52 protein-coding genes and 1 pseudogene (2 of these 53 only partly in view) are annotated in these 56785 nt (G+C 68.3%); 27 read left to right on the forward strand and 26 right to left on the reverse strand.

The annotated features are described in order from the left end of the window. From ASD55_RS01660 to ASD55_RS01715, 12 genes and pseudogenes are all read left to right on the forward strand, one after another. Window positions 1-416 carry the 3' portion of a PLP-dependent aminotransferase family protein gene (locus ASD55_RS01660; RefSeq protein ID WP_056763252.1) on the forward strand. It extends 1006 nt beyond the left edge of the window, so 416 of the gene's 1422 nt are visible here — the last part of the coding sequence; its start codon lies off the left edge, out of view; the stop codon is at window positions 414-416. Window positions 417-538: 122 nt separating this feature from the next. After that, window positions 539-997 (forward strand): carboxymuconolactone decarboxylase family protein, encoded by a 459-nt coding sequence (locus ASD55_RS01665; protein ID WP_056763253.1) that lies wholly within the window; start codon window positions 539-541, stop codon window positions 995-997. Between the two features lie 102 nt (window positions 998-1099). Continuing rightward, on the forward strand, window positions 1100-1420 hold the full coding sequence (locus ASD55_RS01670) for a multidrug efflux SMR transporter (RefSeq protein WP_056763255.1): 321 nt from the start codon (window positions 1100-1102) through the stop codon (window positions 1418-1420). 73 nt (window positions 1421-1493) lie between these two features. Next, window positions 1494-2177 (forward strand): hypothetical protein, encoded by a 684-nt coding sequence (locus tag ASD55_RS01675; protein WP_056763258.1) that lies wholly within the window; start codon window positions 1494-1496, stop codon window positions 2175-2177. 154 nt (window positions 2178-2331) lie between these two features. After that, window positions 2332-3170, forward strand: a pseudogene (gene rhtA / locus ASD55_RS01680) (threonine/homoserine exporter RhtA). A 110-nt stretch (window positions 3171-3280) separates the two neighbouring features. Further along, window positions 3281-3787: a hypothetical protein gene (locus ASD55_RS18635; RefSeq protein WP_056763260.1), complete on the forward strand. Its 507-nt coding sequence runs from the start codon at window positions 3281-3283 to the stop codon at window positions 3785-3787. A 46-nt stretch (window positions 3788-3833) separates the two neighbouring features. Further along, window positions 3834-4901, forward strand: coding sequence for a histidine kinase (locus ASD55_RS01690; RefSeq protein WP_162248772.1), 1068 nt, complete (start codon window positions 3834-3836; stop codon window positions 4899-4901). Then, complete coding sequence (locus tag ASD55_RS01695; RefSeq protein ID WP_056763263.1) at window positions 4898-5641, forward strand: LytTR family DNA-binding domain-containing protein; 744 nt, start codon at window positions 4898-4900, stop codon at window positions 5639-5641. The genes ASD55_RS01690 and ASD55_RS01695 overlap by 4 nt, the downstream gene beginning before the upstream one ends. Before the next feature lie 109 nt (window positions 5642-5750). After that, window positions 5751-6878 carry an acyltransferase gene (locus tag ASD55_RS01700; protein WP_056763265.1) on the forward strand — a complete coding sequence of 376 codons (1128 nt, stop codon included), beginning with the start codon at window positions 5751-5753 and terminating at the stop codon, window positions 6876-6878. Between the two features lie 183 nt (window positions 6879-7061). Then, a complete protein-coding gene (locus tag ASD55_RS01705) occupies window positions 7062-8240 on the forward strand; it encodes a hypothetical protein (protein ID WP_056763267.1) in 1179 nt (392 codons plus the stop codon). Window positions 8241-8704: 464 nt separating this feature from the next. Further along, the gene (locus ASD55_RS01710) at window positions 8705-9445 is read left to right on the forward strand and encodes a hypothetical protein (protein ID WP_056763269.1); all 741 of its coding nucleotides are present in this window, start codon (window positions 8705-8707) and stop codon (window positions 9443-9445) included. Between the two features lie 91 nt (window positions 9446-9536). Then, entirely contained in the window at window positions 9537-10367 is an 831-nt protein-coding gene (locus ASD55_RS01715; protein WP_056763271.1) for a hypothetical protein, read from the forward strand. A 46-nt stretch (window positions 10368-10413) separates the two neighbouring features. On the opposite strand, the gene bioC is transcribed toward ASD55_RS01715, so the two are convergent. The 5 genes from bioC to bioB form a co-directional block, all read right to left on the reverse strand. Continuing rightward, window positions 10414-11292, reverse strand: a complete 879-nt coding sequence (gene bioC, locus ASD55_RS01720) for a malonyl-ACP O-methyltransferase BioC (protein ID WP_056763273.1) — start codon at window positions 11290-11292, stop codon at window positions 10414-10416. Then, window positions 11289-12074, reverse strand: a complete 786-nt coding sequence (gene bioH / locus ASD55_RS01725) for a pimeloyl-ACP methyl ester esterase BioH (RefSeq protein ID WP_056716627.1) — start codon at window positions 12072-12074, stop codon at window positions 11289-11291. The genes bioC and bioH overlap by 4 nt, the downstream gene beginning before the upstream one ends. Beyond that, window positions 12071-13066 carry a sulfurtransferase gene (locus tag ASD55_RS01730; RefSeq protein ID WP_056763276.1) on the reverse strand — a complete coding sequence of 332 codons (996 nt, stop codon included), beginning with the start codon at window positions 13064-13066 and terminating at the stop codon, window positions 12071-12073. Before ASD55_RS01730 ends, bioH begins: the two co-directional genes overlap by 4 nt. Window positions 13067-13094: 28 nt before the next feature. Next, a complete protein-coding gene (gene bioF, locus ASD55_RS01735; protein ID WP_056763278.1) occupies window positions 13095-14306 on the reverse strand; it encodes an 8-amino-7-oxononanoate synthase in 1212 nt (403 codons plus the stop codon). 150 nt (window positions 14307-14456) lie between these two features. After that, window positions 14457-15494 carry a biotin synthase BioB gene (gene bioB / locus ASD55_RS01740; RefSeq protein WP_056763280.1) on the reverse strand — a complete coding sequence of 346 codons (1038 nt, stop codon included), beginning with the start codon at window positions 15492-15494 and terminating at the stop codon, window positions 14457-14459. A 148-nt stretch (window positions 15495-15642) separates the two neighbouring features. Here bioB and ASD55_RS01745 point away from each other — a divergent pair, with 148 nt between their 5' ends. Continuing rightward, window positions 15643-15849 carry a hypothetical protein gene (locus ASD55_RS01745; protein WP_007808713.1) on the forward strand — a complete coding sequence of 69 codons (207 nt, stop codon included), beginning with the start codon at window positions 15643-15645 and terminating at the stop codon, window positions 15847-15849. Between the two features lie 8 nt (window positions 15850-15857). Beyond that, the gene (locus tag ASD55_RS01750) at window positions 15858-16571 is read left to right on the forward strand and encodes a ComF family protein (RefSeq protein ID WP_056763282.1); all 714 of its coding nucleotides are present in this window, start codon (window positions 15858-15860) and stop codon (window positions 16569-16571) included. Window positions 16572-16602: 31 nt separating this feature from the next. Here the strand turns inward: ASD55_RS01750 and ASD55_RS01755 are convergent, their stop codons facing one another. Next, complete coding sequence (locus tag ASD55_RS01755; RefSeq protein WP_162248773.1) at window positions 16603-17580, reverse strand: sulfotransferase; 978 nt, start codon at window positions 17578-17580, stop codon at window positions 16603-16605. Window positions 17581-17803: 223 nt separating this feature from the next. Between ASD55_RS01755 and ASD55_RS01760 the strand changes: the two genes are divergently transcribed. Both ASD55_RS01760 and ASD55_RS01765 read left to right on the forward strand, forming a co-directional pair. After that, entirely contained in the window at window positions 17804-18190 is a 387-nt protein-coding gene (locus ASD55_RS01760) for a GtrA family protein (RefSeq protein ID WP_056763286.1), read from the forward strand. Then, complete coding sequence (locus tag ASD55_RS01765; protein WP_056763289.1) at window positions 18187-19179, forward strand: glycosyltransferase family 2 protein; 993 nt, start codon at window positions 18187-18189, stop codon at window positions 19177-19179. The genes ASD55_RS01760 and ASD55_RS01765 overlap by 4 nt, the downstream gene beginning before the upstream one ends. Window positions 19180-19197: 18 nt before the next feature. Here ASD55_RS01765 and ASD55_RS01770 read toward each other — a convergent pair whose 3' ends face one another. From ASD55_RS01770 to ASD55_RS01830, 13 genes are all read right to left on the reverse strand, one after another. Beyond that, window positions 19198-21258 (reverse strand): hypothetical protein, encoded by a 2061-nt coding sequence (locus tag ASD55_RS01770; RefSeq protein WP_157598742.1) that lies wholly within the window; start codon window positions 21256-21258, stop codon window positions 19198-19200. A 129-nt stretch (window positions 21259-21387) separates the two neighbouring features. Next, window positions 21388-22317 (reverse strand): 4-hydroxybenzoate octaprenyltransferase, encoded by a 930-nt coding sequence (ubiA, locus tag ASD55_RS01775; protein ID WP_056764420.1) that lies wholly within the window; start codon window positions 22315-22317, stop codon window positions 21388-21390. A 170-nt stretch (window positions 22318-22487) separates the two neighbouring features. Next, window positions 22488-24038 (reverse strand): threonine ammonia-lyase, biosynthetic, encoded by a 1551-nt coding sequence (ilvA, locus tag ASD55_RS01780; RefSeq protein WP_056763293.1) that lies wholly within the window; start codon window positions 24036-24038, stop codon window positions 22488-22490. Then, window positions 24035-24283: an acetolactate synthase small subunit gene (ilvN, locus tag ASD55_RS01785; protein WP_007808724.1), complete on the reverse strand. Its 249-nt coding sequence runs from the start codon at window positions 24281-24283 to the stop codon at window positions 24035-24037. Before ilvN ends, ilvA begins: the two co-directional genes overlap by 4 nt. A 95-nt stretch (window positions 24284-24378) precedes the next feature. Next, complete coding sequence (gene ilvB / locus ASD55_RS01790) at window positions 24379-26247, reverse strand: biosynthetic-type acetolactate synthase large subunit (protein ID WP_255357454.1); 1869 nt, start codon at window positions 26245-26247, stop codon at window positions 24379-24381. Window positions 26248-26317: 70 nt separating this feature from the next. Next, window positions 26318-26659 (reverse strand): hypothetical protein, encoded by a 342-nt coding sequence (locus ASD55_RS01795; RefSeq protein WP_056716657.1) that lies wholly within the window; start codon window positions 26657-26659, stop codon window positions 26318-26320. Window positions 26660-26731: 72 nt separating this feature from the next. After that, complete coding sequence (gene ilvC / locus ASD55_RS01800) at window positions 26732-27742, reverse strand: ketol-acid reductoisomerase (protein ID WP_056763294.1); 1011 nt, start codon at window positions 27740-27742, stop codon at window positions 26732-26734. Further along, on the reverse strand, window positions 27739-29442 hold the full coding sequence (gene ilvD, locus ASD55_RS01805) for a dihydroxy-acid dehydratase (protein WP_056763296.1): 1704 nt from the start codon (window positions 29440-29442) through the stop codon (window positions 27739-27741). Before ilvD ends, ilvC begins: the two co-directional genes overlap by 4 nt. Before the next feature lie 284 nt (window positions 29443-29726). Beyond that, window positions 29727-30905 (reverse strand): 3-isopropylmalate dehydrogenase, encoded by a 1179-nt coding sequence (leuB, locus tag ASD55_RS01810; RefSeq protein WP_056763297.1) that lies wholly within the window; start codon window positions 30903-30905, stop codon window positions 29727-29729. Continuing rightward, window positions 30902-31483, reverse strand: a complete 582-nt coding sequence (gene leuD, locus ASD55_RS01815; protein WP_056763299.1) for a 3-isopropylmalate dehydratase small subunit — start codon at window positions 31481-31483, stop codon at window positions 30902-30904. Before leuD ends, leuB begins: the two co-directional genes overlap by 4 nt. Before the next feature lie 151 nt (window positions 31484-31634). Then, window positions 31635-33044, reverse strand: coding sequence for a 3-isopropylmalate dehydratase large subunit (gene leuC / locus ASD55_RS01820; protein WP_056763301.1), 1410 nt, complete (start codon window positions 33042-33044; stop codon window positions 31635-31637). Beyond that, a complete protein-coding gene (locus ASD55_RS01825; protein WP_056763304.1) occupies window positions 33044-33994 on the reverse strand; it encodes a branched-chain amino acid transaminase in 951 nt (316 codons plus the stop codon). Before ASD55_RS01825 ends, leuC begins: the two co-directional genes overlap by 1 nt. Then, complete coding sequence (locus ASD55_RS01830; RefSeq protein WP_082542659.1) at window positions 33991-35595, reverse strand: 2-isopropylmalate synthase; 1605 nt, start codon at window positions 35593-35595, stop codon at window positions 33991-33993. The genes ASD55_RS01825 and ASD55_RS01830 overlap by 4 nt, the downstream gene beginning before the upstream one ends. A gap of 14 nt (window positions 35596-35609) precedes the next feature. Here ASD55_RS01830 and ASD55_RS01835 point away from each other — a divergent pair, with 14 nt between their 5' ends. After that, window positions 35610-35897, forward strand: coding sequence for a hypothetical protein (locus ASD55_RS01835; RefSeq protein WP_157598744.1), 288 nt, complete (start codon window positions 35610-35612; stop codon window positions 35895-35897). Window positions 35898-36019: 122 nt separating this feature from the next. Here the strand turns inward: ASD55_RS01835 and ASD55_RS01840 are convergent, their stop codons facing one another. The 4 genes from ASD55_RS01840 to ASD55_RS01855 form a co-directional block, all read right to left on the reverse strand. Beyond that, a complete protein-coding gene (locus ASD55_RS01840; RefSeq protein WP_056763310.1) occupies window positions 36020-36487 on the reverse strand; it encodes a hypothetical protein in 468 nt (155 codons plus the stop codon). Between the two features lie 215 nt (window positions 36488-36702). Continuing rightward, the gene (gene thrC, locus ASD55_RS01845) at window positions 36703-38037 is read right to left on the reverse strand and encodes a threonine synthase (RefSeq protein ID WP_056763312.1); all 1335 of its coding nucleotides are present in this window, start codon (window positions 38035-38037) and stop codon (window positions 36703-36705) included. Next, complete coding sequence (locus ASD55_RS01850) at window positions 38034-39014, reverse strand: homoserine kinase (protein WP_200946064.1); 981 nt, start codon at window positions 39012-39014, stop codon at window positions 38034-38036. Before ASD55_RS01850 ends, thrC begins: the two co-directional genes overlap by 4 nt. Before the next feature lie 8 nt (window positions 39015-39022). Next, entirely contained in the window at window positions 39023-40174 is a 1152-nt protein-coding gene (locus ASD55_RS01855; RefSeq protein WP_056763315.1) for a homoserine dehydrogenase, read from the reverse strand. 398 nt (window positions 40175-40572) lie between these two features. Here ASD55_RS01855 and ASD55_RS01860 point away from each other — a divergent pair, with 398 nt between their 5' ends. The 5 genes from ASD55_RS01860 (at window position 40573) to ASD55_RS01880 (ending at window position 44775) form a co-directional block, all read left to right on the forward strand. Next, window positions 40573-41328 carry a c-type cytochrome gene (locus ASD55_RS01860; RefSeq protein ID WP_056764422.1) on the forward strand — a complete coding sequence of 252 codons (756 nt, stop codon included), beginning with the start codon at window positions 40573-40575 and terminating at the stop codon, window positions 41326-41328. Continuing rightward, window positions 41325-42617: a cytochrome c gene (locus tag ASD55_RS01865; protein WP_056763317.1), complete on the forward strand. Its 1293-nt coding sequence runs from the start codon at window positions 41325-41327 to the stop codon at window positions 42615-42617. The genes ASD55_RS01860 and ASD55_RS01865 overlap by 4 nt, the downstream gene beginning before the upstream one ends. Before the next feature lie 750 nt (window positions 42618-43367). Then, entirely contained in the window at window positions 43368-43778 is a 411-nt protein-coding gene (locus ASD55_RS01870) for a hypothetical protein (RefSeq protein WP_056763319.1), read from the forward strand. 94 nt (window positions 43779-43872) lie between these two features. Next, complete coding sequence (locus ASD55_RS01875; RefSeq protein WP_056763321.1) at window positions 43873-44256, forward strand: hypothetical protein; 384 nt, start codon at window positions 43873-43875, stop codon at window positions 44254-44256. Window positions 44257-44343: 87 nt separating this feature from the next. Further along, the gene (locus ASD55_RS01880) at window positions 44344-44775 is read left to right on the forward strand and encodes a DUF4826 family protein (protein ID WP_056763323.1); all 432 of its coding nucleotides are present in this window, start codon (window positions 44344-44346) and stop codon (window positions 44773-44775) included. Between the two features lie 381 nt (window positions 44776-45156). On the opposite strand, the gene ASD55_RS01885 is transcribed toward ASD55_RS01880, so the two are convergent. Continuing rightward, window positions 45157-47184 (reverse strand): bifunctional 2',3'-cyclic-nucleotide 2'-phosphodiesterase/3'-nucleotidase, encoded by a 2028-nt coding sequence (locus ASD55_RS01885; protein WP_056763325.1) that lies wholly within the window; start codon window positions 47182-47184, stop codon window positions 45157-45159. Between the two features lie 182 nt (window positions 47185-47366). Between ASD55_RS01885 and ASD55_RS01890 the strand changes: the two genes are divergently transcribed. From ASD55_RS01890 to ASD55_RS01905, 4 genes are all read left to right on the forward strand, one after another. Further along, window positions 47367-49079, forward strand: a complete 1713-nt coding sequence (locus ASD55_RS01890) for a sulfatase-like hydrolase/transferase (RefSeq protein ID WP_056763327.1) — start codon at window positions 47367-47369, stop codon at window positions 49077-49079. A gap of 122 nt (window positions 49080-49201) precedes the next feature. After that, window positions 49202-49459, forward strand: coding sequence for a hypothetical protein (locus ASD55_RS01895; protein WP_235577699.1), 258 nt, complete (start codon window positions 49202-49204; stop codon window positions 49457-49459). Between the two features lie 83 nt (window positions 49460-49542). Continuing rightward, entirely contained in the window at window positions 49543-50289 is a 747-nt protein-coding gene (locus ASD55_RS01900; RefSeq protein ID WP_056763329.1) for a lysoplasmalogenase, read from the forward strand. Continuing rightward, window positions 50286-51554, forward strand: coding sequence for a sterol desaturase family protein (locus ASD55_RS01905; protein ID WP_056763331.1), 1269 nt, complete (start codon window positions 50286-50288; stop codon window positions 51552-51554). The genes ASD55_RS01900 and ASD55_RS01905 overlap by 4 nt, the downstream gene beginning before the upstream one ends. A 69-nt stretch (window positions 51555-51623) precedes the next feature. Here ASD55_RS01905 and ASD55_RS01910 read toward each other — a convergent pair whose 3' ends face one another. Then, complete coding sequence (locus tag ASD55_RS01910; RefSeq protein WP_056763333.1) at window positions 51624-54122, reverse strand: TonB-dependent receptor; 2499 nt, start codon at window positions 54120-54122, stop codon at window positions 51624-51626. Between the two features lie 197 nt (window positions 54123-54319). On the opposite strand from ASD55_RS01910, the gene ASD55_RS01915 reads away from it, so the two are divergent. Continuing rightward, the gene (locus ASD55_RS01915; RefSeq protein ID WP_056763334.1) at window positions 54320-55819 is read left to right on the forward strand and encodes an amino acid permease; all 1500 of its coding nucleotides are present in this window, start codon (window positions 54320-54322) and stop codon (window positions 55817-55819) included. A gap of 34 nt (window positions 55820-55853) precedes the next feature. On the opposite strand, the gene ASD55_RS01920 is transcribed toward ASD55_RS01915, so the two are convergent. Then, a protein-coding gene (locus tag ASD55_RS01920; RefSeq protein ID WP_056763336.1) for a GGDEF domain-containing protein crosses the window boundary here: on the reverse strand, window positions 55854-56785 show its 3' portion. The gene runs 145 nt beyond the window's last position; the window shows 932 of its 1077 coding nt (coding positions 146-1077); the start codon falls outside the window, past its right edge; it ends in the stop codon at window positions 55854-55856.

Genomic DNA, 56785 nt, shown 5'->3' on the forward strand with positions numbered 1-56785 from the left:
AGGTCGAACGGTTCGAACAGGTCAGCCAGGCCTTCGCCGGTGGCAGTCCGCAGCTCAGCCAGGCGCTGGTCGCGGCCTTCATGCGCGAAGGACACTTCGCGCGGCATGTCCAGCGCATGCGCAAGCTCTACGCCGAGCGTCGGGAAGCGACCGCCGCCGGCCTGGAGAGCGTGCTGGGGAAACATGTGCGCATCGACCCGCAGCCGGGCGGCATGCATCTGATCCTGCGCCTGCAGGGCAAACGGTCGGACCGCCGCCTCGTTGCGCGCATGCACGAAGAGGGGCTGTACGGCGAGGCGCTGACCGACTGGTTCGTGGGCGGCAAGGGCGCCTCGGCCCTGCTGCTCAACTTCACCAACATCGATTCCCGGCGTACCGCCGAAGGCCTGGCGCGGCGCCTGGTGAAGCTGATGTGAGAAGGCGGCACTCGGCCGGGCGAAAGAACATGGCCCAGCATGAAATCGCAATCATGGCTCTCACGATGTAGGCCAAGATGCAGCACGATGAAGTCCTTCATCAACGCATGCAAGGATTCCTCATGACCAGCCGCATCGACTACGCCAAGGCCGCCCCCGAGGGTTACAAGGCTTTCGGCGGGGTGTACCTCACGCTTCAGAAAAGCAGCCTGCCCAGGGAGCTGGTCGACCTCGTCTACCTGCGGGTTTCCCAAATCAACGGCTGCGCCTACTGCATCGACATGCATTCCCGCGACCTGCTCAAGTCCGGCCTGGCGGTGGACAAGCTTGTCCTGGTGCCGGCATGGCGCGACGCCGGCAAGCTGTTCAGTGCCCGCGAACGCCGTGCACTGGCCTGGGCGGAAACCGTGACGCGCGCGGCAGACACCGGCGTTCCCGATGCCGACTACGAGGCCGTCGCCGCCGAATTCGGCGACAGGGAGCTCGCCGATCTCACCTATGCGATCGCCTTGATGAACGCGTTCAACCGGTTCGGCATCGCGTTCCGGTCGACCCCGGCGGCGGTTGCCGCGATCGCCTGAGGCAAGCCACCGGCCCCGTGCGCGGCCCTGCCGCGCGCGGGGAGCTCACCCCATTCGCCAGGCCACGACACCCGGCGAATCCACAAACGGAGTCGATGACTCATGGCATGGCTACTGCTCGGCGTCGCCGGCATCTTCGAAATCGCCTTCGCCCTCGGGATGAAGTGGTCCGAAGGCTTCACGCGCTGGCTGCCTGCGCTGTTCACCGTGGGCACCGGCTTGTCGAGCGTGTTTCTTCTTTCGTTCTCGCTGCGCACCCTGCCGGTGGGGACCGCCTACGCGGTGTGGACCGGCATCGGTGCGGCGGGCACCGCGATTCTCGGCATGGTGGTGCTGGGTGATTCCATGGCGCCGCTGCGGCTGCTCTGCATCGCGCTCATCCTGGCGGGCGTCATCGGATTGAAGCTCGTCTCGGGAAGCTGAGGGCGGGCGCGCCACGCTGCAGGCCGTGGGCCGGAGGCAATAGACTGGGCCCTCGAGTCTGCGGAGCCCACCCATGCGCAACCTGGATTTCAGTTCCTGGCAGACCCTGCTGTCGACCCTGTTCGGGCTGGCGGTGATCACCCTGATCGGCGTCGGCATCCGCTTGCTGGCGATGCAGACGATCCAGCAGCGGCGCGAGCGCGAGAACCGGCAGATCAACGAACGCCTGCGCACGCTGATCGCCGCGTACAAGACGCTGGGCGGCTCCTTCACCGGCAATCTCGCGGTCGATCCCAGCCATCTGCGCGACCTGCGCCGCCGGCCCGAGCCGGGCGGCGATGCGGCGGCTGAACCGACCGGCCACGAAGGCGCCGGCAGCGACCGTTCGCGCCGCATCCGCGATGCGGTCGAGGCGGCGTTGTCGGACATCATCCTGCTGGGCACCGAAGAACAGGTGCAGCTGGCGGCGAAGGCCGCCGCGGACATGGTCGCCGGGCGTCCCGCCCACATGGCCGAGCTGGTCGCGTCGCTGCGCAACTTCATCCGCCGGGTGCTGGACCTGGAGCCGGTACCCTCTGGCCTGGCCATCCCGCAGCAGGGTCCGACCCGGATGCCTGCGTCGCGTGGCAAGGGCGATGGTGGTGCGAAGGATGGCGCCAGGGGCGGCGGCAAGGGCATGGGGGGCGGCGCGGGCGGCATGGGCGTGGGCCTCGGCGCTGGCGACAGCGGCGACGACGGCCACGAGCCGCGCCACTGAGGCGTGGCGTCGTCGTTGACGTGCCTTGCGCGGTGACCGGTTGCCGGCAGTAGGCGGCCGACTCCGTCGCAGGCATCATGGCCACCGTTGTCCCCGTCGGCCCCCACCCGTGTCCCCACGTTCCGACTACGCCCCGGTGTTGTTCGCGGTCGCCATGCTGCTGGTCAGCATGGTGTCGTACCAGTGCGGCGCCGCGCTGGCCAAGCAGCTGTTTCCGCTGATCGGTGCGCAGGGCGCCACGGCGTGCCGGCTGGGCCTGGGTGCGCTGATCCTGCTGCTGGTGCGGCGGCCCTGGCGCTCGCCACGACGAGTGCGCGATACGCGTGCGCTGTGGGGCTATGGCTTGTCTATTGGCGCGATGAACCTGGTGTTCTACATGTCGCTGCGCACGATCCCGCTGGGCATCGCGGTGGCGCTCGAGTTCACCGGGCCGCTGGCGCTGGCGCTGTTCGGCTCGCGCCGGCTGCTGGATTTTGCGTGGATCGCCCTGGTGCTGGCGGGACTGGCCCTGCTGTTGCCGTTGCGCGGGCAGGCGCAGGCGCTCGATCCGGTGGGCGTGATGTACGCGCTGGCCGCCGGCGTGGGCTGGGCGCTGTACATCGTGCTGGGCCAGAAGGCCGGTGCGGTGCACGGCGCGGACACGGTGACCCTGGGCACCTGCATCGCAGCGCTGTTGGCCATTCCGTTCGGGGTCGCGCACGCAGGCAGTGCGCTGTTCGCGCCGGCGCTGCTGCCGCTGGCGCTGGGTGTGGCCGTGCTCAGCTCGGCCCTGCCGTACTCGCTGGAGATGCTGGCGCTGACCCGCCTGCCCACGCGCAGCTTCGGCACCTTGCTGAGCCTGGAACCGGCCATCGCGGCGCTCGCCGGCGTGGGCTTCCTCGGCGAACACACCTGAGCTTGCTGCAGTGGCTGGCGATCGTGGCGATCATCGTGGCCGCGGCCGGCACGGCACTCAGCGTGCGCCGGCCGGTGGCCGAACCGCCGCTCAACTGAGCGCTCACCTTCGTTTCGTCGACGGCAGCGCACGGCCCGTCGCACGACGCTCGCCGCGGCGGCATGCCGCCGGCTTCAATGCGGTCTCGACCCCACTTCAGGAGAGACACATGCGGAAGATCATGGTGGTTTCCGGTTTGCTGGCCGGCCTGGCCTGCGCCGGCGTGACCGGCACGGTGCGGGCAACGGACGACGCTGCGGCGCAGGCGCAAGTCGGCCAGCTGGTGAAGCGCTTCCAGGCTGCGATCATCGCCCACGACAAGACCGCGCTCGAAAGCATGTTTGTGGCCGAGGGCGGTTCCTGGTTCGAGGTGCTGGGCGAGGATGCGTACCGGCACATCAAGGCGAAGAAACCGGATCTGTCGCGCGTCCACGCCGACGACCATCGCCACTTCGCGGCCTTCATCGGCGACAGCAAGCAGCCGATCGAGGAGCAGTTTTCCAACGTGCGCATCCAGACCGACGGCGCGGTGGCCTCGGTGTATTTCGATTTCGTGTTCCTGGTCGATGGCAAGCGCAACAACGTGGGCAGCGAAACCTGGCAGCTGGTGCATACGGGCGAAGGCTGGAAGATCAGCGCGATGGCCTATTCGAGTTACCCGGATCGCACGCGCTAAAGTGGCGGGCAAGGTGCGGATCGCGCGCCGTTTCTCAGGAGTCCGCATGATGCGTGTCGCCGCCGCCCGCGATGGGGCGGCCTCCATCTGGCTGCCGTGGCTGGCCGGTGCGCCGCTGGTGCTGTGCATGACGGTGATGGCCTTGCCGGAGATCGGCCACGAGCACGCGCTGGCGTTTCGTGGCCTCTATGCGCTCGGCTACCTGGTGTGGACCTTGCCGCTGGCCGTCGTGCAACGCTCGCTGCAGCGTCGCGTGAGCTGGCCGCTGACCGTGTTCGCCCTGCTGGCGCTGACCTATCTGATGTCGATCGCCAACAACGCGGTCGCCCTGCTGCTTGCCGTGCACTGGAAGGCCGCGCCGGCCTACGACTGGCATCGCCTGTTTGGTGGCCTGGATGGCTGCTGGCTCGCGCTGATCGCGTTCTGTGCGATCCATGCGGTGGTCGATCGTTATCAGGCGTTGCAGGCCGAGCGCAGCCGCGTCGGCGAAGCGCTGGCACTGGCCCGTGACGCCGAGCTGCGCGCGTTGCGCTACCAGTTGCACCCGCACTTCCTGTTCAACACGCTCAACGCCATTTCCACCCTGGTCGCCGAACAGCGCGGCGCGGATGCGAACCGCATGCTGGCGCGGCTGGCCGACCTGCTGCGCGCCACGCTGGAACGCGGCGAGGTGAACGAGATTCCGCTGGCCGAGGAGCTGGCCCTGACCGGCCATTACCTGGATATCGAGAAGATCCGCCTGGGTGCGCGACTGACGGTGGACCTACGGGTGGGCGCCGACCTGTTGCAGGCGGCGGTGCCGGCGCTGTTGCTGCAACCGCTGGTCGAGAACGCGATACGCCACGGCATCGCGCCGCGCAGCCACGGCGGCCGGCTGAAGTTGCAGGTGGAGCGCGTGGGCGGGCAACTGCAGCTGCGCATCGACAACAACGGCGTGGCTGCGCCGGTCGATGCCGGGGCCACGCCGCGGCCGGCGATCGGCCTGCACAACGTGCGCGAGCGGCTGGCCCATCTTTACGGCAGCGCGCACGAGTTCGAGTTTGCGCTGGCGGCGGATGGCGATTGCAGCGTGCGGATCATGATGCCGTTCCGCCCGATGACGGTCGCCGCGTGAGCCTGCGTGTGCTGATCGTCGACGACGAGCCGCTGGCGCGTGCCGGCGTGCGCGCCCGGCTGGACGGCCATGCCGACGTCAGCGTGATCGGCGAGTGTGGCGATGGCGAGTCGGCACTGGCCTTGCTGCGCTCGCAGCCGCCGGATCTGCTGTTCATCGACGTGGAGATGCCGGGGCTGAGCGGCCTGGACGTGCTGGAAGCGCTGGCGCCCGAGCAGCGCCCGCTGACCGTGCTGCTGACCGCCTACGAGCAGTTCGCGCTGCGTGCGTTCGAACTGCGCGCGCTGGACTACCTGCTCAAGCCGGTCGACGAGGAGCGCTTCGCCGATGCGCTGGAGCGGGCGCGCGACATGCTGGCCTTGCGTCGGGGCGAGGGCGCTGGCGTGCAGGCGCCGTGTCATGCCACGCGCTTCCAGGTGCGCCTCGGTCACCGCGTGCAACTGGTGCTGGCCGACGAGATCGACTGGATCGAGGCGCAGGGCGACTATGCCGGCCTGCACGTGGGTGCGCACATGCACCTGTTGCGTGAGCCGCTGCAACGACTGGGCAGCCGGCTCGATCCGGCGCAGTTCGCGCGCATCCACCGCTCCACCATCGTGCGGCTGGATCGGGTGGCCGAGATGCAGGCGCTGTCCAACCGCGATCACCTGCTGCGTCTTCGCGACGGCACCGTGCTGCGTGCCAGCCGCACTTATGTCGATGCGCTGCGGGCGGCCTTGCTGACGGGCGAACCTGCCTAGCACCCGCCACACGATTGCCCGCCGGTTGCCCCGGTTTTGCCCGCATCGACGCGGGCCGTCTTGTCAGACTCGCAACCTTCCACGTTTCACCCCGATACCAGGAAACCTCATGCAGCGACTCCCCGGACTGGACCTGCTGCGCAGCTGGGCGATCCTCTGGGTGATGCTGTTCCACTCCTACATCGTGGGCGGCGTCGGCGAGCATTTTTCCTGGCTGTCGAACTACGGCTGGATGGGCGTGGACCTGTTCTTCGTGCTCAGCGGTTACCTGATCGGCTACCAGTTGCTGGCGCCGCTGGCGCGGGGCGAGCCGCTGGCGTGGCGCGATTTCTACCGCCGCCGCGCGTTTCGCATCCTGCCCGCGTTCCTGGCGGTGCTGGCGGTCTACCTCGCCTTTCCGCTGCTGCGCGAAGCGCCCGGCCTGCAGCCGGCGTGGCAGTTCCTCAGCTTCACCCTCAACCTGCTGATCGACTACCAGCACAACCGGGCGTTCTCGCACGCGTGGTCGCTGTGCGTGGAGGAACATTTCTACCTGCTGTTCCCGTGGCTGGCCTTCTGGATGACCCGGCGACCCTCGATGGGCCGCGCGCTGGCGCTCGGTCTGGGCGTGGTCGCGTTCGGCATGATCGTGCGCGGCTACGTGTGGCTGCACGACATGGCGCCGCTGCGCGAGGTGGACGGGCCGGCGTTCGGCCTGCGTTTCGTCGAAGGCATCTACTACCCGACCTGGGCGCGGCTGGATGGCTTGCTGGCGGGCGTGGCGCTGGCGGCGCTGCGGATCGGCCGGCCGCAGGCGTGGGCACGTTGGCAGGCGCATCGCGGCCGCCTGCTGGTGGCCGGCGCGGCACTGTTCGCGCTGGCGTGGTGGCTGTTCGGTGAGCGACTGGACTTCTGGCCCAGCGTGCTCGGCTACCCGCTGCTGTCATTGAGCCTGGCGATCTGGGTGCTGCTGGCTACCAGCTTGCCGGCGCGCTGGAAGCTGCCGGGCGCGGACTGGCTGGCGCGGATCTCCTACAGCCTCTACCTCAGCCACAAGCTGGCGCTGCATGCGGTGGCGACGTGGCTCCTGCAGCCCTGGCAGATGCACGGAATGGCAGCGTTCGCCGTATATGCCATCGGCGTGCTGGCCGTGGGCGCCGCGCTGCATTACGCGGTGGAGCGACCGTTCCTGCGCTGGCGCGAGCGCATCGATGCCCGGCGGTCGACGCCCCTGCCGTCGGCTGCCGCGGCTCCCTGAATCGCGTCGGCGCCGCCCGCCAGGCCGTCGGATGCCCTGTCATGGCAAGCCGCTTCGGCGTCGGGCGGCCGTTCGTAAGGCGGCATAACGCTTCGTGACGGTTCGTAACGTGACATCGCATCGGGCTGGCCGAACCATCGGTTCATCGGCCACGGCGGCGACGCCCGTCAGGAGGACCTTGCGATGACCTGGATGAAATTCGCCGACGCCCGCCGGCAGGAGTGGTTCCTGCAGCAGGAGGGGCTGTGGCTGCTGTGCCAGCAATATGCGTACGCGCAGCTGCTGGACGAGCGGGCTCGCGTGGTGCCCGAGAAGACGCCCTGGTACTCGATCGGCCCGCATATCAGCAACGTCGAAATCGACAGCGCCAACTTCGATGCGGAGAAGACCCGGTGTGCCGAGCAAGCCTACGATGGGCTTGCCCGGGCGTCGCTGGAGGACGGGACGAGTGTCTTCAACCAGCTGATCCAGATGAAGGACGAGCTGGATCTGTACACCCGCAGGCTGGCCGCGAAGAAACACCGGGTGGCGCGGGACAACGCCAGCAGCATGGAGAGTCACGTCAATTTCTTCGGCGGCGCTGCCACCGTGGCCAGGTATGTGCGCGATGGCGCGGCGGCGGTCCTGCTGGTCACCGCATCGGTGGCCACGGCTGGCACTGCTGCAGCGGCCGTGGCGGGTGCGGGCTCGGCCGGTGCCGCTGGCGCCGCAACGGCAGCTGGCGCCGGTGGCTGGCTGTCGGCTGCCGGTGGCCTTGGTGTCACCGCGATGGGCTCGGGACTGAAGGGACTGGCCACTTACGAAGACTCGGTGCTGTCCAAGGGCGTTTCCTGGAGCGACGGGGGCAGTATCGGCGCCGGCCTGTTGCAGGCCACGGGGACCTTCATGGTCAGCGCCATTCCGATCATGTCCAAACTCGCCCCCGGCGGCGCGGCGATGAGCAAGCCGGCGCTGCTGATGATCACCACGCCGTGGAATGCGTTCACCACCTTCGCCGTGGGCGTGGCCAAGGGCGACAGCCTGGGCAAGTCGTTGACCTCCACCGTCGTCGGTCTCGGCATGTCGGCCATTCCCCTGGGCGATCGGCTGGAAAAGCTGGCCATGCCGATCGCGGCCAAGCTGGTCGCAGCCCCCGCCGCGGAAATCGCCACCAAGGTCGGTGTCGGCATGGTGATGGACAAGATCACCGACGTGGCCAGCGATCGGGTGTACGACAAACTTGTGGCCAAGCCGAAGCCGCACGTCTCGAAACAGGTGCAGCACATGGTCGGGGTGACCACCCGGCTCGACCGTCCCATGTCCAGCGACGACTACATCTGCCGCACCGTGATGTTTCCCGCCTCCTATACACCGGCGCGATGAAGGCCAGGGGAACTCCGGTCGACCCGATGTTCATCGATTCAGACGTCTGGACGTCCATCCATGATTTCCCTGCGCTGTGAATCCTTTGTTCGCGGCCGATGCCGATCGGTCGGAGGGTTCGCCGAAGCCGCCGCTCGCCGTTTTCAAGACGGTGGATGCACCAGCAATTTCGTGGCGCAGGAAGTTTCGTGTCGCCCATGCGCGGACCGCGATACGGCCGAAAGTGTCGATCCGCTCACACAATTGGATGAGGCGAAGACGATCACCGTCCGGCGTGTGAAATGCATGCTGAACGAACGCCGCATGGTCGCTTGTGGGCCCGGATGCACAACGCGCAAGATGCGCGCAGAGACGCTGCCGGCAAGCGGGCCCGCACGTGCAGGGGTCGATACCGGTGGCATGGAGGCCCCGCCGCATCGTCTCGCAAGGCATTCCGCCATCGTTGCATCCTTCGGAGCGATCCCATGAAATCCCGTCATTTCAAGTCCACGCTGATCTGCGTAGCGGTACTCGGCGCGCTGTCCGTCGCGCCAGTGATGGCGCAGACCGCCACGCCACCGGATACGTCCGTGTCCACCAGCAGCGCCAGTCACGAATCGACCCGGCTGAGCACGGCGTTCACCGGGTTCGCCGGTTCGGATGCCAATGCACAGGCGCTGGTCAGCGGGCTGCGCGACGGCAGCGAGATCACGCTGGACGACGTGACCACGAACGCCGACGGCACCACGACCACGACGAGCACCACGTTCACGCCGGCCACCGGCCAGATGGGCTACGGCAACGTGAAGATCGCGCTGTCGCTGGCCGAAGCGACGCTCGCCAAAGACGGCATCACCGATCCGACCGCCACCGAAGTCGAGGCGGCGCTGAATGGCGGCACCCTGGTGCTGGCCGATGGCACCAGCATCGACATGAAGGGCGTGCTGGCCCAGCGTGCCGATGGCGCGGGCTGGGGTCAGATCGCCCAAGCCGAGGGTTTCAAGCTGGGCGAGGTGATGCGCTCGCCGAACGCGGTCGGCAGTGCCGCTGCGGACGGACACGCGCACGCCCATGTGGAAAAAGTCGAACTGGCCAAGGCCCATGGCGCCGATCGCCCGACCAGGCCAGAGCGAGTGGCCAAGGTCGATCGTCCTGATCGTCCGAGCCGGCCCGAGCGCCCTGAGCGCCCCGAGCGTCCCGATCACGCCGGTCGCCCGGGCGGCTGAGTCCGCTTCCCCAACGTGTCGCAAAGCATGCGGGCCCGGCGTGATGCCGGGCCTGCGGCCATTCTTTCTGCAGCCAAGGAAACCTCGTTACATGCACAACCCACACCATTGGATGATCGTCGGCGGACTGCTGTTGATCGGTGCGCCGGCGGCGCACGCCGCCACGGCCAGCGGCGGTCAGTTCAGTCTTGCCGCGGGTGCCGACTACAGCAGCGGCAAATACGGTACCGACACCACCACGGACATCTGGTCGCTACCGGTGACGGCGGCATACCAGACCGACCGCTGGACGTTCAAGCTCACTGTGCCGTACATCAACATCAGCGGCGCCGGCAACGTGATCCCCGGCGTGGGCAAGGTGAACAACGGCAACCCGAATGGGCGCGGCCGTGGCAATGGTGGCGTGATTCCCGCGCCGGGCAGCGCGGCCAGTGGCTCGGCCTCGGGCCTGGGCGACATCACCGCATCGGCCGGCTACGAGCTGTTCGGCAGTGCCGACCGCACATTCGGGCTGGATCTCACCGGCAAGGTGAAGTTTGGCACCGCCGACGAAAACAAGGGCCTGGGCACGGGCAGAAACGACTACGGCCTCTCGCTGGATACCTACAAGGTGAGCGGCAACTGGACCGCGTTCGGCGGCGTGGGCTGGATGAAGTACGGCAGTTCGCAGTACATCCAGCTGAAGAACGGCTTCAATGCAAACATCGGCGCTGCCTACAAGCTGAGTCCCAGCGACGACGTCGGCGCGTACTACTACTACCGCGAGCGGATTGCCGATACCGGCGCTCCGCAGAGCGAGGTCACGGCTTACTGGAACCACAAGTTCAACGAAAGTTTGCGGCTGCAGACCTACGCGCTCGCCGGCTTCGCCAACGGCAGCCCGGATTACGGCGTGGGTGCGTCGCTGAAGTACAGCTTCTGATCGACCGGGTTCCGCGCGACAGCGCGGAACCCGCACGCGGCATGCGTCATTTGCGCCGCGAGCCACGCAAGCTGTCGAGCGAGAACGTGGCCACCTCGCCGCCGGGCACGCGACGGGGCTGGCCAGTCGGCGGGCCCCAGGCGTGCGCACTGACCACTTCCCAGGTGGCCGGGATGCGGCCGTCCACGCGCATCGTTTCGTAGGCGGCCAGCATGCGCTGGTAGCGCGCCTTGCCGGTGAGGCCGCGCGAGCGCGCGCGGTCGGCGTTGGTGGCGCCCAGGCCTTGCAGTTCTTCCAGCAGCTTGCGCGGTTCGCTGTAGGTGAGGGTGTAGCGGAACACGTCCAGCACGGGATCGCGCAGGCCAGCGGCGAGCATCGCGTCGCCGACGTCGTGCATGTCGAGGAAGCGCGCCACGTGCGGCTGTTGGTCCGCCTCGGCCCAGGCCGCGCGCAGTTCCATCAGGGTGTCCGGGCCGAAGCTGGAGAACGCCATGAAGCCGCCGGGCTTCAGCACGCGCATGCATTCGCCGAACAGCGCAGGCAGATCGTCGACCCACTGGAAGCACAGGTTGGAATACAGCACGTCGACGCTGTGGTCGGCCAACGGCAGTTGGGTGGCCTCGGCGCAGACGCGGCGGAACGGCTTCAGCCAGCTGTTGTGCTGCCTGGCCGCCTGCAGCATTGGCAGCGCCAGGTCGATCGCGATCACCTCGGCCTTGGGATATTTCTGCTTCAGCAAGGCGGTGCCGCGACCGGTGCCGGCGCCGACGTCGACCACGCGTGCGGGTGTTTCCAGATAGAAGTCCAGACGTTCCAGCAGCGCCGCCTGGACTTCGCGTTGCAGCGCGTCGTGCTGTTCGTAGCTGCTGGCGGCGTGGCCGAAGTTGCGGCGCACGCGGTGTTGATCGAGGTGGAAATCGCTCATCGAACCTGCTCGGAGGAAGAAGGAGCCAGCAGCGGCTGCAGTGCCTGCACCACCGCGTCGGCGTGGCCGAAGAACGGCGCGTGGCCGGCCTGCTGGATCTCGGTGTAGCTGCCGCCGCACTGGCTGGCCGACCACGCCATCGCCTGCGGCGGCACCAGCCGGTCGCGGCGGCCGCTGATCCACGCGCTGCGCACGCCGAGGTCGGGCAGGGCGGCGCGGCGGTCGCTGGTTTCCAGGATGCGGATGCCTTCCTGCAGCACGCGCAGGTCGGGTTCGCCACGGGCGAACACCAGTTCGCGCAGGTGGCGCAGTTCGGCGCGCGGGTCGGTGCTGCCCATCGCCTCCAGCGCCAGGAAGCGCTCGAGCGTGGCGTGGTAGTCGGTTTCCAGGTCGCTGGCCAGCTGGTGCACCAGCTTGTCGTCGCTGCCGTGCGGCCAGCCTGCGTCGCGCACGAACTTCGGCGTGGCGCATAGCATGGCCAGGCCGCGCACTTGCCGCGGCAGCTCCAGCGCCGCGGTCAGCGCGATGAGGCCGCCCAGCGACCAGCCGAGCCAGATCGCCGGCGGCGTGAGTTTCGCGATTGCCTCGGCGCAGGCGCGCGGTTCCAGCGGCAGGCCGCAGTCGCGCGAACGGCCGTGGCCGGGCAGGTCGACCACATGCATCGTGCACTGTTCTTCCAGCGCCTCGACCAGCGGTTCCAGCACGCCGCCGTGCATCGCCCAGCCGTGCAGCAGCACCAGTTGCACGGGGCCGTGACCGCGATGGTCGATGTACAGGCTCATGCCACGTCCTCATGAAGCATCGCGCTTGTTGCGTTCGCCCCTTCTCCTCCCCGGGCGACCCTTGGGGAGTCCCCTTGCGGGTGAGAAGGTTGGGATGAGGGGCGGGTGCTCGCTGGGAAGTCCGTCGAAGCCGGCTCTGAATCAGCTTCTTCCTCGGCGTGGCCCCTCACCCCAACCCTCTCCCCGCGGGGGAGAGGGAGTGGTACGCGCTTCGAATCGGCCTTCTCCTCAGCGTGTTCCCTCTCGTCAATCGCAGGGAGAGGAGGCGAAGGCAGGAGCGCTTTATCTATGGCCACGCGGCCGTCAAACACGAAGCAGTCGCCGTGCCAGTGCGTGCCGTCGGTCTGTTCCAGGTATTTCAGGATGCCGCCTTCGAGCTGGTAGACGTGCTGCAGGCCGAGATCCTGCATGTGCAGTGCGGCCTTCTCGCAACGGATGCCGCCGGTGCAGTACGAGACGATGGTCTTGCCTTCGTAGCGCGCGCGGTCGGCGGCGATGGCGGCGGGGAATTCAGTGAAGCTGGCGATGCGGTAGTCGATGGCTTGCGGGAATTTGCCGAGGTCGGTCTCGTAGTCGTTGCGGGTGTCGAGCAGCACCAGTTCGCGGCCGTCGTCGTCGTGGCCCTGGTCGAGCCAGCGTTGCAGCGTGGGCGCGTCGACCGCCGGCGCGCGACCGCCTTCGGGGCGGATCGTGGGCAGGCGCATGGTGATGATCTCGCGCTTGATGCGCACGCGCAGGCGGCCGAACGGCACCTCGGCGGACAGCGATTCCTTCGGCGCGATATCGGCGAAGCGGAAATCGTCGTGCAGGCTGGCCATGAAGCCGTCGATCTGCGCGCGGCTGCCGGCGAGGAACAGGTTGATGCCTTCGGGCGCCAGCAGGATCGTGCCCTTCAGCGCCAGTGCTTCGCAGCGCGCGAACAGCCGCTCGCGCAGCGCGGGCAGGTCGTCCAGGCTGATGAACTTGTAGGCGGAGATGTTGACGATCGACATGCGGGGGAATCGGCGGAGCAGGCGGCGATTATACGGGGTCGCCGCCGGCTGCCCGGGATGCGGCAGGCAGACGCAGCGTTTCCAGCGCGGCCAGCAGCCGGTCGACGTGGGCCTCCTCGTGCGCCGCGGACAGCGTGATGCGCAGCCTCGCCTGGCCCGCGGGCACGGTCGGCGGACGGATCGCGGTGACCAGCAGGCCTTGCCGCTCCAGCGTTTGCGCCGCGGCCAGCGCGGCGTCGGCGCTGCCCAGCAACAGCGGCTGGATCGCGCTGGGGGAGGCCGCCAGCGGCAGGCCGAGTTCGGCGGCGCCACGGCGGAAGCGGGCGATCAGCCACAGGAGTTTCTCGCGTCGCCAGGCTTCCTTCTGCGCCAGTTGCACCGCTTCCAGCGCGGCGGCGGCCAGCGCCGGCGGCATCGCGGTGGTGTAGATGTACGGTCGCGCGAACTGGACCAGTCCCTCGATCAGCGCGGCCGAGCCGGCCACGAAGGCGCCGCTGCAACCGAGCGCCTTGCCCAGCGTGGCCATCAGCAGCGGCACCTCATGCTGGCCGAGGTTCGCGGCGCCGAGGCTGCCCGCGCCGTCGTCGCCAAGCACGCCGAAGCCGTGCGCATCGTCGACCAGCAAAGTGGCCTGCTCGCGCGCGCACAGCTGGGCCAGCTCGCGCAGCGGCGCGACGTCGCCATCCATGCTGAACACGCCGTCGGTGGCGAGCAGGGCGGCGGTGGTCGGGTGGGCGGCGAGTTGCCGCGCCGCGGCGTCCACGTCGGCGTGCGGATAGCGCTTCAGCTCGGCGCCGCTGAGTTTCGCGCCATCGAGCAGGCAGGCGTGGTTGAGCTTGTCCTGCGCGCAGACATCGCCGCGTCCGAGCAGCGCCTGCAGCACGCCGAGGTTGGCCATGTAGCCGGTGGAGAACAGCAGTGCGCGTTCGCGTCCGCTCCAGGCCGCCAGCGCCTCTTCCAGCTCGGCGTGTTCGCGGCGGTGCCCGCAGATCAGATGCGCCGAGGTGCTGCCGACGCCTTCCTCGCGGGCGGCGCGGCTGAGCGCGGCGATCAGCTGCGGGTGTTGTGCCAGGCCGAGGTAGTCGTTGCTGCAGAACGACAGCAGGCGCCGGCCGCCGATCTCCAGCCACGGGCCGTCGGCGCGGTCGATGGTGCGCAGGCGGCGGCGCAGGTTGGCGCTTTCGCGTTCGGCCGTCTGGACGGCCAGTCGGTGCAGGAGGTCGGGGCGGGGCGTGGTCATTGTTCGGCGCAGGTTGAAGAGCACCCCCTCCCAACCTCCCCCTGCGATGCAGGGGGAGGAGCCAAGCCGGTGCTGCACGCTGTGCTCCCTCCCCTGCATGCCCCAAAGGGACTTCCTTCGGTCGCAGGGGAGGGTTGGGGTGGGGTGTTCTCAAGCCGCCGCACTGCAGCCGCAACCCTGCCCGCAGCTGGCGCCTTCGCCGATGTCCTCATGCACGGTGCCCGCACTCTCGACCACCTCCATCGGATGCAGGTCGAGCCGGCGGAACAGCGCGCGATCGGCTTCCACGTCCGGATTGCCGGTGGTCAGCAGCTTCTCGCCGTAGAAGATCGAACCGGCGCCGGCGAAGAAGCACAGCGCCTGCACCGCGTCGTCCATCTGCTGGCGACCGGCGGACAGACGCACGATCGACAGCGGCATCAGGATGCGCGCCACCGCGATCGCCCGCACGAACTCGAACGGATCCAGCGGCTCGGCATCGCCCAGCGGCGTGCCGGGCACCGGCACCAGCTGGTTGATCGGCACCGATTGCGGATGCTCGGGCAGGTTCGCCAGCGCCTGCAGCAGGCCGGCACGCTGCTCGCGCGTCTCGCCCATGCCGACGATGCCGCCGCAGCAGGTCTTCAGGCCCGCGTCGCGCACCTGCTCCAGCGTGACCAGGCGATCCTGGTATTCGCGGGTGTGGATGATCTCGCCGTAGAACTCCGGCGCGGTGTCGATGTTGTGGTTGTAGTAGTCGAGGCCGGCGTCCTTGAGCTGCTGCGCGTGGCCGTCGCCGAGCAGGCCCAGGGTGGCGCAGGTTTCCAGGCCCAGGTCCTTCACCGCGCGCACGATCGCGGCGACCTTGGGGATGTCGCGATCCTTCGGGCCGCGCCATGCCGCACCCATGCAGAAGCGGCTGGCGCCGGCGGCCCTGGCGGCGCGGGCGCGTTCCAGCACATCGTCGACGTCCATCAGTTTCTGCGCGGTCACGCCGGTGTCGTAGCGCGCCGCCTGCGGACAGTACGCGCAGTCCTCCGGGCAGCCGCCGGTCTTGATCGACAGCAGGGTCGACACCTGCACCGCGTTCGGGTCGTGGTGTTCGCGATGCACCGTATGGGCGCGATGCAGCAGTTCGTTGAACGGCAGCGCGAACAGCGCGGACACCTCGGCGCGGCTCCAGTCGTGACGGAGAACGGTTTCGGCCATGGAATACCACTCGCTGAGGAACAAGCGCGAGAGTGTGGGAGCCGCCCCGAGGCGTGTCAACCGAACGATATCAAGTGAAGTTGACGAGACTTGGGCGCTCCGCTCCCGCTACCATCGCGCCTTCGCGATACCAACTGGGGGCGGTCGGATGAGTGAAGGGCAAGGCAGTACGGGCAACGTGCTCGCGGCGATCTGCAGTTTTTTCATTCCCGGCCTGGGCCAGCTGGTGCAGGGGCGCCTGCTCAAGGCGATCATCATGTTCGTGCTGGCGGCGGTGTTGTGGATCGTGCTGCTGGGCTGGCTGATCCATCTGTGGTCGATCCTCGACGCAGCACTGTACAAGCCCGCGCGCTGAGCCCCCGGATGAACTTCCTGGCCACGCCGTGGCGAACCCTGCAGCGATTCGTGCTGCCCCTGCGTTGCCTGCTGTGCAACGCCCGCGGCGAGCACGACATCGATCTGTGCAACGCCTGCGCCGCCGAATTGCCCCGCAACGGCAGTTGCTGCGCGCGCTGCGCACTGCCGCTGGCCACGCCGGCGGCGCTGTGCGGCGAATGCCAGCGCAGCCAGCCACCATGGGACAGCGCGTGGGCACCCTTCCGCTACGGCTGGCCGCTGGATCGGCTGGAATCGCGCTACAAGTTTTCTTCCGATCTCGCCGCCGGCCGCGTGCTGTCGATGCTGTGGCAGCGCGAACCGCAACCGCCCCGGTTGCCCCAGCTGCTGTTGACGGTGCCCCTGCATCGCAGCCGCCTGCGTCGGCGCGGCTACAACCAGGCGCTGGAGCTGGCCCGCCCGCTGGCCAGCAAGCTTGGCGTGCCGCTGTCGCACGACGCCCTGCTGCGCCGTCGCTCCACCACCGCGCAGACCGAACTCGACGCCGTCGCCCGTCGCCGCAACGTGCACGGCGCCTTCGCGCTGCGCGAAGGCGTCACCCTGCCCGGGCACGTGGCGATCCTCGACGACGTGATGACCACCGGCGCCACCCTGGCCGAATGCACCCGCGTGCTGCGCCGCGCCGGCGTGCGGCAGGTCGACGTGTGGGCGCTGGCGAGGGCGCCGTCACCACGGGGATGACGGGTCGGAGCAAGCCGGATGTTGAACACCCCTAGGTGTCGCGTTCGGCGAGTTCGTCGAGGAAGCGGTTGACGCGCCGTGACAGGCGCCCCAGCGGCGTGAAGTGGCCGGCGTCGAGATGGCCGTCGTTCTGCTCGATCTGGAGCAACCCGAAACCGGTCATCGCCTCGCGCCGGAAGTCGTCGTAGAGCGCCATCGCCTCGGCGGCGGAAGCCCGGTGATCCGGTGGAATGTCGTCGAGCGAGTAGTGACGGACCTTGCCGCGGTCGTAGTAATCCATGGCGTCGTCCAGTCGCAGCTCCAACGCCTTGCCAAGCGCGTCGAACACGCGGGCATCAATCGCCTCGTGGAAGACGGCGTGCACGTGCGGCAGGTTGCGCAAGGCACGGACATACAGCTGCACGACCGAGAAGAACCCGCGCAGCACCTCGCTGTGGCTGGCGACGCGGCCACCGGTGAGCTGGGCCAGGCCACGCGTGGACATCAGTACGTCGAGCGGGTTGCGGAAAGTGAAGATGTAGCGCGACGTGTAGAAATGTCGGCAATGGAAATCGAACAGTTGCCCGCACTCCGCCACGGCGTGCGCGGGGTTGATGACGATCTTCGAGCCGACGTAACGGTACGTGTCCGCCAGTCTGGCGAGGTATGCCCACCACGGCCCATCCGCCTCTAGCAGGTGCGGGCAGTAGGTGCTCTTGTTCTCCTGGTTGCTCCAGGCGCGATGCATGCCGTTGTAGCGCGCGGCGAAATCCGCGTCGCCGGCATCGAGGTGGAAGCGCGGTTCGCCGAACAGGAAAATGTCATCGGCGCCGTTCAAGGCGTTCTGCAGGATCGTGGTGCCGCTGCGCGCGGCACCGATGACGAACAAGCCTCGCGCCGCGACATGGCGGCAGACCTGCGCCATGTCGGTGGGGATGTCGGGGGCTGGCGGGATGGAGTCGCCCGCCACCGTCGCGGAGGGTGGCCGAAACCGTCGCGCGCGCAGCATCAGTCCGAGTCGTCTGGTCAACGAGGGCACGTCATTCGTCCGTGGCATCTGCCAGTCGCCCGGGCCAGGCGATCGTTGCAGTTGAAGACGAGTCTCGCATGTCCGTGGGCGGTGGCGGAACATCCCCGGGGCGGATTGCGGCCAGGAATCGCATCCTGCCCCGGGTTCTGGTATTTGTCCCACCATTCGCACAGACAGCCGGGACACTCCACTTGAACCAGACATCGCACTCCCGGGTCGCCCCGTGAAGGCATGGCTTCGCCAGTTGTTCCTGTTCGGCATCGTGGGGATGATCCAGGTTGCCATCGATTCGGGCGTTCTGATCGGGCTGACCCGCGCCGGTGTCGATGTGGCGGCGGCGAACGTGTGCGGCCGGGTGGCCGGTGCGCTGGTCGGCTTCCTTCTCAACGGCAAGACCACCTTCCCCTCGCTGTCCGGGCGGCGCTTGCATGACGGTCCGCTGCTCCGCTTCATCCTCACCTGGCTGGCCCTCACCGCCATCAGCACCCTGCTGCTGGTGCTGCTGCACGAACACGTGGCGCTGGAATACGTGTGGCTGGTGAAGCCGATCGTGGAAGTGTGTCTGGCAGCGGTTTCCTTCCTCGTTTCGAAATTCTGGATCTATGCATGAATCATCCGTCCGGCACGACCCCCGTCATCGCAGTGGTCATTCCCTGCTACCGCGTGGGATCGCGCGTGCTTGACGTGATCAGGGACATCGGTCCGGAGGTAGGCTGGATCTTCGTGGTCGACGATGCCTGTCCGGAACACAGCGGCAAACGGGTTACGGCCGAATGCGGCGACCCGCGGGTACAGGTGCTTGAACACGGGGAAAACCAGGGCGTCGGTGGCGCCACCGTGAGCGGCTACAAGGCCGCGCTGGCCACCGAGGCGCAGATCGTGGTCAAGCTCGACGGCGATGGCCAGATGGCACCAGCCCTGATCCCGAACCTGGTGCGATCGATCCGGCAGGGCCGGGCGGACTACGTGAAGGGCAACCGTTTCTACCGGATCGGCGACGTATCGGGGATGCCGGCCGTGCGGCTGATCGGCAACGCGGGTCTGTCCTTTCTGACCAAGTTGTCCAGCGGCTACTGGCAGCTGTTCGATCCGACCAATGGCTTCACCGCGATCCAGCGCGACGTGCTGGCCGAGATGAACCTGGACAAGCTGGCCCGGCGCTACTTCTTCGAATCCGACATGTTGTACAACCTCAACCAGCTGCGCGCGGTGGTCGGCGAGATGCCGATGCCGGCGGTTTATGCCGACGAGCCCTCCAGCCTCCGGCCGATGCGCGTCATCGGTCACTTCTTCCGTGGCAACCTGCGCAACTTTCTCCGGCGTGTCGTCTATACCTATTTCGTGCGGAGCTTCTCGCTGGCGACGATCGAGCTGTTGCTGTCGCTGCCCTTGATCCTGTTCGGCCTCTGCTATGGACTGGCGCATTGGGCGCACGCCATGCACAGCGGCGTGCCGGCCGCTTCGGGTGTGGTGATGGCCGCCGCGCTGCCGCTGATCATCGGGACCCAGCTGCTGTTGTCCTGGCTCAACTACGACGTGTCGAACCAGCCGACCCAGCCAGTCCATCCGATGCTGGCCGGACGCGCCGACGGCTCCTGAGCCGGCGCGGCCCTGTCGTTACTTGCCGGCCGGCGCGTCGACGTCCAGGCTGACCAGGGCGATACCCAATCGGCGGTTGTCGCTGCTCTGCCCAAGCGTCAGCGGCGAGATGGCCGCAGGCACCGCGATGCGCAGCTGATCGAGGCCGGGCGGATTGCGGAAGCGCAGGCGCACGGGCTGTGCCTGCTCGCCGAGCACGAAGGTCTGCGCCTCGTCACCGATCGTCATCGTGAACGGCTTCCCGGCGTTGGGGCCGTAAGCGGAGGCAACCAGGCGCAAGGTGGCCGAAGCCGGCAATGGCCGGGTGAAGTGCAGCACCACCTCGTCGGCATCCGACCAGCGGCCAAAATCCTCGACGCCGGACAAACCCTGCATCGGACCCAGGTCCGGGCTGGAACTGCTGAAGTCGATGTGGAACGGCATCGGCAGCCGGTACAGCGCGAAGCCGCCGAAGTGCTGCACCGACAGGGATGCGACCTGCATCGGATGTGAGCCGATCACCAGTGCCCACTTGCTGCCGGCGGGCAGGCGGCCCGCATCGATGGGTTGGCCGGGGGACAGTGGTACGACCGTGCTGTCCGCGACATCGAGCTGGAACTGGGCCTGGACCAGCTTGAAGAGGTCGTCGCCGGCAATCGCCACGCCTGAACGTTGCGACGCAAGCAGGGCTCGTGTGGTGCGCGCCGCCGTGTCGTAGGTGTCGGGAATTCTCCGCTGCGCCGCTTCGCGGGCGACCAGGTGCGAGGCACCCACGGCAAACACCGGCACGAAGATCCACGCGTACAGGATCGTGCCCAGCCGCCGGCTGATGAACCACATCGCCAGGATGCCGAGCCCAAAGGCGGTGATCACGTGGAAGAAATGGGAATCGACCACCACCCCGTAAAGCTCGGGTGCGTCGATGCGATTGGGAGCGAAGCCACGGAAGCGGTACCACGCGGCCAGGATGGAGAAGCCGCCCACCACCAGTGTGGCGGCGACATGCCCGAGCATGCGGCTGCGGGTCGGCGGGGCGTCGTCATCGATCCATGCACCAGCCACCAGGTAGAGCAGCGGCAGCGCGAAATCGTAATAGCGCATGTGCAGCCGGCGCATGGCCTCCAGCGGATTCCCGTCCGGCACGTTCGCGGTGAAGTACACCGTCACGACCACCAGCGTGGAAAGAATGGCCAGGCTGAACAACATCAGCCGTTGCCGATCAGCCGCGGGAGCAGCGCCGTCGACGGGAAGGCGGCGCAACTGGAACAGGCACGCCAATGGCACCGAATACAGCGTGACCAGTGCCAGCCCGTGGCCGAACAACGATCGCGCGCCGTAATGCAGCAGCACGCCCAGGTCGGGGTGGCTGAAGCTGGCATTGGCCTGTGCCTTGTAGAACCTGCCGAGCAGGTCGAGGCCATTGCGCCCGGCCAGCAGGCCACCGAGGCAGAAGCGCACCGCCAGGAACGCCGTCAGCGCCGCAAGGCCGGCCCGCAACACGGCGTGAAACCGCGATGGACCACGGCCAAGCACGCCAGTGGCCAGCAGGTAGCCGCCGTAGCCGCCCAGCAGGAACAGCGCATGCAGCTTGACCAGGCACATCAGGCCAAGAAGCGATCCGACCAGCAGACCGTTGCGCGCCGACGCTTGGGGCGCAATCACCAGTACCAGCCAGGCAAATACCCAGAACAGGAAGAAGTACATCGCCTCCGGCATGAAGAACGCGGTGTAGGTCGATACCGGCCCGAGCAGGCTGGCCAGGGTCAGCAGCAGCGCCAGGCCGAACTGCATGTAGCGACGCGCCAGCATGAAGACAAAGGGCGCCGCCGCCACGAAGAAGCCCGCGTTGAGCACGCGTACGCAGCCCATGAAATCGGGGCCGCACATATTGCTGCTGCGGTAGATCAGCAAATAGAGGAATGAAGGCACCTGCGCCTGCGATATGGGCAGCAGCCGGCTGTACAGGCTATAGGTCCATTCGTCCCCCAGCACCGACGGACCCAACCCGCTGTTGCGAAACACCAGGAAGACAAAGATGGCGACCATCGCCAGCCACAGGACGCTTGGAATGGCAGGGCGGCCGGGGACGGTGGCTGTCATCGTGGCGGAATCCGGCAGACGGGAGTGGCGATGATCAAGGCGTAGCCCTCGAACGACACGGACAGGTTGCCGGAGCAACAGCAGGCCGAGCGTGACGACCCGGTTGCAGCAATCCGATCCATTCCCGGCTCAACGCACAGCCAGCGCCAGCACGATGCCGATCCACACTGCCAGGCCCAGCCAGTTGTTGTGGCGAAAGGCGGCGAGGCAGGCGTCGCGGATGCGGTCGCGGATCAGCCAGTGCTGGTAGCCGAACAGGCCGGCCGCGACCAGCAGGCCCAGCCAGTACGGCCAGCCCAGCGCGGCGCGCTGGCCGATGAAGAACATGGCCAGCAGGAAGGTGCCCATCAGCATGCCGAGGATCGGCAGGTCGGCGTCGCCGAACAGGATCGCGGTGGATTTCGCGCCGACCTTGAGATCGTCCTCGCGGTCGACCATCGCGTACTCGGTGTCGTAGATCACCGACCACAGGATGTTGCCGATGAACAGCAGCCAGCCGATCGGCGGCACGCTGCCGGCGACCGCGGCGAACGCCATCGGGATCGACCAGCCGAACGCGGCGCCCAGCACCACCTGGGGCAGATAGGTCCAGCGTTTGGTGAACGGATAGATCGCCGCCAGCGCGGCGCCGGCGAACGACAGCTCGATGGTCAGCCGGTTGGTGAACAGCACCAGCACGAAGGCGAAAGCCAGCAGCGCGGCGAACACGATCAGCGCCTCGCGCGGGGTGACCCGCCCCGAGGCGATCGGCCGCCCGGCGGTGCGTTCCACCTGGGGGTCGAGCTTGCGGTCGGCGTAATCGTTGATCGCGCAGCCGGCTGCGCGCATCGCGAACACGCCCAGGGTGAAGATGACCAGCGGCTTCCACGGCGGGAAGTCGCCCGCGGCCAGCCACAGCGCCCACCAGGTCGGCCACAGCAGCAGCAGCGCGCCGATCGGCCGATCCATGCGGGTCAGCACCAGGTAATCCAGTGCCTTCTCGCGATACTGCGCCGGCAGTTTCTGCAGCAGCCAGTTCAGCACCCGCGTGGCGCGGGTCGAACTGTCCGCGGGCTGCACCGGCCTGGGCGCGGCCTTCGCCGCGCCGGGCCTGGGCCGCACGGCAGGCGAGGGTGCGTTCTTGCGCCGCTGGCGTTTGCGAGGTGGGGGAGCCATCGACGCAGTTTAGCGTGAGCCGCGGCCGATCGTGGCGTGACGCCCTGCGCGAAACGGCAAGTCGCGCCGGCGATCTACTGACGCAGCAACAATCGGTACGCCGGATGCGCGCTCTCATCCACATGCGGATAGCCCAGCGTGGCGAGGAAGCGCCGGAACAGCGGCAATTCGGCGGCGGGCACCTGGATGCCGACCAGGATGCGGCCGTGGTCGGCGCCGTGGTTGCGGTAGTGGAACAGGCTGATGTTCCAGTCCGGGTGCATGTGATCGAGGAAGCGGGTCAGCGCGCCGGGGCGCTCGGGGAATTCGAAGCGGTACAGCAGTTCGTCGCGGGCCAGCGGCGAGCGGCCGCCGATCATGTGGCGCAGGTGCAGCTTGGCCAGCTCGTCGTCGGTGAGGTCGAGCACCTCGAACTGCTGCGCGCGGAACGCCGCGGCCAGCGCCTCGCGCTCGTCGCGGCTGGCGATGCGTACGCCCACGAAGATGTGGGCGAGGCGGGCGTCGCCGATGCGGTAATTGAACTCGGTGATGTCGTGCCGGCCCAGCGTGGCGCAGAAGCGGCGGAAACTGCCGCGTTCCTCGGGAATCGTCACCGCGAACACCGCCTCGCGCTGCTCGCCGACCTCGGCGCGCTCGGCGACGAAGCGCAGGCGGTCGAAGTTCATGTTGGCGCCGGAGACGATCGCCACCAGCGCGCCACGGCCGCCACCGTGCGTGGCCACGTAGTGCTTCAGCCCGGCCAGCGCCAGCGCGCCGGATGGTTCGGCCACGCTGCGGGTGTCCTGGTGGATGTCGCGGATCGCGGCGCAGATCGCGTCGGTGTCGACGCGCAGCATCGCGTCGACATGCTGGCGGCACAGCGCGAAGGTCAGCGCGCCGACCTGCTTCACCGCGGTGCCGTCGGCGAACAGGCCGACCTCGTCCAGGGCGACGCGCGCGCCGGCTTCCAGCGAGCGCGCCATCGCATCCGAATCCGCCGCCTGCACGCCGATCACCTTCACCTCGGGCCGCAGCGCCTTGATGCACGCGGCGACGCCGGCGAGCAGGCCGCCGCCACCGACCGGCACGAACACCGCCTCGATCGGGCCGGGGTGCTGGCGCAGGATCTCCAGGCCGATGGTGCCCTGGCCGGCGATCACCGCGGGGTCGTCGAACGGATGCACGAATACTGCACCACGCTCGGCCTGCAACCGGGCAGCGGCGGCCTGGGCGTCGCTGTACGAATCGCCGGCCAGCACCAGCTCGACCATCGCGCCGCCGAAGCGGCGCACCGCGTCCACCTTCACCTGCGGCGCGGTCACCGGCATCACGATGGTGGCGCGAATGCCCAGCTTCGCCGCGGCCAGCGCCACGCCCTGCGCATGGTTGCCGGCCGAGGCGGCGACCACGCCGCGCCCGCGCTGCGCCGCATCCAGCTGCACCATGCGGTTGTACGCGCCGCGCAGCTTGAACGAGAACACGCTCTGCTGGTCCTCGCGCTTGAGCAGCACGGGTCGGCCCAGCCGCTCGCCCAGCAGCGGCGCTACCTCCAGCGCGGATGCCTGCGCCACCTCGTAGACGCGCGCGGCACGGATCTGCGCCAGCAGGTCGGCGGCGTCGTCGGGCAGGGGCGCGACGGCATTCATGCCGCGAGCGCGGTGGCCGGATGCGCCACCTGCAGCACGTCGACCAGCTTGCGGGTCTGCTGCAGCAGTTGCGCGACACCGGCGTCGTCGCACTGCAGGCTCAGCGTGAGCCGCGACACGGCCGGATCGTGCGTGGCCGCCACGGTCAGCGTGTCGATGTTGTAGCCCCGCGCGGCAAACAGCCCGGCCACGCGCACCAGCGCGCCGGCTTCGTTCTGCAACAGGATGGACAGGGTGTGGTTCATGGCAGGCGACTCCGTTGGGGTGAATCCTTCGCGGGAACGAACCTTCCTGACGATGAAGATTTGTCGCGATCCCTGGTAGATGGAAAAATCACGGCTCAGAACATGTGCGATGCAGCGGTCTCGCGCTCGACCGGTGCCGCACGCGACGCAATGAACTCGCCGGTGATCATCTGGGCGTAGCTGGCGCCGGGGCCGACCATCGGATACACGCCGGCGTCCGGGTCGATCATCACTTCCAGGAAGGCCGGGCCGTCGAAGGCGAGGAAGTCGGCAACCACCGGCTCCAGTTCGTCCACGCGCTCCAGCCGCCGCGCCCAGCCGAAGCCGTCGGCCTGCGCGGCCAGCACGAAGTCCTTCCTGTGCAGGCTCTTGTCCGATGCGGCGAAGCGGCCCTTGAAGTACAGCTTCTGCCACTGCCGCACCATGCCGTCGCCGACGTTGTTGAGCACCACGATCTTCAGCGGCAGGTTGTACGTGGTGACGGTTTCCAGCTCGCCGATGTTCATGCGGATGCTGGCGTCGCCGTCGATGTCGATGACCAGCTTGTCCGGATGGGCGAACTGCGCGCCGATCGCCGCGGGCAGGCCGAAACCCATCGTGCCCATCGAGCCGGAGGTCAGCCAATGCCGCGGCGCGCGGAAGTCGAAATACTGCGCGGCCCACATCTGGTGCTGGCCGACGCCGGTGCTGACGATGGCACGGCCCTGGGCGTGGCGGTTGATCGCCTCGATCACCGCGTACGGCTGGATCAGCGCGCTGGCACGGTCGTAGTTCATCGCGTGCACGCGTTTCAGTTCGGCCACGTGGGCGTGCCAGGCGTCCAGCTTCGGCCGCAAGCCATGGCCGAGGCCGTACGCGGTGAGCCGCTCCAGCGCGCGTTTCAGCGGTCCGACGTGGTGCCAGTCGACCTGCTTCACCTTGCCGATCTCGGCCGGATCGATGTCGACCTGGGCGATGAACTTCGCCTGCGGCGCGAACTTGTGCGGCACGCCCGCCACGCGATCGTCGAAGCGCGCGCCCAGCGCCAGCACGAAGTCGCAATCCTCCACCGCGTAGTTCGCGTACGCGGTGCCGTGCATGCCGAGCAAGTGCAGCGCCAGCGGGTCGGTGCTGTCGAAGCCACCCAGTCCCATCAGGGTGGTGGTGACCGGCAGGCCGAACGCGTCGACGAAGGCACGCAGTGCAGCGGCGGCCTCCGCCGCGATCACGCCGCCGCCCGCGTAGATCAGCGGCCGCCGCGCCTGCATCAGCGCGGCGAAGAACGCCGCGCAGTCGGCGTCACCCAGCGCCGACTGCTCCACCGCACGCAGCCGCGCACGATAGCCGGCCAGCGCCAGCTCGCCGCTGCCGCGCCAGGCGAGCGCGGCGTTCTGCACATCCTTGGGCACGTCCACCACCACCGGGCCGGGCCGGCCGCTGCGCGCCAGGGTGAATGCAGTACGCATGGTCGCTTCCAGTTGCGCCGCGTCGGTGACCAGGAACACGTGCTTGGCGCAGGCGCCCATGATGTTGCTGATCGGGGCCTCCTGGAATGCGTCGCTGCCGATCGCCGCGGTGCCGACCTGGCCGCAGATCACCACCAGCGGGATCGAGTCGGCCATCGAGTCGCGCACCGGCGTGACCATGTTGGTGGCGCCCGGGCCGGAGGTAACGATGGCCACGCCGACCTTGCCCGATGCGCGCGCATAGCCGGCCGCCATGAACCCCGCACCCTGCTCGTTGGCCGGCACGATCAGCGGCATCGGCTCGCTGCCATCGGCGCGCGGGTGCAGGGCGTTGTAGCGGAATACCGCGTCGTACACCGGCAGGATCGCGCCGCCGGAATAGCCGAACAGCACCTCCACGCCTTCGTCGGCCAGTACCTGCACGATCGACTCGGCGCCGCTGGAAGGCGCGCTCGCGAGCGGCGCGGGATCGACGCTGAAGGCTTTGGCAGCGCTGGCTGTCAGGGTTGCTGTGGTCACGATGCATTTCCTGGATGCGACACGCGCCGGCGGTCGATGGAGCGTTGCGGTGCGCGGCGCGGGCGGCGAGCTAGTTGCGGATCAGTTCGTCTGCGGCGGGCGCGTGCACGGGCACGCCGTACGTCGAGATGATGCGCAGCTCCTGCGCCACGGGAGAGAAGCGCTCCCACGGGATGCCGTTGACGTCGGCATCGCAGTTGAAGCCGTGCGCGTCGTCATCCTCGAAGCCCACATGGCGCAGCTGGCCCGCGCGTTCGGGCTGCTGGTTGATCGAGAAATTCAGCTGGTCGGTGCGCCACATGGCATAGGTGCCAGCGACCACCGCCTGCGGCGGCTGGCCCAGGCGGCTGGTGTAATCGGCGATGGAGGCGCCCAGGTCGGCAACGGCCAGGGCGATATGGAAGCGTTTCATGGCAGACCTCGTGTGTTTCGACAGGTGATGTGACGGACAGCCGGCGACTGGTGCCGGCGGCCCGGGTCGGGCTCAGCCCACTTTCTTCAGCGGCTCGACGGCGGGTTTTGCCGCGCTCGGCTGCAACCACGGCATCCGCGCACGCAGCTTCGCGCCCACCTGTTCGATCGGGTGATCGAGGTCGGCCTGCTTCAGGCGCTTGTAGTTGGGCAGGCCGGCGGCGTATTCGGCCGTCCAGTTGCGGGCGAAGGTGCCGTCCTGGATGTCGGTGAGCACGTCCTTCATGCGCGCCTTCACGCCGGCGTCGACCACCCGCGGGCCGCTGACGTAGTCGCCGTACTGCGCGGTCTCGGAGACGAACTCGAGCATCTTGCTGAGGCCGCCCTCGTAGAACAGGTCGACGATCAGCTTCAGCTCGTGCATCACCTCGTAGTAGGCGATCTCCGGCTGGTAGCCCGCTTCGGTCAGCGTCTCGAAACCGGCAATCACCAGCTCGCTGGCGCCGCCGCACAGCACGGCCTGCTCGCCGAACAGGTCGGTCTCGGTCTCTTCCTTGAAGTCGGTCTTGATGATCATCGCGCGGCCGCCGCCGATGCCGTCGGCGTAGGCTTTCGTCTTCGCCTCGGCCTGGCCGCTGGCGTCCTGGTGCACGGCCCAGATGCACGGCACGCCGCGGCCGCGTTCGTACTCGGTGCGGACCAGCGCGCCGGGGCCTTTCGGCGCGACCAGGATCACGTCGATGTCGCTGCGCGGATTGATCTGCCCGAAGTGCACGTTGAAGCCATGCGCGAACAGCAGCGCCGCGCCGGACTTGATGTTCGGCTCGATCGCCTCGCGGTACAGCGCTGGCTGCACCATGTCCGGGGTCAGCACGGCGACCAGGTCGGCGCCGCGCACGGCCTCGGCCGGTTCCAGTACGGTGAAGCCGTCGGCTTTCGCCTTGTGCGAGGTGGGGCCGTTCGGGCGCAGGCCGATCACCACGTCGAGGCCGGAGTCGCGCAGGTTGAGCGCGTGCGCGCGGCCCTGGCTGCCGTAGCCGAGCACGGCGATGCGGGAAGAGGCGAGGGTGGAATGGCTGCTCATGCGGTAGCTCCCTGGTTGGATGTTTCAGTGCGTGGCGTGCGGTTGGGTACACGGGTGTCGGGGTGGGTGGTGGCGCCGTCGGAGGCCGAGCCGACCAGCAGGGCGTACTTGGCCAGTGCGCCGCGGCTGACCTTCGGCGCCGGTGGTTGCCAGTGCGCGCGGCGTGCGGCGAGGTCGGCGTCGGTGCGCAGTTCGCGCTGGCCGGCATCGATGGCGATGCGATCGCCGTCGCGCAGCAGGGCGATCGGTCCGCCGCGGGCCGCCTCGGGCGCGACGTGGCCGACCATGAAACCGTGGGTGGCACCGCTGAAGCGACCGTCGGTGATCAAGGCCACGTCGTCGCCGAGGCCGCGGCCGACCAGGGCCGCGGTGACGCCGAGCATCTCGCGCATGCCCGGCCCGCCGGCGGGGCCCTCGTTGCGGATCACCAGCACATCGCCGGCGCGGATGCGATTGCCCTGCACCGCGGCAAACGCTTCCTCTTCGCTCTCGAAGACGCGCGCCGTACCTTCGAAACTGCCGCTCTTGCCGGGAATCTTCAGGATGCAGCCTTCCGGCGCCAGGTTGCCGTACAGGATCGAGTAGCCGCCGCGGGGCTTCAGCGGAGCGCTGACCGGATGCACCACGTCCTGGGTGTCGGCGCGCGGCGCCGCGGCGACTTCGTCGAACAGCGAGCGGCCGGTCACGGTGGGCGCGTCTTCCAGCATGCCCGCGGCGATCAGCTCCTGTGCCACCCGCGCGCTGCCGCCCGCACCGAACAATTCCACCGCGGTGTAGCGGCCGCCGGGCAGCAGGTCGGCGATCACCGGCGTGTGCACCGAGGCCGGCTCGAAATCCTCCAGCGTCCACTCGACGCCGGCCTCGCGGGCGATCGCCAGCAAGTGCAGCACCGCGTTGGTGGAGCCCGCAGTGGCGGCGACCATGCGTGCGGCGTTGCGCATCGCGGTGCGGGTGATCAGGGCGCGCGGCGTGCGGTTCGCGCGCAGGCATTCCATCACCAGTTCGCCGCAGCGGAACGCCGCCGCGCCCTTGGCCGGATGGGTGGCGGGAATGTCGTTGTAGCCCACCGGCGACAGGCCCATCGTGGTCAGCACCATCGCCATGGTGTTGGCGGTGAACTGGCCGCCGCAGGCGCCCGCGCCGGGGCAGGCGTCGCGCTCGACCGCAGTCAGCTCCTCGTCGCTGATCCTGCCCGCGCCGTGCGCGCCGACCGCCTCGAACACCTGCTGCACGGTGATCGGATGGTGGTCGTGGGTGCCGTGCGCGATGGTGCCGCCGTACAGCGCCACCGCCGGGATATCCAGCCGCGCCATCGCCATCGCCGCGGCCGGAATGGTCTTGTCGCAGCCGCACAACACCACCATCGCGTCGAGGCAGTGGCCGTCCACCGCCAGCTCGATCGAGTCGGTGATCACCTCGCGGCTGATCAGCGACGAACGCATGCCGGGCGTGCCCATCGCGATGCCGTCGGTGACCGCGATGGTGTTGAACTCCACCGGCGTGCCGCCGGCGGCGCGGATGCCGGCGGCGGCCTCGACCGCCAGCTCGCGCAGGTTGAGGTTGCACGGGCTCACGTTCGACCAGGTGTGCACCACCGCCACCAGCGGCTTGGCGATCGCCGCATCGTCCAGGCCGGTGGCACGCAGCATCGCGCGGGCGGGAGCGCGGTCGGGGCCGCTCTTGATCAGGTCACTGCGCATGGAAAAGCTCCGAAGGACAAATTCCCTTCTCCCCGCTGGGGAGAAGGTGCCCCGAAGGGGCGGATGAGGGGCGGGTGCTCGCCGTAAAGCTCATCGAAGCGAGCTCGCCTGGACCGCGGAAGTCCGAAAAAAAAGCGCCCCCGGCGTGCAGAGGGAGGTTGGCCGGACGGGACAGGGGGCGGCGCCATCACGGCGACCACGAACCGTCCTGGCCGCTGGCACGCCAGGGGCAGCAGAAAGCGCGGACACGTCCCTGTGTCCGCCGGGGAAAGCGTGGGTGCGCATCAGCCGCATGCGCGCGCTCCGCAGAAGAACGCGGCGGCGTTGTCGGCGTGATCCTCGATCGCGGCCAGCACCGCATCGAGCACCTCGGCGGTGCCGGCCTGTCCGCCGATGTCGCGGCTGTGCGGGCCGTGCCGCAGCACCTGCTCCACCGCGGCTTCGACCGCCAGCGCCTCGGCCTCCAGCTGCAGCGAGTGGCGCAGCAGCAGCGCGGCAGAGAGGATGGCGCCGACCGGGTTGGCCACGCCTTGCCCGGCGATATCGGGTGCCGAGCCGTGGATCGGTTCGTACAGGCCCATGAGGGTCGAGGCGGCCGCAGGCCGCACCGAACTCCCTTCTCCCGTTGACGGGAGAAGGTGGCCCGCAGGGCCGGATGAGGGGGCTCGATCGCCAAGCGACGCCGACGGCAGCAGGCCGAGCGAACCGGCCAGCGCGGCGGCCTCGTCGGTGAGGATGTCGCCGAACAGGTTCTCGGTGACCACCACGTCGTAGCGGTTCGGCTGGGTCAGCAGCAGCATCGCCATCGAGTCGACCAGCTGGTGTTCGAGCTTCACGTCGGGATAGTCGGCAGCGATGCGCTGCACCGTGCTGCGCCACAGGCGCGAGGTTTCCAGCACGTTCGCCTTGTCGACCGAGGTGACGTGCTGGCGACGATCGCGCGCCAGCTCGAAGGCGCGACGCACCACGCGTTCGATCTCGACCACGGTATACCTGCATTCGTCGGTGGCGGTGTCCACGGTGCGCGTCTTCGCACCGAAGTAGGCGCCGCCGGTGAGTTCGCGCACGAACAGCACGTCGACGTCCTTCAGCTTTTCGTTCTTCAGCGGCGACAGATCGGCCAGGGCCGGATGCACCTGCAACGGGCGCAGGTTGGCGTACACGCCGAGCGCGGCGCGCAAGGCCAGCAAGCCTTGCTCGGGCCGCACCGGGGCATTCGGGTCCGACCACTTCGGGCCGCCGACCGCGCCCAGCAGCACGGCATCGGCGGCGCGGCATGCAGCCAGCGATGCGGCGGGCAGCGGTTCGCCGGTGGCGTCGATCGCGCTGCCGCCAATCAGCTGTTCGTCGAAACTGAATTCGTGCTCGTAGCGCGCGGCCACGGTGTTCAATACGGCCACCGCGGCAGCGGTGACCTCGGGGCCGACGCCGTCGCCGGGCAGGGTCACGATGCGGGCTTTCATGCTGCTTGCTCCTGTTGTTCGTAGCGGGCGATGGCATCACGGTGTTGCAAGAGGTAGCCGAGCTGGTCGACGCCGTTGAGCAGGCAATGCCGCGCGAACGGTTCCAGTCGGAACGGGATGCGGCCGCCGTCGGGCAGCGCGATGTACTGCTCGCGCACGTCGATCGCCAGCTCGATGCCCGGGTGCTTGAGCAGCCAGCGGTGCTCCAGTTCGTCGATGACGATGGCGAGCAGGCCGTTCTTCAGCGCGTTGCCGCGGAAGATGTCCGCGATCTCGCTGCACAGCACCGCGCGGATGCCGTAATCCAGCAACGCCCACGGCGCGTGTTCGCGCGAGGAGCCGCAGCCGAAATTGCGCCCGGCGACGAGGATCGAGCAGCCGCGCGCCTCCGGCCGGTTCAGCGGGAAGGCCAGGTTGTCGCTGCCGTCGGCCTGGTAGCGCCAGTCGTGGAAGCACAGCTGGCCCAGTCCCTCGCGCGTGGTGGTGGTCAGGAAGCGCGCCGGGATGATGCGGTCGGTGTCGATGTTCTCGTCGGGCAGCACGGCGGTGCGGGAGTGGAGGTGAGTGACGGGTTTCATGCGGATTTCCTCGAACTGGCAGCCTTGGCTCCTCCCCCTGCTTGCAGGGGGAGGTTGGGAGGGGGCAGCGCTCTTGCCGCAAGAGCAACCCCACCCCAACCCTCCCCTGCAAGCAGGGGAGGGGGCAAAGCGGAGCGGGTCGTACTCATGCTCATGCCGCCACCTCCACCGCGTACTCGCGAGGATCGGCAATGCGCCCGGCCACCGCACTGGCGGCAGCCGTCGCCGGGCTGGCCAGCACGGTGCGTGCGCCCTTGCCCTGGCGGCCTTCGAAGTTGCGGTTGGAAGTGGATACGACCAGTTGCCCGGGCTGCGCCAGGTCGCCGTTCATGGCGATGCACATCGAGCATCCCGGCACGCGCCACTCGGCGCCGGCGGCGGTGAACACGTGGTGCAGGCCTTCGCGCTCGGCGTCGCGGCGCACCGCCTCGGAGCCGGGCACCACCAGCATGCGCACGCCGTCGGCGACGCGGCGGCCATGCAGCACGCGGGCCGCTTCGCGCAGGTCGGACAGGCGCGAGTTGGTGCAGCTGCCGACGAACACCACGTCCACCGGCGTGCCCTGCATCGGCTGGCCGGCCTTGCTCTGCATGTAGTCGAGCGCGCGGCGTTCCTGCGCATTCGTCGCCGCCGGCACCGGCGCGTCCATCGCGATCGCCATGCCTGGATGGGTGCCGTAGGTGACGGTAGGTTTCACCGCGCCGGCGTCGATGCGCACCTCGCGGTCGTAACGCGCGCCGTCGTCGCTGCGCAGCGCGCGCCATTGCGCCACCGCGTGCTCCCACGCTTCGCCTTGTGGTGCACGGGGACGTCCCTTCAGCCACGCGAACGTGGTGTCGTCCGGGGCGATCAGCCCGGCGCGCGCACCGGCCTCGATCGACATGTTGCAGACGGTCATGCGCTCGTCCATCGTGAGCGCCTCGATCGCCGCGCCCCGGTACTCCAGCACGTAACCGGTGCCGCCATCGACGCCGATGCTGCCGATGATGTGCAGGATCAGGTCCTTGGCGCCCACCCCCGGCGGCAGCTGGCCGTCGACGTGGATCGCCATGGTTTTCGGCCGGCGTTGCAGCAGGCATTGCGTGGCCATCACGTGGCCGACTTCGGTGGTGCCGATGCCGAACGCCAAGGCTCCAAATGCGCCATGCGTCGAGGTGTGGCTGTCGCCGCAGACGATGGTCATGCCCGGCTGCGTGGCGCCCAGCTCGGGGCCGATCACGTGCACGATGCCGCGGTCTTCGCTGTCCCAGCCGTGCAGCTCGACGCCGAACTCGCGGCAGTTCGCTTCCAGTTGTGCGACCTGGGCCTGCGCCTCGGCGTTCGCATACGGCCGGCTGCCGTCGGCATTCGTCGGCAAGGTCGGGGTGGAATGATCCAGCGTGGCCAGCATGCGATCCGGCCGGCGCAGCTTCAGCCCACGCTCGCGCAATTCGCTGAAGGCCTGCGGCGAGGTGACCTCATGCACCAGGTGCAGGTCGACGTAGAGGATCGCCGGCGTGTCCGCGGTTTCGGCGGCGACGACGTGGGCGTTCCAGATTTTTTCGAAGAGCGTCTTGGCCATTACGCAGCCTCCTGCGCGGTGGCTTCGCTGTGGACGGGCGTTAACCAGGACCAGCGATCCTCGGTACGTCCATCGAACAGGCCGAAGAACGCCTGCCGCAGCTGCTGGGTGATCGGTCCGGGCGCACCTTTGCCGATCGGTTTGCGGTCGACCGAGCGCACCGGCGTGATCTCGGCGGCGGTGCCGGTCATGAACACTTCGTCGGCGGAATACAGCGCCTCGCGCGGCAGCTCGCGCTCCTCCACCGCGATGCCGAGATCGGCGGCCAGGGTGATCACCGCATCGCGGGTGATGCCGGCCAGGATGCCGGCGCTGGACGGCGGGGTGAGCAGCTTGCCGCGTTTCACCACGAAGAGGTTTTCGCCAGCGCCTTCGCTGAGCAGGCCGTTGTGGCCCAGCGCGATGCCCTCGTCGTAACCGTTGCGGCGGGCCTCCAGCCCGATCAGCTGGCTCGACAGGTAATTGCCGCCCGCCTTGGCCCAGCTCGGGATGGTGTTCGGCGCGGGACGGTTCCACGAGGACACGCAGACATCGGCGCCGCGCTCGGCCGCCTCGCCCAGGTACGCGCCCCAGTTCAGCGCGATCAGCGCCACGTCGACGGGTGCGTCCGCCTTCGCCAGCACGCCCAGCCCGCCGGCGCCGCGGAACACGATCGGCCGCACGTAGGCCGACGGCATCGCGTTGGCGCGGATCAGCTCCAGGCAGGCGGCGTTGATCTCGTCCTCGCTGTAGCCCACCTCGATCTCGTAGACACGGGCCGATTCGAACAGCCGCCGCGTGTGCTCGGCCAGGCGGAAGTAGGCCGGTCCGCGCGGCGTGGCGTAGACGCGCTCGCCCTCGAACACCGACGAGCCGTAATGCAGCGCGTGGGCGCTGACGTGGACGTTGGCCTCGGCCCACGGCTTGATCCGGCCGTTGTGCCAGACGAAAGGTGTGTGGCCATGGTTCATGCGGTGGCTCCCAGGTTGCGGGTGGCGGGGGCAGCGGCGGCAGACGCCTGTTGTTCGATGCGATTGACGATCACCAGCGCGGCCAGCGCGGCGGCTTCGACGATGTCGGTGCTGTCGCCGTGGCCGCGCCAGTCGCGACCGGCATGGCGGGCGCTCAATTGCGCATGGCCCGGCGCGTCGGCGCCTTCGCCCATGGCGTCGATCTGGAAACGGGTCAGTTCCAGCGGCGTGCCGGTGGCGCGTTCGATCGCGCGCAGCACGGCGTCCACCGGACCATCGCCGATCGCTGCTTCGGCGGCATGGTGCCCGTCGTCGTGGCTCAACTTGACCGACGCCGACGCGCTGCCGCCGAAGTGCGAGTTGGCGTGCAACTGCACCAGGTGCCACGGGCCGCCGGCGTTCGGGTCGCGGCCCAGCGCCAGCGCTTCCAGGTCTTCGTCGTGCAGCTCGCGACCGTGGTCGGCGAGGATCTTGAAGCGGGTGAAGATGTCGTCCAGCGCGGCGTCGTCGGGCGTGTAGCCCATCGCCTGCAATCGCTGCCGCAGCGCGGCACGGCCGGAATGCTTGCCCATCACCAGGCTGGTCGCGGCGATGCCCACGTCCTGCGGCCGCATGATTTCGTAGGTGCCGCGATGCTTCAGCATGCCGTGCTGGTGGATGCCCGATTCATGGGCGAACGCGTTGGCGCCCACGATCGCCTTGTTGCGCGGCACCGCCTGGCCGGTCAACTCGGTGAGCAGGCGCGAGGTCGGGTACAGCTGGCGCGTGTCGATGCGCGTGTCCACGCCGAAGTGCGGCGCACGCACCTTCAGCGCCATCACCACTTCCTCCAGCGCGGCGTTGCCGGCGCGCTCGCCGATGCCGTTGATGGTGCATTCCACCTGGCGCGCGCCCGCGCTCACCGCGGCCAGGCTGTTGGCCACCGCCATGCCCAGATCGTTGTGGCAATGGCTGGAGAAGATCACCCGCTCCGCGCCCGCCACGTGGTGACGCAGGTACTCGAACAGCGCCACGATTTCCGACGGCGTGGTGTAGCCCACCGTGTCCGGTGCGTTCAGCGTGGTGGCGCCGGCAGCCACCGCGGCACTGAACACCTCCGCCAGGAATTCGGGCTCGGTGCGCAGCGCGTCCTCGGCGGAAAATTCCACTTCATGGCAATGGTCGCGGGCGCGTTCGATGGCGCGCACCGCGGTGTCCAGCACCTGTGCCCTGCTCATGCCCAGCTTGTGTTCGCGGTGCAGCGGGCTGGTCGACAGGAACAGGTGGATGCGCGCGTGCCGGGCCGCCTGCAGCGCGCGGGCGGCGCTGTCGATGTCGCCGTCCTGGCAACGCGCCAGGGCGCATACCGTGGTGCTTTTCAGCGTGCCGGCGATTTCCGCAACCGCAGCAAAATCGTCCGGCGAAGCCTGCGGAAAGCCGGCCTCGAGCACGTCCACGCCCAGCGCCTCGAGCTGCTGCGCCATGCGCAGCTTGGCCCGCCGGTCCATCGAGAAACCGGGCGCCTGTTCGCCGTCGCGCAAGCTGGTATCGAAGATCCGCACGCGTTCGGCGACTACGTCGTCGTCGCTGGCGGGGGCGTTGTGCTGGTCGGGGTTTTTCATCATGGCTCCGCTGTGTGGGCGTCGCCGAAGGCATAAAAAAACCCCGCATCCGTTACCGGGTGCGGGGTTCTTTGGGTGTTTTCAGGTTTTTCTATTTACCTGGACACATGCCCTCAGCCCGCACCTCCGTTGGTAATGAGGAGTACGAGTACGAGGGCAAGAAGGAGCGTGCCGCGAGCCTGCAGCAGGCCGGCAACCGTCAGGAGACGGTTTCCATTGGCGAGGCTGCGGTGGCTGTTGCGCTGCGACATGAGTCGACACTAAACCGGTCTTTGCCGCTTTGTCAACAGGAGTCGATATGAAAAATGCTTCTATGTGACATGGTCGGCTTTTGGACGTCTATCCGTCCATGCACGAAACGGCCATCGGAAAGCTCGCTGGCGTGGTTCGATGCGTTCCGTGAAAAATTTCGCGGTGGGTGGCGTCAGCGCTGGCCGTCCGGCGCGGTATCCGTGCCAAGCTGGAGTTGCTTTCGCTGGTAGTCGATCAACGTCTGGTCGGCCAGCAGATAGTCCTTTTTGGCAAGGGCGGACTGGATGAGCACGGCAATCTCCTGGTCGCTCTTGCCTTCCAATGAGGCGCGCCGGGAGTTCAACGCAAAGTCCGGCTGATAGGCCCCGGCCACTGTCCTTGCGGCTTGCGGCGACAACCCGAGGGTTTGCCATGCTTCCGCGAGCTTGTCGCGGAGCTTGTTGAGGTTGACCACGGCGTTGATCGAAACCTGGCGATCGCCACGGGACAGGCTGTTATACGTCTGCTGTCTCTGGCGGTTGAGGTTTTGCTGGATGTTTTGCTGGGACCGAGAGGTCATTGCCTTCTCGGAGGAGTCCTGTGCATGGAGCACAGGAGCTGCCAACGCGATCAACAGGCATGCGAAAGCCAATTTCTTCATGTGAAGATCCCTCTGCAGAAGAACGGGCGGACAACGCGTCGAACGATATGGGGAGCTGCGGGCGGCCTGCCTTGTCGACCCTTTCGCGCGGATTTCGGTGACGGGCAAATCGTTGGACCCCGTGCGAAATCTAGGCTCATTGGAGGTTCGACGCAAACGAGGAAAACCGCAGGAAAATGCGGATCGATCGCCGCCGGGGCGTCGTTTTGCCTTGATCAGGATCGACGGTCCGGGGTGTCTGGAACCCCTGTGCGCAACCAGTGCTTCAGTGCATCGTCTTGCGCCGCCATTGGCTCCGCTTTCGCCGGTCGTTCGAGCATGGCCTTCAGCGCGGGTGGAATCGCCAGTGGCTGACCGAGCAGCGGTTCCAGCACGGCCTCGAACTTCGCCGGATGTGCGGTGGCGACCACGGCCCGGGGTTGACCGTTACGCGCCCCTGCGCGATCAAGCAGGGCGAACGCGGTGGCCGTATGTGGGCAGACGAGCTCGCCATGCTCGCGGGCATGCCGCAGCACGGTGGCACGGATCGTGTCGTCGTCCACGCTCTGCGCGCGCAGCAGCTGGCGCAACGGCGCGTCATCGGGAAACGTCCAGCGCAGGCGCTCGAAATTGCTTGGGGCGCCCACGTCCATCGCGTTGGCGATGGTGGCCACCGCTTCGCGCGGCCGGTAGTCCGCGCCGGCGAAGAACTCCGGCAGGGTGGCGTTGGCGTTGCAGGCCAGTTGCACCTCGCCGATCGGCAAGCCGATCTCGCGCGCCCACAGGCAGGCCAGCGCGTTGCCCAGGTTGCCGGTGGGCACGATGAAGTCGAGTGGTGCGCCGTGTTCGCGCCACCAGCCCAGCGCGGCATGGGCGTAGTAGCTCATCTGGGGCAGCAGGCGGCCCAGGCTGATGCTGTTGGCCGAGGACAGCGGCACCTGCGCCTGCAGTTCGGGGTCGTTGAGCGCGGCCTTGACCATGCGCTGACAGTCGTCGAAACGGCCGGCCACGCGCAACGCGGTGACGTTGTCGCCGAAGCAGCCGAGCTGGTGCGCCTGGCGCGGCGAGACCAGGCCATCGGGATACAGGATCACCACGCGGATGTTCGGCTGGCGATGGAACGCCGCCGCCACTGCCGCGCCGGTGTCGCCCGAGGTGGCGACCAGGATCATCAGCGGTCGTGCATCGCTGCGCGGCAGCCGGCGCAGGCAGGCGGCGAGGAAGCGCGCGCCGAAGTCCTTGAACGCCGAGGTGGGGCCGTGGAACAGCTCCAGCAGGAAGGTGTCCGGATGGGCCGGCAGCGCGCGCAGTGGCGCGTCGAAGTTCAGCGATTCGGCGCAGATCGTGGGCAGTTCATCGGCCAGGGCATCGCCGGCGAAGAACGGCGCCAGCAAGGTGGCGGCGGTGTCGGCCAGCGTGCCGTGCGGGTCGAACGTGGCCGGGTCGAGGCGCGGCAACCGTTCGGGCACGTACAGTCCGCCATCCGGCGCCAGCCCGGCGGCGATCGCCTGGCTGATCGGCACGGTCGGTGCGGCGCTGCGGGTGTTGTGGTAGCGGATGGACGCGTTCATGCGTCGTCCCCGAGCGAATCGATCAGCGCGGCCGCCGGCCCGTTGACCGGCGACACCCACGCGTCGCTGTCCAGCCCGGCGTCGGCGAACGCGGCCTGCATCGCCACGCTGGCCGCCTCGGCGTCACGGCGATTGTCGTACCAGCCGAACACGCTGGGGCCGGCGCCGGAGATGCTGGCGCCCAGGGCGTGATGATCGAGCGCGGCCTGTTTCACCTGCGCGAAATGGGGGATCAGTGGCGCGCGGCGTGGCTCCACCAGTACGTCCTTCAAGCCCGCGCGTACCAGTGCAGCGTCGCCGCGATAGCAGCCGGCCAGCACCAGGGCGAGGTTCGTACTCTGCGCCACGAATTCACCGAGTTCATAATGACCGGCCAGCGCAGCGCGGGCCCTGCGCGTTTCCAGCACCACGTGCGGATGCACCAGCGCGCAGTGCCAGGCGTCGGGCACGTCGATGCGCAGCAGCCGCCCGTGGGTGGCCAGCACCAGCCCGCCGAGCAGCATCGAACCCAGGTTGTCACCGTGCCGGCTGCCGCTGGCCACCGCCTCGCCGTCCAGCGCGAAGGCATACAGCGCCTCGCGCGAAAGCGGCTGGTCGAGCAGGGCGTTGGCCGCGACCAGCGCCGCCACGCACGAGGCGGCCGAGCCGCCCATGCCCGAGCCCAGCGCGATGCCCTTGTGCAGCACCAGCTCGAAACCGCAGGGCAGGTCGAGCGCGGTGCGCAGCGAGAGCAGGGCGGTGCCGGCGGTGTTTGCGCGCGGGTCGGTGGGCAGCTCCGTGACGCAGCCGCGGATCGCCGCGATGCGCACCACCGGCTCGTCGATGCGGCGCACTTGGGCGCGATCACCGGCGCCGGCCACGCTGTGGCCGAGCAGGTCGAAGCCGACGCCGACGTTGCCGACGCTGGCGGGTGCGAAGGCGCAGGCGACGGGCGGGCGGGCGGCGGGGTGCGATGGAGCCATGACGGGTTCCGACAATGAGGAAGTCATGCGCGCGCCTCCAGCGACTCGGCGATGCGCAGCAGGTCGGTGAACACGCCGGCGGCGGTCACTTCCGGACCGGCGCCGGGGCCTTGCACCGACAGCGGATTATCGCAGTAGCGACGGGTGGTGAACTGCACGATGTTGTCGGTCAGCCGGGTGTGAGCGAAGGCGTGGCTGGCGGGCAGCACCTGCAGCCGCACGCTGGCGCGGCCGTGCCGGTCGAGCCGGGCCACGTGGCGCAGCACGCCACCTTCGGCATGCGCCTCGGCCAGTTTCGCGGCCATCGGCGCGTCCAGTTCGTCGAGCCGCTGCATGAAGTCGTCGCGCGGCAGCGCGGCCAGCGCCGGCGGCACCAGGCCTTGCAGGTCGACATCCTCCAGCGACAGCGCCCAGCCCGCTTCGCGCGCCAGGATCACCAGCTTGCGCGCCACGTCCAGGCCGGACAGGTCATCGCGCGGATCGGGCTCGGTATAGCCCAGCGCGTGCGCCTCGCGCACCAGCGCGGAGAACGGTTGGCGGCCGTCGTGGCGGTTGCACAGCCAGGCCAGCGTGCCGGAAAACATGCCGTCTACCGCCAGCAGTTCGTCGCCGGTGTCGAGCAGGTCGCGCAGCGTCTGCACCACCGGCAGGCCGGCGCAGACGGTGGCCTCGTAGCGAAAGCGCGCGCCGCCGGCGCAGGCTGCGCGGATCGCCTGCCAGCGCGGCAGCGGTCCGCTGCCGGCCAGCTTGTTCGGCGTCACCACGTGCAGGCCGCCGGCCAGCCAGCGCGGATAGTGCGCCGCCACCTCGTCGTTCGCGCTGCAGTCGATCAGCAGCGCGTGGCGGCCGTCGTTGCCGCGGACGTGTTCGGCGAACGCATCCAGGTCATTCGGCCGCCAGACCTGCGCGCCGTCGTGGCGGGCGTTGAGCTCGGCGTCGTCGCAGTCCAGCCACATGCGCTTGCTGGCCACCACGCCGCACAGCTTCAGTTCCAGTCCGCTGTCGCGGGCCAGTCGTGCCTGCGCCGTGCGCAACTGTTCCAGCAGCGCGCTGCCGACCCGGCCGGGACCGATCACGCCGATCGCCAGCACGCGGCGACGCGTGCTGCCGGTGCGCGGCGGCGCGGGCGGCGGCAACGGAAAATGCTGGACTTGCTCGGGTGCACAGGTGATCACGACGGCCTCTCCCTTGGAGGCCCGATCTCGCTGGCGTGTCGGTGTGAGCCGGCCCGCCTCGTCGAGGGCGGGCCGTTGCGTGTAGAAAACTTACCTACGCACGACACCCCGCCCGGAACCCGTGGTACCGGTACCGGTGGTAATCGTGGTGGTGGTCATCGCGGCGACAACGCCGGCGCACGACGCCATGCGACCGGTGTGGACCGGTGCGCAGTGCGGGCGTGCTGGCGTGGAAAGCGGCGACATGTGCTCGACCTTACGGGGATTGCTGCGCTGCGGTCAACAGATTCATCTGCAACCTTTTCGTGGCGGGAACCGGGCGGAACGGCGACGCCGCCGGCCTGCGGCAGGTTGTCGCGAGCCCGAAGCGGCCGGTTGCGCAGGCCTACAATTGGCCGATGAACCTGTCCCTTTCCCTGCGCACGAAGCTCCGCGCGGCCGTCGTGCTGCTCGCCTTCGGTGCCGGTGCCACAGCGTCCGCCGCCACCCCGCAGAGCGCCGCGGCGCCGGTGCCCGACACCACCGAGCAACGCGTCGCCGCGTGCACCAGTTGCCATGGCGCGCACGGTGCGGGCACGCCGGACAACGTGCTGATCCCGCGCCTGGCCGGCAAGCCGGCGGGTTATCTACTGCAGCAACTGGAATATTTCCAGACCGGCCAGCGCCAGCACGCGCCGATGGAATACGTGGTGCGCCAGCTCGGTCCGGCCTATCTGCGGCAGATCGCCGAATACTTCGCGCAGCAGGACGTGCCGTATCGCAAGCTGCCGGTGCCGCCGGTTTCCACCGAAACCCTGCGTCGCGGCGAACAGCTCGTGCTGCGCGGCGACTCCACCCGCGGCGTGCCGTCGTGCGTCAGTTGCCACGGCGCGAAACTGACTGGCGTGCAGCCGATGATGCCCGGGCTGATGGGCCTGTCCTACGACTACCTCAGCGCGCAGCTGGTGTCGTGGCGCACCCGCACCCGCGCGGCCGAAGGCCCCTATTGCATGGGCGTGGTGGCCAACCGCATGCGCGAATCCGACATCACCGCGGTATCGGCGTGGCTGGCCAGCCAGGAGCCGCCGGCCGACCTGCACCCGGCACCGGCCAGTGCGCAGACCGAGCCGTTGCCCGGCTGGTGCGTGATGGGCCACAGCGGGGTGGCGCCATGAGCCGGTTGCGACGTGGCTGGTGGTGGCTGGCCTTGCTGTTGCTGGTCGGCGTGCTGGCGTGGGTGTTCGTCGGCGGCGGCCACGTCGCGCCGTCGTCGCCGGCGCAGCGCGATGCCGACACCGCGGCATTGCACGATCCGGCCATCATCGCGCGGGGCGAATATCTGGCCACCGCCGGCGATTGCGCGGCCTGCCACACCGCCCGCGACGGCCAACGCTACGCCGGCGGCCGCGCGCTGGCCACGCCGTTCGGCGACGTGCCCGCGCCCAACATCACGCCCGATCCGGAAACCGGCATCGGCCAGTGGAGCTTCGACGATTTCTGGCGCGCGCTGCACGACGGCAGGGGCCGCCACGGCCAGCTGCTGTATCCGGTGTTCTCCTACACCTCGTTCACCAAGGTCACCCGCGACGACGCGCTGGCGATCTTCGCCTACCTGAAATCGCTGCCGGCGGTGCATCGCCCCAACAGCGAGCCTGGGCTCGACTTTCCGTACAACGTGCGCAAGAGCCTGCTGGCGTGGCGCGCGCTGTACTTCAAGCCGGGCGTGTTCCAGCCCGACCCGGCGAAGTCGCCCGAATGGAACCGCGGTGCCTATCTGGTGCAGGGCCTGGGCCATTGCAACGAATGCCACACCACGCGCGATTCGCTGGGCGGCATCGAACCGGATCGCCACCTCACCGGCGGCCAGATCCCGGCGATGAACTGGTACGCGCCCGACCTCAGCACTCAGGCCGGCGGCGGCCTCGTCGGCTGGAGCGCGCCGGACATCGTCGACCTGCTGAAGACCGGCCAGTCCGCCAAGGGCAGCGCCTTCGGCCCGATGGCCGACGTGGTGCGCCTGAGCACCCAGCACATGACCGACGCCGACCTGCAGTCGATAGCCGTCTATCTGCAATCGCTGCCGCCACGCGCACCGGCCGTGGCCGCCGCGCCGTTCAAGCGCGCGGCCAGCCACGAGCAGGGCGGCAAGCTGTACGCCCAGCGCTGCGCCGACTGCCACGGCGACAACGGCCAGGGCGTGGCCGGCATCTACCCGCCACTGGACGGCAACACCTCGGTCACCGAACCCACCGGCATCAACGCCACCCGCAGCGTGCTTCTCGGGGGCTTCGCCCCGGTCACCGCGGGCAACCCGCAACCCTATTCGATGCCGCCGTTCGCGCAGCAACTGAGCGACGAGGACGTCGCGGCGGTGGTCAGCTACATCCGCCAGTCGTGGTCGAACCAGGCGGGGGCGGTGCAAGCTGCGGACGTGAGCACGTATCGGCATACGCCGATCGATTGAGTTGGCTCGTCTCCCTCCCCTGCTCGCAGGGGAGGGCCGGGGTGGGGTCTGCTTTTGATCTTGCTTCCTTGATTCTTCGTGCCTTGCTGTCATCAAGAGCAAAAGCTTTCGTCTGCCTGCGGCAGCCGAGCCACCTTTCTCTGTGTGGCCAGAGAAACGTGGCCCAAAGAGAGGCCACCCCGCTTCCGCGCTTTCCGGGCTTCCTGCCCGGAAAGTTCGCGCGAAAAGGCGTTGCCATCCCTGGCAACGCCCGCTACGCGGCCTGTCGCCCCCGCCTCGCCGCTGCAGAGGGGCCCCGGGTAGAGCAGCGGGCCATCGTGGCCCGCACTCGGTGCGCAACCGCTGCGCGGTTGCGAGAGCTGAAAAGCGAAGAGCGAAGAGCGAAGGCGGAAAGTGTGCCGTCGGCAGGGCTGTCGACGGGCACAAACGAGTGACGGTGCGCGTCGTTCGTTTGAGGCGTGCGGCTGCGCCTCGCCTATCTCCCTCCCCCGCTTGCCCCTAAAGAGACCTCCTTCGGTCGCAGAAAGGGTTGGGGTGGGGTTTGCTCTTGATCCTTGGAGCCCTGTGAGTGGCTTGATTTCGGCCTCAAGGAGGCGTTCAAAAGCGAGCCCGCACCTCAGGCTCGTTGCACTACTTCGCCCGGCAAATGCCCGCCGAACCTTGGGAGGTGTCTGCTTGACGCGCAACAGGCCAGCGCTGAACATCCGTGGCATATGCCCCCAATGCGGGGCCCAGCATGCGGGCGGGTCGATGAGCTTCGATTTGGGTGTGTGGTATCCGCATGATCGCCTCACGGACAAGGAGGCCGGCTTGCTCTATGCACGCTTGTGCGAGGACGAGGCATGCCAGATCGAGCCGCATGCCTCCGTCGACGCTTTCTACGCCGAACTGACTGCGAAGCATCCCGAAATCGACACGATCCCGGACGACCTCGTCGACGACCACGATCTTTGTCCTTGGAGCTGTGCGCTCGATCGCTCTCCCGGGCACGTCATCATGCCGTCTGTCTGGTCAAAAGCAGAATACGTATCCGCCTTCGTTCACTCGCTCGCACGGAAGCATGGGCTGGCTGTATATGACCCGCAGGCCGAGCGCATTACGTATCCGGACGGCAACACTTCACCAACAGAAACAAGGCGGCCTTGGTGGCGGTTCTGGTGAGTCGTCCAGCACCTTGATCAAGACAAACGACTTCGCCGACGCTCAACCTCAGCGTCAGGCTTCCAATTCTGCGCGAACCACTTCAACGGATGTCATGGACCCTCTGGTGCTGGAACAACGTATCCGCAACCGACTCATCGAGTACGTCGAGTGGGTGGTGGAATATCAAGCCGAGAGCGAGCCACGACTGGGTATGGGCGAGTTGCTCAATCAATGGGAGGACTTCATTACCCGTCCGATCTGCGAGGCCAACTTTCCTTCGCCCGTTTTTTCGGCAGATGAGATCCAGTCACTCAAGCGCCTGGACGATGGCTGGGAACTACTGTGCTTCGCCACGCCCAAACATGTCATTCACGACTCCGAGGTGTTCAAGATGAGCGAGTGGGAGGCGTTCGTCGCATGTGCAGCGGAAGCGGCCCTGACCTTCCACGTGCGGGGCAAGCTTCCGGAAGGCATGTCAACTCAGGTTTCGGCCTGACCACTCCGTAAGAGACTTCCCGTCAATCCCAGCCGCGTGAGGCTTTTGTCCTGAAATATCGCGCGAATCGAGTAGTGGTGCTGATCCATGGAAGATTACGAAGACCCCGAAGTGGAGGCGCGCTGGTTCGCGGAGCAGCGTGGCGAAGTGCTCGCATACCTGCATCGTGAGGGCGTTCAACACGGCGTCGTCGAGGAGATTCCCGCCTGGTCGGCGTCCCCGTACGTGTCGGTGTGGCGTATCGGCAGCGCGTCCACACAGGGTGCTGTCAGTTGGTGGGCCATTTGTGGCGACTGTCCTTGTGACTACGTTTCGGCAGCAGGTATCCGCAATCCACGTGAAGCCGTGAAAGCCATTGCGTCGCTTTGGCAAGAAAAGGCAGCTTGCATGGCGCGCGGCGAAACGCATCCGACGTTTGTTATAGGCACCGGCGAAAATGATGAAGAACTTGCGCCGCTGCTGGCGTCCAGAGCCGAGCTGCTTCTGGAGTGGGTCGAGGACGATGAGGCGTGGGGCTAGCGCTGACGGCGCAGCTGGCGCGGCTCTGGCCTTTCTGAGAAGTGCGGGCCACGATGGCCCGCTGCTCTACCCGGGGCCCCTCTGCAGCGGCGGGCGGGTGGAGGATCAGCCCGCAGGGTGCCTGACATGGATGTCAGGCAGTTTGGCGTCAGGGCAGGATGCCCTGTCGACAAACCCCGTAGCCCGACCGCGAACCTTGCGGACAGGATGTCCGCAAGGCGCGGAAGCGGGGTGGCCTTCTCTTTGGTTCCTTTCTCTTGGCCACTCAAGAGAAAGGGACTCGCCCTCCGTCAGGAGGACGAAAGCTCTTGCTCTTGATGCGTTTCGGGAATCAACAGAAAGCCGAGCGGTGGGCAGTGCGCGCCCTACAAGCTGCATCGCTTAATGCGAGAGGTCGATCGCGTAAATCGCCGTCCCATCCCCGTTGTCCTTCACCAATCGAATGTTCGTCAACCCGGCAGCCTTCGCCACATCGAGCTTGTTCGCCGCCCCGGTGAATACCACAGGCCCGTGCACTTTCAGTGGGGCGAAGTTCCATGAGGTGGGCTCGAGGTCGGCAACGCCAATCTGCTTCTTGCGCTCGATCCACTTCGCCAGGATCTCGCGGGTGCCATCCGGCGCGGTGAGCACGATGTTGCTGCCGTCGAGGCCGGGGAAGTGGCCGCCGCCGCTGGCGCGGTAGTTGTTGGTGACGATGATGAACGGGTCGCTCGGCACCACCGGCTTGCCCTGGTAGCTCAGCGTGGTGATGCGCTGGCCGACCGGTTTCGAGACGTCGATGACGTAGTGGATGCCGCCCTGGATCTGGTCGAAGTTGTAGCCGACGAAACGGCTGTTGATCAGCTGCTGCTCGCCGGCTTTGGCCGGGTCGATGCGGTTGAAGCGGCCGGCGGATTTTTCCAGCCAGGCCTTGAGGCCGGCGCCGTCGGTCTTCACCGCGGCCAGGGTGTTCGGATAGAAGTACAGGTCGGCGGCGCTGCGCAGGGTGAGCGGGCCGGCGGCGACGTCGGTGTAGTCGTCGGGGCCGCCGAAGCCGGTGCGGAAGGCGGCGGCGGCGGACAGCACCGGCACGTCGGCCAGTTCGGGGTGCGAGTGGGGAAGTTCAGTGCGCACGTAGTCGGCTTGGGCGGCGTTGACCGGCGCCAGTGCGCTCATGTTGCCCTCGTCGGCGAAGTAGCTGCTCATTTGCACGCTGCTGTTGCCGATCGGCGTGTTGACGTAGGCGATGGCCGCTTCATGGGCCTGCTGCACCAGCGGCGCGATGGCCGGATCGGCCGGCACGCACTCGACAGCTTGCGAGCCCGACTTGTTCGGGCTGCCTGACTTGCTGCAGATCGGGCGTACTTCGCTGTGGCTCTCGTCGCGGTCGACCACCCAGCGGCCGCCCTGGCGATCCAGCACCAGCCGGATCACGCCCAGGTCCTTGCCGAAGAAGCCGCCCATCACCGTGGGCACGCCGCGGACCAGGCCGCGCTTTGCATCGACGTCCTTCATGCCGGCGTAGTGCGGACCGGGGAATTCGGTGTGCGAGTGGCCGAGCAGCAGGGCGTCGATGCCGGGCACGCCGGCCAGGTACCAGCCCGCGTTTTCCATCTGCGGGGTGTACGGCGCGGTGTTGAGGCCGCCGTGCAGGATCGCCACGATCAGGTCGGGATGCTGCGCCTTGAGCTCGGGCAGGTATTTCTGCGCTGCCTCGACGACACCACTGACGGTGACCTTGCCGGCCAGGTTCTGCTTGTCCCAGTCCATGATCGGCGGCGGGGTGAAGCCGATGATGCCCACCTTCAGCGGCACCTCGATGCGGCTGCCGTCCGGGGTGTAGGCGCTGATGGTTTTCGTCACCACGGTCCACGGCCTGAAGATCGGCTTGCCGTCGCGCGCGCTGTAGACGTTGGCCAGCACCAGCGGGAAGTGCGGGCCGGCGCAGCGGTTGTCGTGGCCGCCGTCCACGTTCATCGGCGTGCCGGTGACCTGCGACAGGAAGCCCAGGCCGTAGTTGAACTCGTGGTTGCCGGCGGTGCCGCCGTCGTAGCCCATCGCGTCCATCGCCTGGTAGACGGCCAGTTCCTGCGCGCAGCCGACCGGCTTCACCAGCGCCTGGTAGTCGGCCAGCACGCTGCCCTGGATGGTGTCGCCGCTGTCGAACAGGAAGGTGTTGGAAAACTCGGCGCGGGCGCGGCGGATCAGCGTGGCGGTGCGTTCGTAGCCCAGTGACTCGTCCGGCTTCAGCTTGTAGTAGTCGTAGCTGAGCACGTTCGAATGGATGTCGGTGGTTTCCAGGATGGCCACGTTAGCGCGCGAACCGTCGGCCAGCGCGCTGCCTTGCCAGGGCAGGCCGGCGCAGCCGGCGAGCAGGGCGCCGGCGAGGGCGAGCAGGGGAGTGGTGGAGCGCAACAGGCGTGACGACATGGGGATTCCGGGGACGGGAGCTTGGGTCAGGCCGCAGAAACTAGCAGATCGGCATGGCCGGATGCGTGCCGGGGCCGATGAATGGCTCCGTTCCGGCGCGAGTGCGCCGCTGCGCAGTGCAGTGGCCAAGACCGTAAGATGACAACCCAGTGACAAGGGTCCTACAGGGGGACTGACCAGGCATGCGTCGACTATCTTTGCGCCCATCGCGAGCCGGTGTGGTGGTGTTGTGCGCGCTGGCGTTTTTGGGCGGCTGCATCGCGCTGACGGCGTGGCAGGAACCGCTGCCGCTGCAGCGCGCCTTCATCATGGCCCTGATGCTGTGCAGCTGCGGCGTGCTGCTGCTGGCGTTCGGGCGTTTTGCCAGCGGCCTGGTGGTGGGCGGCGGGCTGTTCCTGCTGCTGAAGTCGGTGGCGGTGCTGAAGCTGCGCTACCTTGATTCGCAGCTGATGCCGTCGGACTTCATCTACTACGTGCGCACCAGCCTGCTTGACACCTTGCGCCACTACCCGCACCTGTACACCGTGGGCATCGCGCTGTGCCTGCTGCTGCCGCCGCTGCTGTACCTGGTGTGGCGCTGGGACTGGCGGCTGCTGGCCAGCCTGCGTGCGTCGCGGGCGATGCCGATCCGGCTGGGCGGGATCGCGGCGTGCGCGCTGGGTTTCTGGCTGTGCATGCTGCCGGCCGGGCCGTTCGCCCGGGCGCATTCGCGCAATGCGTGGCAGAAGATGTCCGACGACGCACAGCTGACCAACTTCTTCGTGAACCTGCGCGACGCCGACGTGCAGTTGCCGCCGATGGCCAGCGACGAGGTGGCCGAGCGCGACTGGGGCGCCACCGCGTCGGGCACGCCGGCCAGCCGGCCGCCGCCGTACCCGGACATCGTGCAGGTGCTGGAGGAAAGCACCTTCGACCCGTCGAACTACACCAACTGCAACGTGCCGGCGTGCCGGGTGGCGATGTTCCAGCCCGATGCGCGCACGCGGGGGCACGGCGTGCTGCGCGTGCATACCTTCGGCGGCGGCACCTGGGTCAGCGAGTTCGCCGCGCTGACCGGCATGCCGCAGGACATCTTCGGCTCCGGCGGCATGTATGCGCCCTACGTGCTGGCGCCCAACGTGCACGATGCGCTGGCGCTGCAGCTGCGCCGGCTGGGCTACCTCACCATCGGCGTGTATCCCACCGCCGCCAGCTTCATCAACGGCGACAATGCGTACCGCGCCTACGGTTTCGATCATCTGTACGGCGCCGACGAACTGGGCCTGGAGGAATGGGAGGAAAGCGACGCGCAGATGTTCGCCGCGGCCAAACGCATCTACGACAAGCTGAGGAAGCCGGGGCAACCGGTGTTCATCATGATCCTGACCTTGAACCAGCACGGCCCGCACGACCACCAGCCGATGGACAAGCTGCCCGCGCCCTACCGCAACCTGCTGCGCGGGCTTGCGCCGGGCATGGCGCTGAACTTCGACACCTACCTGTCGCGGCTGCACGATTCGGACGTGGCGATGCGCGGGCTCGAGCGCGCCTTCCTCGACCGCCCACAGCCAACCGTGCTGGTGCACTTCGGCGATCACCAGCCCTCGTTCAACGGCGGCATCCGCAAGCTGGAGCGGAGCACGCCGCCGGCGCTGGCGCCGTATCGCGACTACCTCACCTATTACATGGTGAAGAGCAATTTTGCCGGGACGCCGCTGCCGGCGTATCCGATGCTCGACATCGCCTTTCTGCCCGGCATGGTGTTGCAGGCGGCCGGCGTGCCCACCGATGCGTACTTCACCGCGTCGCGCGAATTGCGCACGCGCTGCAGCGGCCTGTACGACGACTGCGCGATCCCCGGCGTGCTGGACTCGTACCACGCCTGGACGATCAACCGGCTGCACGTCTATCAGTGACACCCGGGGGCAGTTTGCGTCGCCCATCCGTCGCGGCACCGGCCTGCGCCGGTGCTGTCTGACGCAGCGGGGCGGCGTCGCGGCGGAAAGCTGAATGGCAAGTGTCTTGCTTTGTTTCCGGCATGAAAGATCGCCTGCCGCCGCCCCCGACTCCCACGCCCGCTGACCCGCCCGTCGACCCCACGCTGGAACAGCAGATGGCCGAGTGCGGGCTGTCCGGCGACGAGCGCCACTTCCTGCGTCATCTGCATGTGGCCGAGAAACAATTGAACGAGGCCTTCAGCCAGGCGCGCCAGGGCGGCACGCTGGAGGCCCGGATCAGCGAGGTCTACCGCGAGATGTACGGCAGCCCCCGCCGACGCGCACCCGCGCCGCGCTGAGCGGGGTCGACCCTGTCCTCAAGCCTGGCCGACAGGTGGCGGCGTCCGGCTATGATCGACGGCAGTCGTCAACGGGGATACGCATGTCCGTTCTTGCCTTCGATACCGCCACGCCACGCTACCCGCGAGGACTGGCGGTGGCCATCCTGCTGGCGGCATTTGCCGCCATCGCCGGCGCGCTGCTCGCGGCCAGCCATCCGTCGCCGGCATGGCACTGGCTGCACTGGCTGGGCAAGCCGCTGGCCACCGTGCTGATCTTCGTGCTGGCCTGGCAGTCGCGGCCGGCGCAGTCGCCGCGCTACCGGCGGCTGGTGCTTGCCGGCATCGCCTGCTCGCTGCTGGGCGACGTCCTGCTGATGCTGCCGGGCGACCTGTTCGTGCCGGGGCTGCTGGCCTTCCTGTGCGGCCACCTGTGTTTCATCGCCGCGTTCACCGGCGACTGCCGCTTCGCCGCGCGGCCGTGGCTGCTGCTGGCCACGCTGGGTTTCGGCGCAGTGAACATGGTCCTGCTGTGGGATGCGATCGGGCCGGCGCTGCGCATGCCGGTGATCGTCTACGTGGTGGTGCTGGCCAGCATGGGCGGCCAGGCTCTGGTGCGCGCACGGGTGCTGGCCCAACGCGGCGACCCGCAGGCGCCGGCGGCGCGGCTGGCGGCGATCGGCGGCCTGACCTTCATGCTCAGCGACTGCCTGCTGGCGTGGAACCGCTTCGACGGTCCGCTGCCGTGGTCCAGCCTGTGGGTGCTGGCGGCGTACTATCTGGCGTTGTGGTGGATCGCGCGCTCGGTGCAGCGGGTCGGGTCCCCGATCGTGACAGAGGCGGCGAAGTGAATACGCAGGAACTCATCATCACCTGGGCCACACCGGTCTTCTTCCTGCTGATCGGCATCGAATTGCTGGTGGCGAAACTGCGCGGCCGGCAGGCGTACGCCGCCAACGATGCGATCAACAGCATCGGCCTGGGCGTGATCTCGCAGCTGGTCGGCGTGTTCACCAAGCTGGTGACGATCGGCATCTATGCCTGGTGCGTCGAACACCTGGCGCTGTTCGCGCTGCCGGAGAACAGCCTGTGGGTGTGGGCCGGCGCGCTGCTGTTCTACGACTTCTGCTACTACTGGCTGCACCGCATGGGCCACGAGGTGAACATCCTGTGGGCCGCCCACGTGGTGCATCACCAGAGCGAGCACTACAACCTGTCCACCGCGCTGCGCCAGACCGGCAGCGGCGCGCTGCTGGGTTGGGTGTTCTACCTGCCGATGGCGATCGTCGGCGTGCCGCTGAAGGTGTTCGTGGTGGTGGCGCTGATCGACCTGCTGTACCAGTTCTGGGTGCACACCGAACAGATCGGCCGGCTCGGCTGGTTCGACCGGGTGTTCTGCTCGCCGTCCAACCATCGCGCCCATCACGCGGTGAACGATCGTTACCTGGACCGCAACTACGGCGGCATCCTGATCGTGTGGGATCGCCTGTTCGGCAGCTTTGTCGAGGAGGACGACAGCGACAAGCCGGTCTACGGCACGCGCTCGCCGCTGCGCAGCTGGAACCCGCTGTGGGCGAACGCCGAGGTGTACTGGAAGACCGCGCAGGACGCATGGCATGCGAAGCGCTGGCGCGACAAGCTGCTGGTCTGGATCAAGCCGCCGGGCTGGCGTCCGGCCGACGTGGCGGCGCGCTTCCCGAAGCCCGACTTCACCATGCCCACCGAGCGTTTCGATCCGCCGCTGTCGTGGCCGCTGAAACTCTACGTGCTGCTGCAGTTCGCCCTGCTGCTGGGCATGGCCACGCAGTTCCTCGGCATGGCCGGCAGCGCCGGCTTTTCCGCCCTGCTGCTGTATGCGCTGTACCTGGTCGCCAGCCTGTGCGTGGTCGGTGCGTTGATGGAAGGCCGCCGCTGGGCGGTGTGGGCCGAAGGCGTCCGCGTGCTGGCCACCGCCGTCGTGCCGCTGTTCAGCGGACGCTGGTTCGGGATTGGCCATCTGGACGGCCATATCGCCCTGGCCATCGCCGTGGTGTTCGGGCTCAGCGCGCTGGTGCTGCCCTGGCTGGGCGGGCAGCGCGCGCCATCATCGTTGCATCACGACGTCGCGACGGGGTGACGTCTCTCAAGAGCACCTCTCAGCCCTCCGGGCAGCTTCCCTGCGGGCAGGGGAGCGACGGCGGGTCGGTCAGAACTTCACGCGCGCTTCCACGCCCCACATCCGTGGTGGCGTGACGTAGGCGTACGGCGTGCCCAGCACCGACTGCGAGATCGTGCCCAGGCCGCTGACGTACTGCTTGTCGAACAGGTTCTGCACATAAGCGCCGAGACCCCAGCGGCCGTTCGCCGCGTTCCAGTCGAGGCGCAAGTCGGTGCGCTGCTGCGGCTCGCCCAGGTCGAAGTTGGTCGGCAAGGCGCACTTGCCCTGGTAGACCGAGGCGTCGTTGCAGCGCATGCGCCCGCGATAGCCGTAGTTGGCGTGGAAGCTCAGCTCGCCCTGGGCCACGCCGTGCCAGGTGTAGTCGCCGCTGAAGCTGTAGGAGAACTTCGGCTCGTCCACCGGCTGGCCGGAGACATCCAGGTAGAGCGCATCGCCGTTGGCGTCGACGCCGGCCGGCACGCGCGCGGTGGAGTATTTCGAGTCGATGTAGCTGCCGTTGAAGCCCAGCCGCAGATCGTCCAGCGGCACCCACTGCACCTGCAGGTCCACGCCGGTGGCGTCCTGGCTGGTGTTGCTGACCTGGTAGGTCGGCACGCCGAGGCCGTCGGTGGACGGCACCACCACCAGGGTCTGCTTGTCGGTGTAGCGGTAGTGGTAGATCGAGGCATTCAGCAGCAGGTGCTGGTCGGGGAAGGTGCTCTTGATGCCGAGCTCGGCGTTCCACACTTTCTCCGGCTGGAACTGCGAACCGGGCTCGGTGCCGTTGTAGCCGCCAGCCTTGTAGCCCCGGGCCAGTGACAGGTAACCCATCGTGTCCGGGGTGAACTTGTAGTCGGCGACCAGGCGCGGGCTCAGGTCGTTCCAGCGGTTGTCCTTGCTGACCAGCTGGCCCACCGCGTTGGGGAAGATCTGGTTCTGGGTGAGGATGGCGCGCAGGGCATCGGCACTCAGCGCGCCGCCGGTGAGCAGCGGCGCCAGCGCCAGGACGCCGGCCGCGTCGAGCTGATTGACCGTCGCATCGAGCTGTGGCGCGTAGCGCACCGGCGTGTACCAGTCGAAATACTTGCGGTCGTGGGTGTAGCGCAGGCCGGTGGTGATGTTGAGCTTGTCGGTGACATGCCAGATCGCATCGCCGTACACCGCGTACGAATTGAAGTGGCCGTTGTTGCTGATCGTCTCGGTCCACGGATCGCCGAGCAGGCGGTAGGGCAGGTTGAACGCCTGCAGCAGCGAGTCGAAATAGTGGAACAGCGTGCCGTCCGGGGTGAAGTTGGCGCCGAGGCCGCTGTTGATCGCCAGCGTGTCGTAGGTGTCGGTGTTCACCGTGGCCAGGCTGGTCTGTTTGGCGCGTTCCATGTAGTAGCTGGCGCCGGCGACCCAGTCGACCCGCTCGTTGCTGCCGTTGAGCTTGAACTCCTGGTACAGCGTGCGCCCCTCGCTGATCACGCCGGTGTCGAGGTGGGTGGTGACGTGGTTGGTGCCGTCGCCGTCCTCGACGTGCGAGATGTTGTAGGCCGCGTAATTGGTGGTCGAGCTGAAACCGCCCCAGTCGAAGCCGTGGTCGAAGGCCAGGGTCCAGCCGTTGTACTGGCGGCGTTCGCGGCCGCCGTCGCTGTCGTTGAAGAACGGCGCGTGGCGCGGGTCGTAGTAGGTCGACGGATCGGCCGGGAACGGCGCGCGCTGGTACAGGTCGGTGGAGGACAGCGGGATCAGGCCCACGTCCATGCGCGAAGGCTGCTTCAGGCGATCGTGGTCCCACGACAGGTGCACCGTGCTGTCGGGCGTGACCTGCCAGCGCGCCACCATCCGCGCGCCCCATTCGTCGTCCTTGCCGTAGTGCTGGCCGGTGACGGCATCCCTGAGATAGCCGTTGCTCTGGTTGTCCAGGAAGCTCATCCGCACGGCCAGGTCCTGGTTCACCGGCACGTTGAGCAGGGCGTCGCCGTAGCGCTTGCCGTATTCGCCGTAGCGCACGCGGGCCTTGCCCTCGAGCTTTTCGGTCGGTTCGTTGGTGACGATCGAGATCGCGCCGGCGGCGGTATTGCGGCCGAACAGGGTGCCCTGGGGGCCTTTCAGCACTTCGACCCGGGCCACGTCGTTGAGCGCCATCAGCGCGCCGCCGGAGCGCGTCTGGTAGACGCCGTTGACGTAGACGCCCACGGCCGAATCGGTGCCGATGCCGAAGTCGTTGGTCTCGATGCCGCGCATCCGGTAGGTCGGCTGGGTCGGGTCGCTGCCGTCGACCACCACGCCGGGCACGAACAGGTTGGTCTGGCTGAGGTCGGTGGCGGCGATGATGTCGAGCTGCTTCGCGGTGACGATGTCCATCGCGATCGGCACGTCCTGCACTTCCTGCGTGCGGCTCTGCGCGGTCACCGTGATCTTGCCCAGCTCGGTGGCATTCGTGGTGGCCGCTGCCGGCGGCGGGCTGGTGTCCTGCGCCGAGGCGTTGGACGACACGCCGAGCGTGCCGGCAAGCAGGGCGCAGGCGATGCCGGCAGCCAGACGATGGGTGCGGATGAGCATGGATGTATTCCCCGGGTCGTGGTCGCCTCCCTCGCCGCCCGCTCGCGGGCCGGTCGTGGATGCGTGGATGCATGTTCGCCCGCGTCGCGCGCAGGTGTACAGGTGCAGCGCAACATGCCGCGCACGGGCCAACACGATGGGCGGTATTCGCTATGATCGCCGCTGGTTTCCGGCGGTCATGCGATTAGGGGTGTGCAATGGGTTTCCTCGGCAAGCTGGTGCGGCACAAGACGATCGAACAGTTGCAGGCCGAAGCCGGCACCCGCAGCGACTTCCGCCGGGTGCTGGGCTTGTGGCAGCTCACCGCGATCGGCATTGGCGGCATCATCGGCGTGGGCATCTTCGTGCTGGCCGGCCAGCAGGCGGCGATGAACGCGGGCCCCGCGGTGGCGATCAGCTTCCTCATCGCCGGCTTCGGCAGCGCCTGTGCGGCGCTGTGCTACGCCGAGTTCGCGGGGCTGATCCCGGTCACCGGCAGCGCCTACACCTACGGCTACGCGGTGCTCGGCGAGTTCGCCGCGTGGATCATCGGCTGGGACCTGCTGCTGGAATACGCGCTGGTGGTCGCGGTGGTGGCGATCGGCTGGTCCGGCTACGTGCAGGTGCTGCTGAACTCCGCCGGCGTGCACCTGCCGGAGTGGGCGCAGCAGAGCATGAGCGCGCAGACCATGCAGTATTACCTGCAGCAACTGTTCGGCCTGCACGGTTCGGCGGCGATCGCCGGGCCCAGCGACGGCCACCGCTTCAACGTGATCGCGGCGGCGGTGTCGATCGGCGTGGCGATCCTGCTCACCGTGCGCACCGAGTGGGGCGCGCGCTTCAATACCCTGGTGGTGGCGATCAAGGTGATCGGCGTGCTGCTGGTGGTGCTGGTCGGCGTGTTCTACATCGACCCGGCGAACTGGCATCCGTTCGTGCCCGCCCGCGTGGTCGACGCCGCCACCGGGGTCGGCCACTTCGGCTGGTCGGGCGTGCTGACCGGGGCCAGCGTGGTGTTCTTCGCGGTGTTCGGCTACGACACGCTGACCACCGCGGCGGAGGAATCGAAGCACCCGCAGCGCGACCTGCCGCGCGCGGTGCTGCTGTCGCTGGCGATCGCGATGGTGCTGTACATCGCGGTGTCGCTGGTGCTCACCGGCATCACCCACTACAGCAACCTCGGCGGCGAGGCGTCGGTGTCCGACGCGTTCGAACAGATCGGCCTGCACTGGCTCAGCGTCACCATCGCGGCGGCGGCGGTGATCGGCGTCACCAGCGTGCTGTTCGCCTTCATGCTGGGCGCGGCGCGGATCTGGTTCGCGCTGGCCCGCGACGGCCTGCTGCCGGCCTGGTTCGCCAAGGTCAGCCCGCGCTTCGGCACGCCGGCACGACCGACCCTGATCATCGGCGTGTTCACCGCGCTGGTCGCCGGCCTGCTGCCGATCGGCGAGGTCGCCGAGCTGGTCAACATCGGCACGCTCAGCGCCTTCATCATCATCTGCGCGTCGATCATGCTGCTGCGCGTGCGCCGGCCGGACCTGCAGCGCAACTTCCGCACGCCGGCGGTGTGGTTCACCGCGCCGCTGGGCATCCTGTTTTCCGCGGCGCTGATTTATGGCCTGCCGTGGATCACCTACGAGCGCTTCATCATCTGGATGGCGCTGGGTTGCGTGGTCTATTTCGCCTACGGCATCCGCCGCAGCAAGATGGCCGGCTGATCACGGCAGGCCGGGCGGGCGCCAGCGCCGTCGCTCAGTCGACCGCGCTGGCCACGCGGTCGCGGCCGGCGCGCTTGGCCTGGCGCATCGCGCGGTCGGCGCGGATCAGCAGGGTCTCGATCGCCTCGTCGTCCGGCCGGCATTCGACCACGCCGATACTGACGCTCATGCGTCCGTCGGGGCGCTGGATGGCGTGGATCGCCAGCCGCAACTGCTCGGCCCGCTGGGTCGCCTGGGCCAGGTCGAGGCCGGGCATCAGCATCGCGAATTCCTCGCCGCCGATGCGCCCGATCAGGTCGTCCGGACGCATCTGCCGACGCATCGTGCCGGCCATCGCGATCAGCGCGGCGTCGCCGGCGGCGTGGCCGAAGTCGTCGTTGAGCGGCTTGAAGTGGTCGGCGTCAAGGTAGAGCACGCACGCGGGCAGCTTGCGATGCCGGATGTCGGCCAGCGCCAGCCGCGACAGCTGCAGGAAGCGGTTGCGCAGCAGCAGCCCGGTCAGCCCGTCGGTATTGGCCTGCTCGCGCAGGCGGCGCTCCAGCCGGAACTGCTCGAACAGCGTGCGCGCCATGAACGCGCGCAGCACCGCGGCCAGCACGATCGCCACCGCCATGTAGATCAGGTACTGCACCACCTGCACGTCGTCGCTGTTGCCCAGCAGCAGCATCGGCAGCGGGCCCAGCGCGCAGACGATCATGCCGGCGACGAAATCCCAGCGACCGAGCCAGATCACCGACGAGACCACGGGCAACAGCAGGCCCGGCAACACCATCGTCTGCCGATGCGGGTTGCCGAACGTGTTGAGGTTGATGCTCACCTCCAGCAGCACCACGAACAGCAGGGTCAGCGCGCTGAGCAGGTGTGGCCGGCGCGCCTGCCGGGTGGACAGCGTCACCAGCGCCAGCGGCAACAGCGGCAACGCGCGCAGCCAGACGGACAGGAGCGGCCTCTGTAGCACGCTGCTGG

This window comes from Rhodanobacter sp. Root561, assembly GCF_001427365.1.
GTDB lineage: Bacteria > Pseudomonadota > Gammaproteobacteria > Xanthomonadales > Rhodanobacteraceae > Rhodanobacter.

Coding starts and splice junctions, on each gene's coding strand:
- thrC (WP_056763312.1), bottom strand. CDS start 38,037: ATGAACGCGTCCATCCGCTACCACAACACCCGCAGCGCCGCACCGACC.
- ASD55_RS01675 (WP_056763258.1), top strand. CDS start 1,494: ATGCGCAACCTGGATTTCAGTTCCTGGCAGACCCTGCTGTCGACCCTG.
- ASD55_RS01690 (WP_162248772.1), top strand. CDS start 3,834: ATGATGCGTGTCGCCGCCGCCCGCGATGGGGCGGCCTCCATCTGGCTG.
- ASD55_RS01895 (WP_235577699.1), top strand. CDS start 49,202: ATGAAAGATCGCCTGCCGCCGCCCCCGACTCCCACGCCCGCTGACCCG.
- bioC (WP_056763273.1), bottom strand. CDS start 11,292: ATGAGCGATTTCCACCTCGATCAACACCGCGTGCGCCGCAACTTCGGC.
- ASD55_RS01830 (WP_082542659.1), bottom strand. CDS start 35,595: ATGAAAAACCCCGACCAGCACAACGCCCCCGCCAGCGACGACGACGTA.
- ASD55_RS01765 (WP_056763289.1), top strand. CDS start 18,187: ATGAATCATCCGTCCGGCACGACCCCCGTCATCGCAGTGGTCATTCCC.
- ilvC (WP_056763294.1), bottom strand. CDS start 27,742: ATGAGCAGCCATTCCACCCTCGCCTCTTCCCGCATCGCCGTGCTCGGC.
- ASD55_RS01825 (WP_056763304.1), bottom strand. CDS start 33,994: ATGAACCATGGCCACACACCTTTCGTCTGGCACAACGGCCGGATCAAG.
- ASD55_RS01865 (WP_056763317.1), top strand. CDS start 41,325: ATGAGCCGGTTGCGACGTGGCTGGTGGTGGCTGGCCTTGCTGTTGCTG.
- leuC (WP_056763301.1), bottom strand. CDS start 33,044: ATGGCCAAGACGCTCTTCGAAAAAATCTGGAACGCCCACGTCGTCGCC.
- ASD55_RS01665 (WP_056763253.1), top strand. CDS start 539: ATGACCAGCCGCATCGACTACGCCAAGGCCGCCCCCGAGGGTTACAAG.
- bioF (WP_056763278.1), bottom strand. CDS start 14,306: ATGACCACGCCCCGCCCCGACCTCCTGCACCGACTGGCCGTCCAGACG.
- ASD55_RS01880 (WP_056763323.1), top strand. CDS start 44,344: ATGGAAGATTACGAAGACCCCGAAGTGGAGGCGCGCTGGTTCGCGGAG.
- ASD55_RS01700 (WP_056763265.1), top strand. CDS start 5,751: ATGCAGCGACTCCCCGGACTGGACCTGCTGCGCAGCTGGGCGATCCTC.
- ASD55_RS01795 (WP_056716657.1), bottom strand. CDS start 26,659: ATGAAACGCTTCCATATCGCCCTGGCCGTTGCCGACCTGGGCGCCTCC.
- ASD55_RS01885 (WP_056763325.1), bottom strand. CDS start 47,184: ATGTCGTCACGCCTGTTGCGCTCCACCACTCCCCTGCTCGCCCTCGCC.
- bioH (WP_056716627.1), bottom strand. CDS start 12,074: ATGAGCCTGTACATCGACCATCGCGGTCACGGCCCCGTGCAACTGGTG.
- ASD55_RS18635 (WP_056763260.1), top strand. CDS start 3,281: ATGCGGAAGATCATGGTGGTTTCCGGTTTGCTGGCCGGCCTGGCCTGC.
- leuD (WP_056763299.1), bottom strand. CDS start 31,483: ATGAAACCCGTCACTCACCTCCACTCCCGCACCGCCGTGCTGCCCGAC.
- ASD55_RS01750 (WP_056763282.1), top strand. CDS start 15,858: ATGAACTTCCTGGCCACGCCGTGGCGAACCCTGCAGCGATTCGTGCTG.
- ASD55_RS01670 (WP_056763255.1), top strand. CDS start 1,100: ATGGCATGGCTACTGCTCGGCGTCGCCGGCATCTTCGAAATCGCCTTC.
- ASD55_RS01705 (WP_056763267.1), top strand. CDS start 7,062: ATGACCTGGATGAAATTCGCCGACGCCCGCCGGCAGGAGTGGTTCCTG.
- ilvA (WP_056763293.1), bottom strand. CDS start 24,038: ATGAATGCCGTCGCGCCCCTGCCCGACGACGCCGCCGACCTGCTGGCG.
- ASD55_RS01900 (WP_056763329.1), top strand. CDS start 49,543: ATGTCCGTTCTTGCCTTCGATACCGCCACGCCACGCTACCCGCGAGGA.
- ASD55_RS01890 (WP_056763327.1), top strand. CDS start 47,367: ATGCGTCGACTATCTTTGCGCCCATCGCGAGCCGGTGTGGTGGTGTTG.
- ASD55_RS01745 (WP_007808713.1), top strand. CDS start 15,643: ATGAGTGAAGGGCAAGGCAGTACGGGCAACGTGCTCGCGGCGATCTGC.
- ASD55_RS01915 (WP_056763334.1), top strand. CDS start 54,320: ATGGGTTTCCTCGGCAAGCTGGTGCGGCACAAGACGATCGAACAGTTG.
- ASD55_RS01875 (WP_056763321.1), top strand. CDS start 43,873: ATGGACCCTCTGGTGCTGGAACAACGTATCCGCAACCGACTCATCGAG.
- ASD55_RS01860 (WP_056764422.1), top strand. CDS start 40,573: ATGAACCTGTCCCTTTCCCTGCGCACGAAGCTCCGCGCGGCCGTCGTG.
- ASD55_RS01870 (WP_056763319.1), top strand. CDS start 43,368: ATGAGCTTCGATTTGGGTGTGTGGTATCCGCATGATCGCCTCACGGAC.
- ASD55_RS01710 (WP_056763269.1), top strand. CDS start 8,705: ATGAAATCCCGTCATTTCAAGTCCACGCTGATCTGCGTAGCGGTACTC.
- ASD55_RS01730 (WP_056763276.1), bottom strand. CDS start 13,066: ATGTCGATCGTCAACATCTCCGCCTACAAGTTCATCAGCCTGGACGAC.
- ASD55_RS01910 (WP_056763333.1), bottom strand. CDS start 54,122: ATGCTCATCCGCACCCATCGTCTGGCTGCCGGCATCGCCTGCGCCCTG.
- leuB (WP_056763297.1), bottom strand. CDS start 30,905: ATGAAAGCCCGCATCGTGACCCTGCCCGGCGACGGCGTCGGCCCCGAG.
- ilvD (WP_056763296.1), bottom strand. CDS start 29,442: ATGCGCAGTGACCTGATCAAGAGCGGCCCCGACCGCGCTCCCGCCCGC.
- ilvN (WP_007808724.1), bottom strand. CDS start 24,283: ATGAACCACACCCTGTCCATCCTGTTGCAGAACGAAGCCGGCGCGCTG.
- ASD55_RS01715 (WP_056763271.1), top strand. CDS start 9,537: ATGCACAACCCACACCATTGGATGATCGTCGGCGGACTGCTGTTGATC.
- bioB (WP_056763280.1), bottom strand. CDS start 15,494: ATGGCCGAAACCGTTCTCCGTCACGACTGGAGCCGCGCCGAGGTGTCC.
- ASD55_RS01840 (WP_056763310.1), bottom strand. CDS start 36,487: ATGAAGAAATTGGCTTTCGCATGCCTGTTGATCGCGTTGGCAGCTCCT.
- ASD55_RS01770 (WP_157598742.1), bottom strand. CDS start 21,258: ATGACAGCCACCGTCCCCGGCCGCCCTGCCATTCCAAGCGTCCTGTGG.